Source organism: Streptococcus sp. 1559 (assembly GCF_013276735.1).
Lineage (GTDB): Bacteria > Bacillota > Bacilli > Lactobacillales > Streptococcaceae > Streptococcus > Streptococcus pseudopneumoniae.
Genome location: NZ_VMLO01000068.1, coordinates 1 through 48,928, shown reverse-complemented (window position 1 = coordinate 48,928; position 48,928 = coordinate 1). Strand labels below are relative to the sequence as shown.

Here is a 48,928-nt window from a genome sequence, read left to right as displayed (position 1 = left end):
ACGAAGTCAGTAACCATATATACGGCAAGGCGACGCTGACGTGGTTTGAAGAGATTTTCGAAGAGTAGCAAAATGGAAAAAGGAGTGAGTGAAGTACATCGCCTCCCCACTCCTTTTTCTGTTTTTAGGCTGTTTTTTCAACCTTCAAGATTTTTACATCATAGCTACCAACAGGCGTTTCAATGGTTGCTGTATCACCTGTTTTCTTGCCAATCAAGGCTTGTCCAATTGGGCTTTCATTTGAAACTTTACCTGCAAAGGCATCCGCACCCGCTGAACCTACGATAATATAAACTTCTTCTTCGTCCTCACCAATTTCTTGGATGGTGACTGTTTTACCAATCGCTACTTCGTCCTGGGCAACTGCGTCGCTATTGACGATTTCAGCATAGCGGATTTTTGTTTCTAAGCTAGAGATTTGTCCTTCGACAAAGGCTTGTTCATCCTTAGCTGCTTCGTACTCACTGTTTTCTGAAAGGTCACCGTATGAACGGGCAATCTTAATGCGTTCTACCACTTCTGGTCGACGAACCAATTTCAATTCTTCTAATTCTTTTTCAAGTTTTTCCTTTTCCTCAAGGGTCATAGGATATGTTTTTTCTGCCATTTTTCTCAACTTTCTTCTAATAATATTTTCTAAAGAAAATTATGTGAAGTATCACATAATTTTAGTTTGTTTGGTTTAATTTGCTGTTGACATGTTCAGCGACATTGCGATCGTGGTCTTCTTGATTATTAGCATAGTAGACCTTGCCTTCTGTGACATCTGCTACAAAGTAGAGGTTATCGCTCTTAGTTTGATTGATGCTTGACTCAATCGCATCCAGACTTGGACTATCGACTGGACCAGGCATGAGACCTACATTTTTATAAACATTATAAGGTGAATCAATGTTGGTATCAATCGCAACATCCTCAGCTAAGCTGATATTTTGCCCCAGTTTTCCTTGGGCATACAAGATTGCAATATTACTTTGAAGTGGCATATCACGATTCAAACGATTGTAGAATACACCTGCAATGAGCTTACGATCTTCTGTCTTGGCACCTTCTTTTTCGACCAAGGAAGCAATGGTCAACAACTCATTGACAGTCAAGTTTTTAGATTTGATAGTACTATAGTAAGGAGATAGGTTCTTATCCATAGCAGCTAACATCTCATCAATCAAGCTCTCAACAGTTGTGCTTTCCTTGATAGAATAAGTAGCTGGGAAAAGGTATCCTTCCAAACGATAACGCGCACCACTATCTTTTGCAGGCAAACTTTCCAATAAAGTAGGATATTTGGCTACTGCTTGACTGATAAACGTCTCATCTTGAACTTTTGCTAGGAAAGCATCCGCTGTCAAAGGCTCTTTGAAGTCACCTTGCAATTGACCTACCGCTTGAGCAATCTGATCCAAAGTATAACCTTCTGGAATTGTCAAAGTCGCAAGGACAGGTTCTTGTGGTTCATCTGTTCCACCTTTTTGCAACTCTTTGAGTAAGTCTTCTGTACTCATACTCTTTTGCAAATTGTAGTAACCTGCTTTCAAGTCGGTATAATTTTTATACTTGGCATAAAAGCTAAAAATCAGACCATGCTTTACCAAACCAGCTTTTTCAAGCGTCGTACCGATTTCTTGAACGTTTGAACCTTCTGGAATTCCAACCGTCACATATTGTTTCGATGAAGCATCCACAGGCTGTAAAGATGACTGAACATACTGGTAACCAAAGTAACCACCTGCTGAGAGCAAGGCAAGGAATACAAGGAATGAAATCACAAAGGCTTTCACATGTGACTTCTTCTCTTTCTTAGGCTTAACGGGTTTTGCTCCTTCTCTACGGCTACGACGTGGTGTATCGCTGATGATATCCACTGTTTCTGTAGCAGGCGTAGGTGTTTCTGGACCTGCTTGTTCTGCTTTTTTCTCTGCCGTCTTATAGGAAACAGCTACCCTTGTTGGGGTTTCATTGTATTCTCTTTCAAGTTTCTTAGGTCTAACAGGACCTGGTCCTGGTCTTGAACCACTTTCTTCCGCTGGAGAAGAAGGTACATCTTGACTTGGATGACTTGGATGACTTGGAACACCAGGAGTTTCTCTTTGAAGGTCATCTGCTGGAGAAGCTGGTACATCTTGACTTGGGTGAGTAGGCACGGTAGGAGCTTTTCTCATAATTTCCTCTACCGTTGACAAGGAATCAGCCATGAGTTCTTCAGCTGAAGGTTCATTTGCAGGAGTGCGAACTACTGCCTTATCTTCTTTCAGAACTTCATCATAGCCTTTTACTTTTTCTAAATCTCTCAGAATCTGCTCTTTAAAGCTTAATTTCTCTTCTTCTCTTGACTTTTCACTCAAAAGTTTTTCCTCCTTGTTGACAATCCATAATATTATATCTTAAAAGTCCAAGAAAAGCAACCTATGATACTTTTCCTAGCTTATTTTTTCGTTTCCCAAACCATATCATACCAGGTTTCCCCTGCAAAGGTTGACTGGGACAAGCCTTCATTGACAAATCCGTGCTTTTCATAGTAGGCGATGAGATAGTCATGACAGGTTAGGTTAATGCCATCTCTCTTATCTTCAAGAGCAACTTCTTTCAAGGCTATTAGTAATTTTTGTCCAAGTCCGAGGCCCTGTGCTTCTTTGGCAATAGAAAGACAGGTCACAGAGATATAACCACCAGGCTCATGACTATAGTCTTTTATTTCTTCTGTAAAGGACTGGTCTTGCAGATGGCGGTGTGGTCCAACTGGCCCTTCTATGTACCCCATGATTCTACCTACTTTTTCCGCAACCAGAAAAGAGGTCTGAATTTCTCGCAAATGCGATTCAAAAACAGATTGAGGAATAGCTTCTTCTACCGAGAAATTTTCTAGTTCAATCTCAACGATACGTTCTAAATCTTCTAATCTTGCTTGTCTGATCTTCATTGTACCTCCAGATAATAGGGATTAAACCAAATCATACTAAAACCCTGGCTAGTTTCATAAAGGGAAGTTTCTTCATCAATAAAACCGCTCATTTCAAAATAGGAAAGCAGCTCATCAGGACTCTTCAAACGAATCCCTTTGTAATCCAGCTCAACTGCCACCTCTTTCAAAGCCGCAAGAAGAAGTGTTCCCAATCCTTGTCTCTGATGGTCAGACTCAATGACTAAAGAATCTACTTTTAGACATTGCGGATTGTCTGACTGGGGACTTGATAGAATATAGCCTAAAAGTTGGTTTTCATCCCTAGCTAGAAGAAAGGTATCCGCACACTTACGGATACTTTCTTCTAAGATATGGGAAGGTTGCTGCTTTTCAGCCGGAAAAGACGAAGTTTGAAGTGCCTCTATCTCAGCCAAATCAGACTGACTTGCCTGAATGATCTTAATTGGAATTTCCATGAGAATAACCTATTGAACATTGCTTGTCAAGTTAGACAAGAGTCGTTCAAATGAATATTCATAGGTTTGGATATCTCCTGCTCCCATAAAGACATAGACAGCATTGTCATGGTCAAGGAGTGGTGAAACATTTTCAACAGTGATCACTTGGTGTTTCTTGTTGATTTTATTAGCTAGGTCTTCTACCTTGACATCTCCATGGTCTACCTCACGAGCTGACCCATAAATTTGCGCTAGGTAAACAGCATCTGCTTGGTTTAAAGCGTGGGCAAAGTCATCTAACAAGGCAATGGTTCTTGTAAAGGTATGCGGTTGGAAGACTGCTACAATTTCCTTGCTTGGGTATTTTTGACGAGCCGCATCCAAGGTCGCAATAATTTCTGTTGGATGGTGAGCAAAGTCATCGATAATCACTGTATCATTGACAATTTTCTCAGTGAAACGACGCTTAACACCAGCAAATGTTTTCAAGTGCTCACGCACCAAGTTCAAATCAAATCCTGCTGTGTAAAGAAGACCAATAACGGTTGTCGCATTCATGATATTGTGACGACCAAAGGTTGGGATGTGGAATTGCCCCAAGTCTTGTCCACGGAAATGAACGGTGAAGGTTGAACCAGTCGTAGAACGAAGAAGCTCACTAGCTACAAAGTCATTACCTTCTGCTTCAAAACCATAATAATAAATTGGTGCATCAGACGTAATTTTACGCAATTCTGCATCTTCACCATAGACAAAAAGACCCTTGGTAATTTGTTTAGCATAGTCGTTAAAAGCATTGAAAACATCCTCTAGACTTGTGAAATAGTCTGGATGGTCAAAGTCAATGTTGGTGATAATAGAGTATTCTGGGTGGTAAGGCATAAAGTGACGCTCATATTCGTCAGATTCAAAGACAAAATATTTGGCATTGGCCGAACCACGACCTGTCCCATCTCCAATCAAGAAGCTGGTGTCTGTGATGTGAGACAAGACGTGAGACAACATACCTGTCGTTGAAGTTTTTCCATGCGCTCCTGCTACTCCCATGCTAACAAAGTCACGCATAAAGCTACCTAGGAACTCATGGTAACGTTTGTAGCTGATACCATTTTGGTCTGCATAGGCAATTTCGACGTTGTTATCTGGACGAAAGGCATTTCCAGCGATAATTTCCATATCACCGTCTAGATTCTTTTCATCAAAAGGAAGAATAGTAATTCCTGCCTGCTCAAGACCACGTTGAGTAAAGTAGTACTTCTCAACATCTGATCCCTGTACCTTATGCCCCATTTGGTGCAACATCAAGGCCAAGGCACTCATCCCTGATCCCTTAATTCCGATAAAATGATATGTCTTTGGCATGTTTTCTCCCCTATTCTGTCATTCTGGTCAGATTCAACTCTTGGGCAACCCGACGTTCTTGTTCTGTTTGTTTACTTTTTTTATTGTAGATTTGGCTCTTCTTTAGAAAATCATAGTTGTTTTTCTTTGGAGCAGGTGCTGACACTTCTTCATTCTTGGTAGGGATAGAATGAACTTCTTCCGCCAAGATATAATGAGACTGGGTCAATTTTTGGCTATATTTGACAAATTCACCAGGATTTTCCTTTTGGAAAGGCGCTGTCGGTTGACTGCCCTGTCTAACAAGGCCTGATTTAGAATGACGTCTCGCACGGCTGAAATCCTGAGTTAGATAGTTAGCAGAGCGTTTCTTTTTCAAGTCTGCACGCGCTTCTTCACGCGCCACCTCCGCATAGCTCTTTCCTTCTTTTTTTACCCCTAAAGGAGCTTTTTTAGGTTTCTCGACTTGCTTTTCAATCGGTTTTACTGGCGCCTCTTCAGTAATAGGAGACCATTCTAAATAATTTTTATCTCGATACTCACCCTTGATATTACTGATCAGATCAGACTCATCGTACAAGTTCATGACTGGCATCTCAGTCAGCATGACCTCGTCATCTGACACCAATGGAAATCGTTCTTGTTTCATTTTCTATTTCCTTTCAACACTTCATTATAGCGTATTGTCTTGATTTTTCAAGTGCTGGCTTCAGAAATTCCCAAAATTTCTCTAATTTCTGCTAGGCTGAGACTGCCACGTGACTCTGTTCCATCCAATACTTGTGACACCAGATGTTTCTTTTGTTCTTGGAGTTCCTGAATTTTTTCTTCAATGGTTCCCCTGGTCACCAAGCGATAGACCTCAACCGTTTCTTCCTGACCCATCCGATGGGCACGGCCAATAGCTTGCGCTTCCACCGCAGGATTCCACCAAAGGTCAACCAAAATCACTGTATCAGCACCTGTCAGGTTCAGACCGACACCACCAGCCTTGAGGGAAATCAGAAAGGCATCTCTTTCCCCTTGGTTAAAGGCCTTGGTCATGTCTTGTCTTTCCTTGGCTGGAGTTGAACCTGTAATTTTAAAGGAAGTCATGCCCAAGTCTGGCAGTTCTTGTTCTATTTTCTCCAACATTCCCTTGAACTGAGAGAAAATCAAGACACGGTGTCCACCGTCTACCACCTGTACCAGCAGGTCTCGGAGACTATCCAGTTTGCCACTAGCTCCCTGATAATCCTCCATAAAGAGGGCAGGGGTGTCACAGATTTGGCGCAAGCGCATCAGACCAGACAAGATTTCCACACGACTTCGCTGAAATTCCTGATCTGATACTTGAGCCAATCTATCTCTCATCTGTTGCAACTGGGCTAGGTAGATAGCCTTTTGCTGGTCTTCCAGTTCATTCTTATAAACTACTTCTATTAAGTCTGGCAATTCGGTCAGAACTTCTTCTTTCTTGCGCCTCATCACGAAAGGCTTGATAAACTGAGCCACGCGTTCAGCTGGCAATTTCATAAATTCTTTCTTGCTTGGCAAAAGTCCTGGCATGACGATTTGGAAAATAGACCACAGCTCACCTAGATGGTTTTCAATCGGTGTCCCTGACAGAGCAAAAACTGACGGCACCACAAACTGTCTCAAGGTCTGGGCAATCTTGGTCTGGGCGTTCTTCATGACCTGAGCCTCATCTAAGAAAAGGAAGTCAAAGGCCATCCCCTGATAAAGCTCACTGTCCTGACGGAAGGTAGCATAGCTCGTCACATAGATTTGATGGCTTTCAGCAAGAATCTCCTCACGACTAGCTTTCAAACCATGAACAACAGCCACATCCAACTGTGGGGCAAATTTCTGAAACTCATCTGCCCAGTTGTAAATCAAACCTGACGGTGCTAAAATCAAGACTCGACTTTCTTTTGTCACTTGACTGGTCAAAAAAGCAATGGTCTGCAGGGTTTTACCAAGTCCCATATCGTCAGCCAAAATCCCACCAAAACCATAGTGATGGAGCATCTGTAGCCAGCTGATTCCCTTTTCCTGATAATCTCGTAAGTCAGCCTGAACCTGAGTTGCTTGTCTAGGGAAGTCCTCTGGATGCGTCAAATCGTGAGCCAGATTCTGGAATTCTTGTGAAAAAGAAACACGGTCACGTCCTTCAAAGAGATGAGCTAAACTATAAGCCAAGGATTTCCGAGCCTGCAAGGAGCCATCTTTTAATTCAAATTGCCCCAGCTCCTGTAGATTTTGACGAATTTTCTTGGTTTCTTCATCGAAAAAGTAGACTTTATTAGACGAATCAATATAAAAATCTCGATTATCAACCAAGGCCTGCATAGCTTGGTCAATTTCCTCTTGGGCTATATCTTGAAAATCAAATTGAATTTCCAAGAGACCTCCCTTGGAAGTAATCTGCACTTGAGGGCTTGCTAGACTATAAAACTCTTCTAACTTGTCTGATAAATCAACATTTCCAAGTTTTTCAAAGACTGGAATGATTTCATGGAAGAAATGATAGACAGACTCTGCTTTTAAGGCCTGACGCCAAGATTGAAAATCTGCTTCAAAGCCCGCAGCCAAACAGACTTGGAAAATTCTTTCTTCTAAGTCCGTGTCACTTGAAAATGGTAATTCTTCTAGCTCTTGTCGGCTAGATACCTGTCTATTTCCATAATCAAACTGAATTTCTAAACGAATCCGATTATCTTCTTCCCTGTCAAAGTAAAAAGAGGGCGCAAAAGTTTTGATTTGTAGACGTTCTGGAGCTGAAACGGTACCCATCTGGATAAAAAGAGTCAGACAGGAGGCCAATTTGTCTCGATCACTGCTATCAAATTGCAGGTATTTCTTTCCTTGTTGACCCACAGGTAACACTTTAATTTCCTTGAGAAGACGCATCTGCTGGTCTGTTAAAAAATAAACCTGACCTTTATGGAAAAGTACTGCTCCCTGATAAAAGACATTGACCCTAGGACTCTCACTGATTTCCATTTCAAAATAGTCCGAGTATTCTGTTACTGTAAAGGCAAATAGATTGGCATCAGCATGCATATCCTGAAAAAGCAGGGTTTGGTAGCTATCCACTTGATGGTCAAATTGAAAATGGGGCAAGGCCATCAGTAAATTCACACCCTGCTCAAAAAAGGTCAGAGGGAAAAAGAGGTGCCGACCTTGGTTTTGGAAAAAGAGGTCTGGAACCAGCCCTTCCTCCGTTAGTCCGTGCAAGAAAGTCAAAAGTTCTTGGCTGGCCTCATCAAAAGCTTCCCAAGAAAGAGACTCCTCATAAATCTTGCCAATCATATACGACTTTCTCTGCTCGACAATCCTTAAAAAAAGTGGAATATCCCGAATGACATAGTATTTTTGGCTATTGATTTGGCCGATTCTCAGAGTCCACAAGATATGATTGGTTCCTGCTTCCACCTGACCCACAGCTGATAACTCATAGGCGCATTCTGATTTTGGAGATAAAATTCGATCCAAAAACTTGCCACCCAAGGTCACCTTGGTTTCAACGGCCTCTTTTTCTTCATGACCTTCTTCCAGACTCCACAAGATTTCCTGACCACGCTCATCATTTTTCAGAAAATGCTCTAGCGCTGCCAAATGCACACAGTAGCCCCTCTTTTGAAAAAAATCACAGGCACAAAAAACCAAATCATCCTCTAAACTATAGCGCAGTTCTTCTTCTGCAACGCGAGCATAGAGCCGATTGTTCTTTTCCTTGATGATATCAACCTTACCAGTTTCATAAAGGGCAACACCTTCGATACGAACTTTCCCCGGAATCAATTTAGCCATATTTTCACCTTTACCTTATCTGTTTATTATACCATATTTTCGCCTATGAAAATAGCCTTCTAGGAAGACTTTTCTCCTAGAAGGCTGGATTTTTAACATTTGGCAAAAGTAGCCACAATCCGCTGACAGACTTCTTGCAACAGAGATTTGGGCATAGCTATATTGATGCGGGCATGGAGACTTCCTTCCTCTCCAAAATCCAAACCACGGTTGAGGATAACCTTGGCTTCATTTCTCAACAACTCTTGCAATGTTTCATCAGTCAGGTCATAGGCTGAAAAGTCAAGCCAAATCAAGTAGGTACCTTGCGGTTTCATGACCTTGATTTTAGTCTCTTTTCCAAATAGATCCACCACATAATTGATATGGTCTTCAAAGACTTGCTTAAGTTCCTCTAACCAATCTTTACCGTATCGATAGGCAGCTTCTGTCGCCAAATAGCCCAAGCCTGAAATTTCATGCTGATTATTAGCCAACTGGCGTTTCTGGTAAGCCACTCTCAACTTAGGATTTTCAATGACGGCATAGGAATTTTTTGTCCCAGCAATGTTAAAGGTTTTAGTGGCACTGCTCAAGACGATAGCAAAATTTTTGAAGGCAGGATTGATGGTATTGAAAGACTGGTGTTTGTGACCAAAGAGGGTCAAATCTTGGTGAATCTCATCTGAAACTAACAAAACACCGTGTTTTTGGCAGAGTTGGCCAATCTTCTCCAACACTTCTTTTTCCCAAACACGTCCACCAGGATTGTGAGGGTTGCAAAGAATATAGAGTTTAACCTCCTCTTCCACCAAATCCTTTTCAAGTTGGTCAAAGTCAATCTCAAACAGACCATCCTTTTCCACTAAGGAATTAGTAATCAATCTACGATTGTTCAACTTGACACTGCGAGCAAAGGGTGGGTAGACAGGCGTGTTAATTAAAACCGCCTCGCCTTCTTTTGTAAAGGTTTGAATAGCTGTTGAGATGGCTGGTACCACACCCTCGATAAAAACAAGAGCCTCTTTGTCAAAGTTGTAACCGTATTGTGTAGCTTCCCACTTTTGAACTTCCTTAATTAAGTCTTCACTGGCATAGGCATAACCATAAACCAGTTGGTCTGCGTAAGTTTGCACGGCTTGGCGGATTTCAGGCAAGACCACAAAGTCCATATCCGCTATCCAAGCTGGTAGAACTTCACTATCCGTTTCTGTTTCTTTCCATTTATAGGTATGGTGCCCTAAACGGTTGGGCAGGCTTGTAAAATCATATTTTCCCATCTTTGTCTTATCCTTCTAAAGCTTGGCGCAAATCTGCAATCAAATCTCTAGCATCCTCAATCCCAATTGACAAGCGCAAGAGGTCATCTGTCAAACCATAAGAATGGCGCACTTCTGCTGGAATATCAGCGTGAGTTTGCGTCGTTGGATAAGTAATGAGACTTTCTACCCCACCCAAACTTTCCGCAAACGAGAAGACCTTGAGACTGTTCAAAATATGAGGAATGCGCGTTTCATCGACTACTTTAAAGGAAATCATCCCCCCACGACCAGTATAGAGAACCTCCTTGACTGCTGGAGAATCCTTCAAAAAGGCAACCACTTCTTGGGCGTTAGCTGTTGAACGCTCCATACGAAGAGACAAGGTCTTGAGACCACGAAGCAACTGGTAGCTGTCAAATGGGGACAAGACTGCCCCTGTTGTATTGAGATTGTAAAAAAGCTTCTCGTATAGTTCTAAACTATTGGTCACAACCACTCCAGCTAAGACATCATTGTGGCCTGCTAGATACTTGGTTGCTGAATGGAGAACCATATCTGCTCCATCTTCAATCGGACGTTGGTAGATAGGGCTATAGAAGGTATTGTCCACCACCACTTTGGCACCCTTAGCATGAGCCAATTTTGCTAGTTTTTCGATATCAAATTCCAACATTAAGGGATTGGTTGGGGTTTCGATATAGAGAACATCCACATCCTTTTCTAACTCGGCAATCAACTCTTCTTCTGTATTGGCATAGGTAAAATGGAAACGACCTTCCTGCTCCACTTGGTTAAACCAGCGAAAAGAACCACCGTAAAGATCACGCACTGCCAAGACCTTACTTCCTACTGGAAAGACGCTAAAGGCCAGTACAATAGCTGACATCCCTGAGCTAGTCGCTAGGGCATAGTCTGCTGACTCAATAGCCGCCAAGACTTCCTCAGCCTTACTACGAGTTGGATTTTTAGTGCGCGTATAGTCAAACCCAGTAGATCGACCAAACTCTGGATGCTGATAGGTCGTTGAAAAATGGAGCGGTGTCACCAATGCACCTGTCGCTTCATCTGACTTAATGCCCGCCTGGGCCAAAATTGTGTTAATGTGTAATTCCTTGCTCATACAATACCTCCAAATCTATAGTAACTATTGTACCACTTATTTTCATCAACTCATTTTCTTCTTTTCAAGAGCTAGCTATAGTTTCAAACTATATAAAAAGGGAGTTTTTCCTGCTCCCTTTAATAGACTATAAAATGGTGAATCTCAAAAGACACCTTCACTCTATCATTTGCTCCTGCACAAAACGAGCATAACGCTCATGATTTTCCAGTAGTTCCTTATGAGTTCCTGAGCCAGTGATTTTCCCCTCCTCTAAGAAGAAAATACAATCCACATCTTTTACCGTTGACAAACGATGCGCTATAATCACAACTGTCTTCTCCTTTAGTACAGAATAGAGGCTACTGATAATCGCATACTCAGAATCCGCATCAAGATTAGCAGTGGCTTCATCAAATATAAGAATTTCAGCATCTTTTAAGTAGGCTCTAGCTATTTGAAGTCTTTGGCTTTGTCCCCCTGACAAGAGTCGTCCGCGTTCACCAACCTCAGTATCTAGTCCCTCTTTCATGGAGCGAATCTCATCACCTAGTGATACTAAGTCTAGCACTTTCATCAATTCATCATCAGTTACTAAGCGATTCAAACCGAGACAAAGATTGTCACGAATACTGCCAGATAAGACTGCATTATTTTGTGAAACCCAAGCGATTTTACTTCTCCATTCTTTTAAGTTAAAATCATATATACTTGATTGCTCCATTAGAATATCTCCTGAAAGCGGTTTATAAAACCGCTCTAACAAACGCACAATCGTTGATTTTCCTGATCCAGATGGTCCAACAAAAGCAATTTTTTGCCCCTTGAAAATGGAGAAAGTAATATCCTTTAAGACAGGTCGATTTTCATCATAACCAAAATAGACATGGTTAAAATTCAACCCTTGTCCTGATACCGATTTTCCTCCCTCAAATTTTTCTTTAGGAACTGCAAGCAAGTTCTCCAGTGCAACTGAAGATCCCTTACTCCTAGAATAAACAGTTACAAAATTAGCTATATTACTAATAGGATTAAGTAATTGAAAGAGGTAAATCAAAAACGAAACCAAGGTTCCCACAGATATATATCCTGCGCTGACCCGATAACCCCCATAGGTTAGCATCACAGCTATAGTCGCAAAGATAAATAAGAGAGCAAACGGGGTCTCAAAAGAAGTAATCCTATCTGATTTCAGTGAATTGTTTTGTACCCTTTCAATACAATTATCCAAAACATCCTGTACACTTTTCTCTGCTTGGTTAGTCTTAATTAATTCATGTTCTTGAATCTTTTCAGTCAATTGCCCTGTTAAAAATCCGATTTCCTCTTGTAAACGACGACTATACTTTTCACTGATATTGGAAAGGGGCAAGATAATAAACATCATACAAGGAAGAGTGATGAATAAAAGTAGAGAAAGATTCCAATCAAGACTAAATAAGACTATGATGGAACCAAGTACCATAACTAAACTCAAAATAATATTTGGGAAAGTCGTAATTAAAAACTCACGAATGACACTCGTGTCATTGACAATGGCAGAAGTCAACTCCCCACTTTGGCTCTTATCAAAGAAGGATTTCTCTGCATAAATCAACCCCTCTATCACTTTTTTCCTGATTTTTGCTATCTTTTTTTCACCCGATTGACTAAACAGATAGTAACCAATAGAAGAAAACAAGGCTTGACCAATAAAAATCAAAAACGATTGAAATACTTTGGAACCTATATTTTCAATAGAACTCCCATCTATTAAACCCTTTAAGATAAGGGGAAGCAACAAAGCAAGTAGACTAGACAGAACAAGTAAGAAACTCCCCATAATCACCTTAGTATCTACTCTTAATAATTTTAATTTCATAAATACTCCTTATAATATTTCAACGGATAAAGTCGGGAATAACTCAATTTGAGGATAAAATCTAATAAATCTTCCTATAACAAAACGCATAACATCTAGGATTTTATATACCTGATATTATGCGTTTTTAAGCACAAAGACTTCTTACACAAACTTATCTACAATTAGATTTTATTTGACATGTTTTGCCAATTCTTCTTGGGCTTTTTTATTGGATTCTTCTTTTTCTTTCAACCATTTTTCTCTGGCTTTTGCATATTCGTCTGTTGTGACAATCTTATCTTGTACTTTGAGGTATTTATATGATTCAACCCCTTTATTACCAGCCAATGAATAAGGTGCTGAGAAAGGAACTGTTTTTCTCAAGCTAGGCGTTCCACCTAATGAAACATTTGGAATCGCTAGAGAACTATCTATCAACCATGCTTGAATATCAGCATATTTCTCATAACGTTTGGCTGGGTCTTGCTCCTTATTAGCCTCTTCCAACATTTGAGTATAAGTGTCAAGTCCAACTGCCTTAGCCTTGTCGTTGGCTTCACCAGGCTCGAGTCCAAGATTTTGTAGAACCCCACCATTCTTGACACTAAAGATATCAAGATAGGTTGATGGATCTAAGTAGTCAGGACCCCAACCACCATTGTAAAGGTCATAATCTTTTTGAGCTGCTGTTTGAGCAAAGTAACTTGAGTTATGATAGTCCTCTGTTGATAACTGTTGGATATCAATAACGACGTTCTCCGTACCTAAAGCTGCTTCAATAGATTGCTTCATAGAGCTTACTTCTTGAATCCCCTTCTTAGAAGCTTGGTCAACTGTCGCATCCAAATGAATAGGGAATTGAACTCCCTTAGCTTCTAGCTCTTTCTTGGCCTCAGCAAATTTAGCCTTGGCTTTCTCAGGATTGTAATAAGGGTCTTGACCATCCGCAAAGTTGATACCTTGCCATTCCTTACCATAATTGACCATCTTAGAGGCTACTACTTCACCAAAGTCTTTTCCCTTGATACTTACAAAGGTTGGAGGAACAACCAAGTTACGCAAAATCTTAGTCGCTCCGTCTTCTCCCTGAGTTTGAGCCCCATAGGCTGTACGATCATAGGCAAAGTTAATAGCTTGACGGAAGTTTTTATTAAGAACTGCTTCCTGAGCTGATTTCTTTTCAATGTCGGTCGTCTTAGAAGTAAATTTATAAGCTTGTCTATCTAGGTTAAAATTCCAGTAATAAGACGTAGCAGTCTGCATACTGTAGATGATATCATCTTTGTATTTTTCTTTAATCCCTTCAAAACTTGAACTATTTGGATAGAGACGAGCGTAGCTATAGGCTCCGTCTGTAAAATTACGAACAAGAGCATCTTGGTCACTACCATCATAGTAGGTCAATTTAACATCATCTACAAAGACATTTTTAGCATCCCAGTAGTTAGGATTTTTCTTGTATTCGATGACAGATTTTGAAACAAAAGCTTTCATCAAGAAAGGTCCACTGTACAAAATATTAGCAGGGTCTACCTTGCCAAAATCATCCCCTTTTGATTTTAGGAAATCCGCATTGACTGGGAAAAGAATGGTTGATGTCGTTTTTGAGTTCCAGTAAGGTTCTGGTCGAGCCAAGGTGTATTGAACCGTTTGGTCATCAAGAGCCTTGACACCGACAGTTGAAAAGTCGCTTGTTTTACCAGTGATATAGTCATCCAAACCTGCAACAGAGTCCTGCACTAGATACAAGGCTTCTGATTTTTTATCAGCCGCATATTGCAAACCTGTCACAAAATCTTGGGCAGTTACAGGAGCATATTCTTCTCCCTCAGAAGTAAACCACTTGGCATCCTTACGAAGTTTGTAGGTATAGGTCAAACCGTCCTTAGAAACACTCCAATCCTCTGCCAAGGATGGCACATAGTTCCCATATTGGTCATTTTCCATGAGACCATCTACCAGGTTGGTCACAATATCATTTGTTGTTGCGCGGTTTTCTGCTAGATAGTTCAAACTAGATGGATCACTTGAATAAACATAGTTATAGGTTTTTGATCCTGTGCTAGAATTTCCACACGCGCTCAATAAAATTCCTGTACCCAGGACAAGACCTGCCAAGGTTAGATATTTGCTCTTAGACTTTTTCATTTCCAGAACCTCCTGATTTAAAGATTTGTTTTATTATACAACGTTTAGTTTGTTTAGTCAATGTTTTTGTCCAAAAAAATCGAAAAAGGCCTCATCTTCTACTCTTAAAAGATAATTTTAGCTGTTTTGACGCTAAAAAAAGGAATAAGTTTCAAGTTCTCCTAAAAGATTGTTCAACTTATTCCTTTTATTTATAAATGCTATCTTAAGAAAACTTAAATTTTGCTCGCAACTGGGCAGCTTTGGCCTGTCCAATAACCTTATCTAAGAGACGAGTATAGAGACTCATGAATCCGTAGAGTCCACCCCCCATGGCACCGACAAGAGCTACATAAAAGAAGCTCCACAAACGTCCACTTGGTTGGAAGAAAAATCCTAACAGCCACTGGATGGTTCCTATTAACAGAAACATGACTAGGGTCAGCAAACTGATTAAAATGGTTCGCTTCACAATCACCTTGCGCTTAACACCCGTTACTTTACAAATATCCCGATACATCAAGACGTTAGGAATGATAAGAGCGATGGTTGTTGAAATCAAGGGACCATAACTGTGGAAAAGGGCGATGGTAGGCAGTTGCAAGACCAGCTTGGCAATAGAACCATAGATAAAATAGAGAACGGCCTTGCGGTTGCGGAACATGGCTTGAAGCATGGGGGACAAGACCATGTACAAGCCTAAAATAATAGACTGCAAAACTGCAAAGACAAATAAGCCCATAGCCAAACTGTCTGGCTTGCCATAGAAGACTGTATAAAGAGGTTCTCCTACCATAACCACTCCAACCGTTGCTGGTAGCAAGAACATAAAGAGTAGGGTGAGACTGTCCTGAACGAGACGAGAAGCTGCCTTCAAGTCCCCCTTGACATAGTTTTCTGTCAAAAGCGGCAAGCCTACACTCCCAATCGAAACCCCAACAGAAATCAAAATCATCGTGATTTTATTAGGATTGGCTGAGAAATAAGAAAACATGATAACCAAGTCCTCATTGCTGTAGTTGGTAAACCAGCTCATACTATTGATAAAGGTCAGCTGGTCCAAAATCTGGAAGAGCTGGATGGCAGACCCTGTCAAGATAAAAGGAATGGCTTCCTTAATGGTATCGATCAAAAGATGCTTGCTGTTAATCTTATCCCCTGTTTCAAGGACTCTTTTGAGTAAGCCTTCTTGGGCAAGGAAATAAATCAAAACTGCAAAACTAGCTACCATGCCGACAAAGGCAGCAAAGGTGGATTGGGTAACCGCTACTAGGTAATCTCCTGAACCAAGTTTCATAATGATAAAGGTTGCTAGGAGCATCCAGATAACACGAATGACCTGCTCAGCAATTTGGCTCATGGCATAAGGTTTGAGATTATTCATCCCTTGGAAAAATCCTCGGATAACACTCATAGACGGGAAAATCAAGACTCCCCAAGCCAAGCTTTGCATGATTGGGATCAAGTCTTTGCCCACGCCAGACAAGTCTGCTAGCCAAGGAGCAAAGAGATACAAAACTAAAGCAAAAACGAGGCCAAGTCCTGTCATAAATCCTAAAAAGCTCCGAATCAGGGCAAAGCTATGCTCTTCTTCTCGCATGGTATTGTACTTGGCAACTTGCTTGGCCACCGCAACTGGAATCCCTGCTGTTGAAACCAGCAAGAACCAGGCATAGATATTGTAGCCCATGGTAAAGAGACCATTTGCCGTAGCTGCATAAGATCCCATCCAGATGTACCAAGGGATAATATAGATGGCCCCAAGCAGGCGACTGATAAAGTTACTAGCCGTTAGCCAAGCAGTCCCCCGTAACATCTGGGCCTGCTGGTGATTGTTTTCGTGCGACATAGATTCCTCATTCAATTTTGATAACTAGGAAACACTCCTTATCTTCCATTATAAACTTTTCCTTGTTACTTGTAAATTTGCGACTTTCGGTTTACAATAGAAAGTATGATAAAGATTGAAACCGTATTAGATATATTAAAGAAAGATGGTCTCTTCCGCGAGATTATCGACCAAGGACATTATCACTACAACTACAGCAAAGTTGTTTTTGATAGCATTAGTTACGACAGCCGAAAAGTAAAAGAAGACACTCTTTTTTTTGCAAAAGGTGCTGCCTTTAAAAAAGAATACCTTCTTTCTGCTATAACACAAGGCTTAGCTTGGTATGTAGCTGAAAAAGACTACGAAGTCGGTATCCCTGTCATCATTGTGAACGATATAAAGAAAGCCATGAGTTTGATTGCCATGGAGTTCTATGGTAATCCACAGGAAAAACTCAAACTCCTTGCCTTTACTGGTACTAAGGGTAAGACAACAGCAGCCTATTTCGCTTATAACATCTTATCTCAAGGGCATCGACCTGCTATGCTCTCGACTATGAATACAACTTTAGATGGCAAGACTTTCTTTAAGTCTGCATTGACAACTCCTGAGAGTATTGACCTCTTTGACATGATGAATCAAGCTGTGCAAAATGACCGTACCCACCTCATCATGGAAGTCTCCAGCCAAGCCTATCTGGTCAAACGTGTCTATGGTCTAACCTTTGATGTGGGAGTTTTCCTCAATATCAGCCCAGACCATATCGGCCCTATTGAACACCCTAGCTTTGAAGACTACTTCTACCACAAACGTCTCTTGATGGAAAATAGCCGAGCAGTCATCATTAATAGTGACATGGACCACTTTTCTGTCTTAAAAGAACAAGTGGCAGATCAAGACCATGATTTCTATGGTAGCCAATCAAATAATCAAATCGAGAATTCCAAAGCCTTTAGTTTTTCAGCTACAGGTAAACTCGCTGGAGATTATGATATCCAACTCATTGGCAACTTCAACCAAGAAAATGCCGTTGCTGCTGGACTTGCTTGCCTCCGTCTCGGAGCTAGTCTTGAGGACATCAAAAAAGGAATTGCTGCAACCCGCGTTCCTGGTCGTATGGAAGTCCTGACTCAGAAAAATGGAGCCAAGGTATTCATCGATTACGCCCACAATGGGGATAGTCTGAAAAAACTCATCAATGTGGTTGAAACTCATCAAACTGGAAAGATTGCTTTGGTTCTGGGTTCAACAGGAAACAAGGGAGAAAGTCGTCGTAAGAACTTTGGCCTCCTCCTCAATCAACATCCTGAGATTCAAGTCTTTTTGACTGCTGATGACCCCAACTATGAAGACCCAATGGCCATTGCAGATGAAATCAGTAGCTACATCAATCATCCTGTTGAAAAAATTGCGGATCGCCAAGAGGCCATCAAGGCAGCTATGGCTATCACAAATCACGAATTAGATGCTGTCATTATTGCTGGTAAGGGAGCTGATTGCTACCAAATCGTCCAAGGAAAGAAAGAAGCCTATCCAGGAGATGCAGCCGTAGCAGAAAATTATTTATAAGAATAGAAAAAATCAAGGGAAAATAAAACCCCTGATTTTTTACTATTATTTAGTAAAAACGTTTTTCAAACCTTCAACGGCACCTTCTACAGCACCTTTAGCGTCTTCTACAACGTCTTTTGCCTTAGCAACTGTTTTTTCAACAGCTCCTTCAAGTTCTGTCTTGCTGTCTCCAGTAACTTTACCAAAACCTTCTTTGACAACGCCTGTTGCTTGTTCCAATTTGTTTTCAAGTGACATATGATTGTCTCCTTTAGTTTTATTCCGATATGTGTTATCGGTTACATTAGTATAAACTTATCGATAGATAAAGTCAAACAATGTGCTCAGAAAAAGCAATCACACTAAATAGAAAGTTAATCTCTCCTTGTCAAAATCGACAGCCAACTCATACTTTCCATCTTCATTTTGGACTATATAACCTAGGACGACCAAACTATCCACAAAGATGTCTCGGCGTTTCTGCATCAGTTGATCTTTTTTGAGAAATTTTAGCAAAAAAGTTGTCATGTATTTGAGGGCATACTCAGGATTAACATCTCCTAAAATGTCATAGAGTTCCTGCTGTTTTTCTGTCAAAGGATACTGATGTTTGACCTTGTAGAAATAATTAGACAAGGTCATTTTTGATCTCGCAAAGTCCGTCTTTTCAACTAAAATAGCTGCATTGGTTTGATTGCGCAATTCCGTCTCAAAACTCTTCTGTAACAAGGCTTGATAGATCGGACTAGCTTCGCTGACAAAAATCTCTTGATCCAGTTCAAGACTATCGAGTGATTCAAGCATAGGAAGACTAAGGTAATAACGCTTATTTTCTCGTAGAATCAAACCTGCCTTTATATACTCTTCCATGAGTTTATCAACTGCATCATCTGGAAATTGAGCCTTAATTTCCCGTAGAATCACATCATCATGCTGGTCCAGATAGCGGATCAATTCTCTAAAAAATGGCTGTCTAGTCAAACGAGATGGATTAAAAATCTGAATCATGAAGATTCCTTTCTTTACATTGTAATAGAGGCGATGTTGCCAATTGACTGGGATTGGTCCCAGCTTGGTTCAGAGGCACAGGCAGACCTAGTTCTCTGTAATACTCTCTCCAAAAGTCACTAATCTCCTGCTCCCCATCCCCAAATTTCATGGGTATGGTTTCAAAAATCGGTAGGATTTCTGCCATGTACTGGGAACAGTAAAAACCTTCTCCATCTGGATAGAAAGAAGCATTGTAGGGAGCTCCAAGATGTTTACAAGCTCTTTCCTTCACCGAATGGATATCCATTTCTGGGTAAACATAGATGTCGTACAAATGATTGGGCTCAAAGAAGTCTGCTGGTTCTTGACAGACTACACCAAATTTTCCACTAGCATGGTAAATCATCCCATCCAAATAAATGGCAACATGGTTATAGTTGCCTGTGGAAGTCTGGATGGCCTGTCCCATATCTGAAAGATCCCTCACAAAAATTAAATCACCATTTTCTAACATGCTTCACTCCTAGAAAAAAAGGAGCTGAAACTCCTTTCGATATAAGGCAAACTATCCTTTCCGATTTTGAACTGACACTCAAAATCTTAAGCATTGAAGCTTTCAGTCAATTGAGGTACCACTTGTTTCTTACGTGAAACGGCACCAGCAAGGAAGGCGTGGTTGTCTGCAAGTTTAAAGTTGAAAGCTGCTTCAACCTTGCCCATATTAGCACCAAGTGCTAGGATTTCTGAGTTTGAGTTGACGATGTCTGTAATCATCAAGACAAAGTCAGAGTAGCCGTTTGCTGTGTTGGCAGCTTGCATTGCAGCTTCAATTTCTGCTTGGCGTTCCAATACTTCCGCGATGTCCACTGTGTTTACTTGGGCAACACGGACATTATTTCCATTGAGTTCAAAAGTCTTAGCATCGATGTCAATCAATTCGTCAGCAGATTTGCTAGCCAAGTTTGTACCAGCTTTCAGCATAGCCAAGCCATACTCTTCCAAGTTTACACCAGCCAATTCAGCCAATTCAGGAGCAATAATCTTATCTGTTGGATGTGTTGTTGGTGATTTCAAAAGAAGGGTATCTGAAATCAAACCTGAAAGCATCAAACCAGCAATCTCTTTAGGCACAGCTACACCATGTTCTTTGAACATACGATAAACGATTGAAGACGCTGAACCAACTGGCTCCAAACGCATGTAGAGTGGGCTTGCAGTTTCAAAGTTAGCCACACGGTGGTGGTCTACAACACCATAAACTTCTACTTCAGCGATATCTGATACAGATTGTTGGAATTCATTGTGGTCAGTCAAGATAACTTGCTCTGCTCCTTCTGCTTTGGCAGAAGTAATAACACGCGGTGCTTCTACACCAAAATAGTTCAAGACAAAGGCTGTTTCTTCATTTGGAGTTCCAAGAGCAACAGCTTCCGTATCCAAACCGTAAGCTTCTTTTGCAAGGTAGGCAAAGGCTACAGATGACCCGATGGCATCTGAGTCTGGATTTTGGTGACCAAATACTAGAATCTTAGACATGATAATACCTCATTTTGTTTATTCTCTTTATTGTAGCATTTTTTTCGCTTTTTGACAAAAGTAAGAGGAGTCAAAGGACTCCCCGCTACTCTTCAAAATAACTGAGTAAATTTCTATCTTGATTTTCAGATAAAAATCTTTCCTTCTGTGGTCGTTTCTTACGCTTGAGAAGGGCTTCTGCCGACATGGCTTCTTCCTTACTGGCAAAACCTTGAGCATAGATGAGTTTGACTGGCAAGCGTACTCGTGTGTATTTGGCTCCCTTCCCACTATTATGGACAGCGAGGCGTCTCTTCACATCAGTCGTATAGCCTGTATAGTAGGATCCGTCACGGCACTCCAGCACATACATATAAGCCTTATAATCCATAATAAATCTCTTCGAGTTCCGGCGTATAAGAGCCATCATCATTGTGAACAATGAGAGGTGGTAAGACCTTAAAGCCACTTGTTGAACCATCCTTGATAGCTTCAATCAAGAGCATATTGGCTTCCTTTTCCTTTTTTGGATAGACAAATTGCAGACGCTTAGGGGCTAGATTATGCCGTTGTAACGTATCCAAAATATCCAGAAGTCGATCAGGACGATGAACCATGGCCAAACGCCCATTAGATTTGAGAATACTCTGGGCACTACGACAGATTTCCTGCAAATTGGTCGTGATTTCATGTCGCGCCAAGAGATAATGTTCACTCTCGTTCAGGTTTGAATGAGGATCCACCTTGAAATAGGGCGGATTACACAAAATCATATCCACCTTACTTCCCTGGATATAAGCAGGCATATTTTTCAAATCATCACAGATGACCTCCATCTGCTCTTCCAAACCATTCAAACGGACAGAGCGTTCAGCCATATCCGCCAAACGCTCCTGAATCTCAACAGCCAAAATCTGTGCCTGAGTACGAGTGCTAGCAAATAGCCCCACCGCTCCATTCCCAGCGCAGAAATCCACTATCAAGCCCTTTTTAGGAAAACGTGGAAAACGTGACAAGAGAACACTATCCACCGAATAGCTAAAAACCTCTCTATTTTGAATGATTTTAATATCTGTTGAGAAGAGCTGGTTAATTCGCTCCCCTGATTTTAATAATTGTTCTTCTTCCATGGTTCTATTATAGCAGATTTATATTAACATTACAAAAAATATAAAATTCTAAACTACTTCTTCTTTTTTAAATAGTGCAAGGCTTCTCTAGTCCAAATTGGCATCATTCGTTTAAGAGGCGCAAAGCCGTAGTTAAAACGGTCGCTTGAAAAGCGTCTCCGTCTCGGAAACTGGTGCTTTTCTTCCTCCAAAGTGCGGATAGAAAGACTTGCTTTCCCTGTAAATTCATCTAAATCCACTACCTGAACTTGAACCTCTTCATCGACTTTCAAGGCTTCATGAATATTTTCAATAAAGCCTGTCCGAATCTCTGAAATGTGAATCAGCCCCGTATCACCTGTCTCTAGCTCAACAAAGGCACCGTAGGGCTGAATCCCTGTAATACGGCCCTTTAGCTTATCACCGATTTTCATCTTAGTCCTCGATTTCAATTGTTTCAATCACAACATCTTCAACTGGCTTGTCCATAGCCCCTGTTTCAACAGCAGCGATTGCATCCAAAACAGCGTAAGAAGCTTCATCAGCTAGCTGACCAAAAACAGTATGACGGCGGTCTAGGTGAGGAGTTCCTCCTTGGTTGGCATAGATTTCCGCAATCGGTTCTGGCCAACCACCACGAGCAATTTCTTTCTTAGAATAAGGTAGGTGTTGGTTTTGCACGATAAAGAACTGGCTGCCGTTAGTATTTGGACCAGCATTGGCCATAGAAAGGGCACCCCGGACATTGTAAAGTTCTTCTGAGAATTCATCCTCAAAAGATTCGCCGTAGATGGACTCGCCACCCATACCAGTTCCAGTTGGGTCTCCACCTTGAATCATAAAGTCCTTGATAATACGGTGGAAAATGACACCATCATAGTAACCATCTTTTGCAAGAGCTACAAAGTTAGCTACTGTTTTAGGAGCATGTTCAGGGAAAAGTTTAATACGCAAGTCTCCGTGATTGGTCTTAATAGTCGCGATAGGACCTTCTACTGTTTCAATGTCTACTTGTGGGAAATGCAATTCTTTTTCTACCATACCAAATCCTTCTAAGGCATCAAAAATGCCATCTTCTTCTAGTGCTTTTGTAATATAATCTGCTTTTTCTTTGATCTTATCATGAGAAATTCCCATTGCAACGCTGATTCCAGCATAATCAAAGAGTTCCAAGTCGTTGAGGCCATCTCCAAAAACCATGACGTTCTCTGGTTTCAAGCCAAGATGTTCCACAACCTTTTCCACCCCCGTCGCTTTGGAGCCTGAAATCGGCACAATATCAGACGAATGCTCATGCCAACGAACCATGCGAAGTTTGTCTGAGAGACTGTCAGGCAAGTGCAAGTCATCTCCTTTATCTTCAAAAGTCCACATCTGATAGATATTTTCTTTTTCATGGAAATCAGGATCTACATCTAAATCGGGATAAATTGGATTGATAGCTTCACTAATCATATCGGTACGAGTCGACAATTTGGCATCATGACTCCCAACCAAGCCATACTCTATTTCCTCTTGCTTAGCCCAAGAAATATACTCCTCAACATCTGACTTCTCAATCTGATGTTGATAAATAACCTGACCTTTTTTATCTTCGATATAAGCCCCATTTAAGGTCACAAAAAAGTCAGGATTCAGTTCACGAATCTCTGGTACAACACCAAAAATCCCCCGTCCAGAAGCAATACCTGTCAAGATTCCTTTCTCACGTAATTGCTTAAAAACAGTTGGGATTGAAGACGGAATAAAACCTGTCTTGGAATTTCGCAATGTATCATCAATATCAAAAAAGACAATCTTAATCTTTTTTGCCTTGTATCTTAATTTGGCATCCATCTCACTACCTCTTTCAATCTAACTCTTTCCATTATACCATAAAGTAGCTAAATCCCCTATTTTCAAAGAAATTCGCCATCTCTTATTCGAACTTCTTTGATAAGTACAGAACTAAATCATCATTATTTTGAATAGTAGCATTCATTTCCAAGGGTTGATTTCGATACCAGACACCTGTCCCATCTGGAATGTAGCCCCGTCTGATATACAATCTCTGGGCAGGTCCATAGCCTGAGTGCAAACCTACACCCAACGTCACTTTGTCTGAAAAAAACTTAACTCGATTTTCTGCCTCTTCTAGCAGTTGACTCCCAATCCCTTGATTTCGAAAAGGCTCAAACACATTAAAATCTGATAATTCTGGATAGACTTCTGCAAAAGGACCATGTTTAGCAGAGGGCAAAATGGTAACGTAGCCCGCTACAGCACCATCAATCTCTGCAACTAAGACTTCTCTCTCCCCACTTTCCTGTTCCAGAAAATATCTAGCCAAAATTTCCTCTCTACCAGGCCAACCTTGATTCATAAATCCATGAGATAAGGATTCAATATCAGACTTAATCATATTTCTAATCGTACAATTCATCTTTGACTTACCCACCTTTACTCTTTCTATTACTATTATAGCACGCCAAGGTCAGAAAAAAACTATCTCGTGAAAAAAGACCCGTCGGGGTCTTAATTCACTTTCTTGTTTTCAAGCTCATGAAAAAGAGGTCCACTGGACCTGAAAAAAAGACCCAACCGGGTCTTTTCTTTAATCTTCGTTTACGAAAGGCATCAAAGCCATTACGCGAGCGCGTTTGATAGCTGTTGTTACTTTACGTTGGTTTTTAGCTGAAGTTCCTGTTACACGACGAGGAAGGATTTTCCCACGTTCTGAAACGAAACGGCTAAGAAGCTCAGTATCTTTGTAATCAACATATTCAATTTTGTTTGCTGCGATGTAATCAACTTTTTTACGGCGTTTGAATCCGCCACGACGTTGTTGAGCCATGTTTTTTCTCCTTTATAATTTTAGTTGTCCATTAGAATGGTAAATCATCATCTGAAATATCCAATGGATTTGTTGCTCCAAATGGATTTTCATCACGTGAAAAGTCTGGCACTGAATTTGTAGGTGCTGAATAGTTTGCAGTTGGGGCAGAGTAAGCTCCACCTGTATGACCTTCACGCACACTACGGCTTTCCAACATTTGGAAATTCTCAGCCACGACTTCTGTCACGTAGACACGTTGTCCTTGCTGGTTATCGTAACTACGAGTCTGGATACGGCCTGTCACCCCGATAAGTGAGCCTTTTTTAGCCCAGTTAGCAAGGTTTTCAGCCTGTTGGCGCCACATAACGACATTGATAAAATCAGCCTCACGTTCGCCATTTTGACTCTTAAATGTACGGTTTACTGCAAGAGTAAAAGTCGCAACTGCTACATTTGATGGGGTATAACGCAACTCAGCGTCACGTGTCATACGCCCTACAAGTACAACATTGTTAATCATAGTTTACCTTCTTACGCGTCAGTTTTGACGATCATGTGACGAAGAATGTCAGCGTTGATTTTTGAAAGACGGTCAAACTCTTTAAGAGCTGCATCGTCGTTTGCTTCAACGTTAACGATGTGGTAAAGTCCTTCACGGAAATCTTTGATTTCGTATGCAAGACGACGTTTTTCCCAAGTTTTTGATTCAACAACAGTTGCACCGTTGTCAGTCAAAATAGAGTCAAAACGTGCTACCAAAGCGTTTTTAGCTTCTTCTTCAATGTTTGGACGAATGATATAAAGAATTTCGTATTTAGCCATTGATATGTTCCTCCTTTTGGTCTAATGACCCCAAGACTTTGCAAGGGGTAAGTGAGGTTCGCTCACAATAAACTATTATACTAGAAAAAAATTTTTTACGCAAGTAAAAACTCTGGAATTCGAAAAAACGCCACATGGGCGTTTTCCTGTTCTTATGGTTTAATACGGTGTAACATACGTGGGAATGGAATGGCTTCACGGATATGTTTTGTTCCTGCTGCGAAGGTTACCATACGCTCGATACCGATACCAAATCCACCGTGTGGAACTGTACCGTATTTACGAAGGTCAAGGTAGAATTCATACTCTGTACGGTCCATGCCAAGTTCATCCATCTTAGCGACAAGGGAATCATAGTCTTCCTCACGCATAGAACCACCGATGATTTCTCCGTAACCTTCTGGAGCAAGCAAGTCTGCACAAAGCACGCGCTCTGGATTTCCAGGAACTGGTTTCATATAGAAGGCCTTGATGGCTGCTGGGTAGTTCGTGACAAAAGTTGGCACACCAAAGTGGTTTGAAATCCAAGTTTCATGTGGTGAACCAAAGTCATCACCATGCTCAAGATGTTCGTAGTCAGCGTCTTCATCATTCTCATGTTCTTGCAAGAGGTCAATGGCTTGATCGTAAGTGATACGTTTGAATGGCTCTGCAATGTAGCGTTTCAAGAGCTCTGTATCACGTTCCAAGGTTTCCAAGGCTTGAGGCGCACGGTCAAGAACACCTTGTAGAAGAGCTTTCACATAAGCTTCTTGCAAGTCAAGCGACTCATCATGTGTCAAGTATGAGTACTCTGCATCCATCATCCAGAACTCGGTCAAGTGACGGCGCGTTTTTGATTTTTCAGCACGGAAAACTGGACCAAAGTCAAAGACACGACCAAGAGCCATAGCACCTGCTTCTAGGTAAAGCTGACCTGATTGGCTCAAGTAGGCTGGCGTCCCGAAGTAGTCCGTTTCAAAGAGTTCTGTTGAATCTTCTGCCGCATTTCCTGAAAGAATTGGGCTGTCAAATTTCATGAAACCGTTCTTGTCAAAGAACTCATAAGTTGCATGGATAATAGCGTTACGGATTTGCATCACGGCCACTTGCTTACGAGAACGGAGCCACAAGTGACGGTTGTCCATCAAAAAGTCTGTACCGTGTTCTTTTGGTGTGATTGGGTAGTCTTGAGATTCACCGATCACTTCGATGTCTGTGATGTCCAACTCATAGCCAAATTTAGAACGTTCGTCCTCTTTGACAATACCTGTCACATAAACAGACGTTTCTTGGCTCAAGCGTTTGATGACATCAAACTTCTCAAGTCCTACTTCTTCACCAAATTTTTCGACAAAGTTTGGTTTAAAAGCCACACCTTGGAAGAAGGCTGTTCCATCACGCAATTGCAAGAAGGCAATTTTCCCTTTTCCTGATTTGTTGGCAACCCAAGCGCCAATCGTCACTTCCTGACCAACATAGTCTTTTACATCAATAATCGTTACACGTTTTGTCATTATTTTTCCTTTTTCTTTTTTATTCTTTATGGCAAACCACTTCTATATTGTTCCCATCTGGGTCAATCACAAAAGCAGCGTAGTAAATCGGATGCTCACTGCGATAATCAGGAGCCCCATTGTCTCGCCCACCTGCCTCTAAACCAGCCTCATAACAAGCCTGAACTTCTTCCTTATTTTCTGCTAAAAAAGCAAAGTGAATAGGATCTTGTGTCCCCTGAGCCAGCCAAAAATCACCACCAGGATGAGGGCTGTTCGGGGCAAGAAAACTGATTAGAGAACTAGTCTTAAAAGCCAATTTATAGCCCAAAGGAGCGAGAAAACTCTTATAAAATCCTTCTGAAATTTGTAAATCCTTTACCTTAATCTCAAAATGATCAATCATTCTCACTACCCATAAATGCTTTCAAGCGTTTAACTGCTTCTTTAAGCGTGTCTAGGTCTGTCGCATAGCTGAGGCGGACATTTTCTGGTGCTCCGAATCCTGCTCCTGTTACCAAGGCCACTTCGGCTTCTTCTAGGATAGCGGTTGTAAAATCTGTCACATCTGTATAGCCTTTCATCTCCATAGCTTTTTTGACATTTGGGAAGAGATAGAAAGCTCCTTGCGGTTTGAGCACTTCAAATCCTGGCACCTCAGCAAGAAGGGGATAGATGGTATTGAGACGTTCCTCAAAAGCCTGACGCATGCTTTCTACAGTATCTTGCTCACCTGATAGAGCCTCAACTGCTGCATACTGGGCTACTGCTGACGGATTCGAAGTTGTTTGACCTGCAATCTTGGACATGGCAGCAATAATGTTTGCTTCTCCAACGGCATAGCCAATCCGCCAACCTGTCATGGCATAGATTTTAGACACACCATTGATGACCACTGTTTGCTTGCGAATTGCCTCAGATAGGCTAGAAATCGGTGTGAACTCATGACCATTATAGACCAAGCGCCCATAGATATCATCTGCTAGAATGAGAATATCCTTTTCTACAGCCCAGTTTCCGATTGCCAAGAGTTCCTCACGGGTGTAAATCATACCTGTCGGATTGGATGGCGAATTCAGCACCAAAACCTTGGTCTTGTCTGTGCGAGCTGCTTCTAACTGCTCTACGGTCACCTTAAAGTGATTATCTTCCTTAGCAGGAACAAAGACTGGCACACCTTCTGCCATCTTGACCTGGTCTCCATAGCTTACCCAGTAGGGGGTTGGGATGATAACTTCATCACCTGGATTGACCACAGCCATAAAGAAGGTATAGAGAGAATATTTGGCTCCAGCAGCGACTGTCACTTGATTTGGCGCTACAGAATAGCCGTAAAAGCGTTCAAAGTAAGTATTGACCGCTGCCTTGAGCTCTGGCAGGCCTGAGGTTACTGTATAAAAAGAAGCACGCCCATCTCGAATCGATGCAATGGCGGCATCTTGGATATTTTTTGGAGTAGTGAAATCTGGCTCACCCAAGGTTAGAGACAGGATATCTCTTCCCTCAGACTTGAGTGCTTTGGCACGAGCTCCAGCAGCCAAGGTCACACTTTCTTCCATTTCTAAAACACGGTTGGATAGTTTCATAGGCCCTCCTTATTGACCAATACTCCTGTTTCAAAATCTACTAGATAAAAATCAGAGCCTGACTTGACTTCCCAGATTGGTTTGTCTTGATAACGGCCAAAGGTAATCTTGTCAATCTCGCCAGCTCCTTTTTCCTTCGAAACAGCTTCTGCTTTTTCTTGTGAAACACCTTGATTTAGCTGATAAACGTAAATATTGTGGTCATCTTTTCCAATCAGGACAGCAAGTGCTTCTTGTTTTTTATTACGGCCAAGAACGCTATAATAGGATTCCAAGCCATTGTATAAGTCAACCTGATCAGCCTGCTCTAATCCTGCATACTGCTGAGCTAATTTTTCTCCTTCACTTTTAGCTGTTTGATAAGGTTTCATACTCAGAAACACTAGATACAGAAAGGAAGCACTGATAACCACAAACAAAATCGTCATCCCTAGACCATACTGCCACAGTAGATTATTTTTTGCTTTTTTTTGTCTTTTTTTCACTCGTCTATTTTACCATCTATTGGGCTTTATTACAAGTGAATGCAAGAACAATCGCACTTTATTTCTTCCTTCAAACAAAACCGATTTTGAAAGTGAAACAGTTCTTACTTTTTCAGTCACAAATGACTAGAGTTTCCGAAATTTTACAATTTTCAAATAAACTCTGAGCAAATTTCTTGCAAGTTGTTTTGCTTTGTTGTAATATATTTTATAACAACGAGAAAATTCTCGTAAATTTAAGAAAAAGGAGACACATCATGTCTAAAAAAGTATTATTTATCGTCGGATCACTACGCCAAGGTTCTTTCAACCACCAAATGGCGCTCGAAGCTGAGAAAGCACTTGCTGGTAAAGCGGAAGTTAGCTACCTTGATTATTCAGCCCTTCCTCTCTTCAGCCAAGATTTGGAAGTTCCAACTCATCCAGCTGTAGCTACTGCTCGTGAAGCGGTTCTCGCTGCGGATGCTATCTGGATCTTCTCTCCAGTCTACAACTTCTCTATCCCTGGAACAGTAAAAAACTTGCTTGACTGGCTATCTCGCGCCCTTGACTTGTCTGATACACGTGGCGCTTCTGCCCTTCAAGACAAGTTTGTCACCGTATCATCTGTAGCCAATGCCGGTCACGATCAACTTTTCGCTATTTACAAAGACCTCTTGCCATTTATCCGTACACAAATCGTTGGTGATTTCACTGCTGCACGTGTCAATGACTCTGCTTGGGCAGACGGAAAATTGGTTCTTGAAGAAACAGTCCTAAACTCACTTGAAAAACAAGCGGAAGACTTGGTCAATGCGATCAAGTAACTAACATAATAAAAGCGAACAAGACTACTTTTCTGACACTCAGAAGACTAGCTTGTTCGCTTTTTTTCTCATTTATAAACTAAAATAGCTGATGATACATATTGCCAAATACAAAATATCTGATTTCTATACTTCCTTAACAAAAACCAATTCCTGTGGCTGGGACAGATCTTCTCGGTAGGTAAATCCTGCAAAGCTTAAGCGACGAGCTTCCTCCACCGTCTGTACTTGATTTTCTATCAGGGCTGTCAGGAAGGCACCACGCGCTTTCTTGGAAATGGTTGAGTGAATTTTCAGCTGACCGCCTCTATCCTCCATAAATTTGAAGATCACCATTTTTTCTCTGATTTCCTTAGAAAATACCGTCTCAAACTCGGACGACAAGAGGGAGAAAATCACTTCTTCCTGCTTCACAGCTTCATCATAGGCTGCCTTCCAATGACTCTTTAAAGTCTTACCAGCGACTTTTAACTTCATCAAAAAGTCCAAACGGTGAGGGGCCATAGATGACAAGGCTGGAACGACACCGTACAAAGCCGAAGTAATAAAGACATGATTTTCAAGATAGGCTTGTTCCGCCTCGGTCAACTTATCTCGCTTGATATGGCGGTACATAAGCCCATCAAAAAGTTTAAGAGCTGGGTAGTGTTGAGCAGTTTGCCTTTTCAAAGCTTGGATATTTTGACATTCTTCCGCAGCCTTCTCGGCTGATACCTTATAAAAACTCTCCAATTGACTAGCAGAATAGAGGGCCAAGGCATCCAGCACGGCCTGACTTTCTGGTATTAAAGGTGTTACCTCGATACTCGGCAAGTCTGTGTTCATTTCTTTTGCTGTAGGGATTAAAATTTTCATATTGATAGTGTAGCATATTTTTTAGCCACAACCAAGAAATTCATCTGATACTCAATGAAAATCAAAGAGCAAACTAGGAAGCNNGATTTTCGAAGAGTATGAAAAACCTCGGTTTGACCGAGGCTTCTCTATTTATTTGGGCCATCCTAACCAGATAGCCACGAGAACAAGGGCTGCGCCAGCTAAACTTGTTAAGATAGATAAGAATTTATCTTTTTTCTCCTTGAACTGAGAAAAACCTATCTTCAAAGCGAGCAGTCCAAGTAGCATTGAAGCAAGCATCAAATAAAAACCCATTTCTTTGTCCTCCATTAGTCTTAATTNNTTTGAGGTTGCAGATAAAGTTGACGTGGTTTGAAGAGATTTTCGCAGAGTATTACTGTACTTTAAAGGTCTTGAGATAGCTGTCTTTTCCTACTTGACCTTCGAAGGTTCTACCATTTTCAAGGTAAGGAAGGTCATCTGATACTGAAGCCTTAACCTTGTAAATCTTGCCATCAACTTTAAAGAAGTAGACGGTGTCGCCCTTGATAACAGCTGATTTGAGGTCTGCTACTACTCCCTTGATGCTTTCTGTCGTTGCATTGTCAATTTCAAGGTCGTTTTTATTGGCATACTTGCTGAGCATCTCTTCCACTGTAGTAGCTACGATAACATTTTGGTACTCGACTGCGTCTACTAGAGCATACTCTTTGACCAAGCCAGCATTGTCCTTCAAACCCATGATGTAGAAAGGCTTGTCATTGAGGTTGATGAGGATTGGGAAGGTTGCTTTGTAGGATTTCTCCTGAACAGCACCTTCTGCTGATTCACGGGCTGATTCTTCTGTCGCAGAAGCCAAGCTATACTTAGTAATTTCTCCTGTTCGCATATTTTCAAGGATGAAACCAAGATTACTCTCATCCGCATTAGCCGACGTCACACCTGTGTAGAGATAGATGTCATTACCGATAGACAAGTAATTATAGCCATTGGTAGTCTGGGTCACATTTTTCTTGGAAATCATGGCATTCAAGAAACCGTCCTTGTACTTGCCGTTGTAGTTGATTTGCTCAATGGTTTCCTCTGCTGGATAGATCCTATCCACCCATTCTGGAACATCTGATAAGCTGTATTCCTTGGTTTCTCCATTTGTAGCATCCAAGATAATGACTGAAGCAGGACGAGGAACCGCAAGTCCAAATTGCTTTTGGTAAACCGTTGCTACATAGAAAGGATTGCCCTCATCGTCCACCTCAAAAGATGGAGTTTTAAAGATTTTGGTCGGGTACTTCAAGCGCAGGTGACGTTTGACATCACGGTTAAAATACTCCGAGTCTGAATACTTGATTGGTGTCTTCAAGTCCACCAAATCCGCATTTCCAGTTACCATGTCCACCTTGATATACTCACCGATTCCCTTAGCTTGATTGTTAAACCACTTGATAGGGTCTGCGTATTCTAGTGGCGTCACTCGATAAGGTTTCCCATCAATTGTCAATTGGGTATAGGTATCTGCCGCTACGTACTGCGACACCTTATCTGTTAGGGAACCCAAGTAGCGGTCACCAATTTTTTCAGCAGTACTTCTATCTAAGATAGGAACCTTACTGGTGTCACTCTTAGGAAATTCAGTAAAGTCTTTTTCCGTAACCGTGACTACATTGGCATAATTTTTAGCCTGAAACATGCTGGAAGTTACCAAGGAAACCAAAGCTGCCAAGAGAAGAATTCCTCCAATCGAAGCTAACAGAATTTTCCCTAACCGATTGATTTTGAAACCCTCAAGATTTAAGGCAGCTTCCGCCTTACCGTGGCGCACATGAACCGTTTTGACAAGGTTTATCCCCTTGCCAAAGCCAAATAAGATTGCCACAACTAACAAATGCCCACAGAGGAAGAAGAGAAATTCCCAGCTGGTCAGGTTAAGGGGCGGTAAAAAGATATACCAGGTCGTTGCGATAAAAATAAGTTCAAAGACTATTCGTTTCATTTGCTTTCCTCCTAAATGATTCGTCCTTCCAAGTGATCCAGCTCATGCTGGCAAATCTGAGCTGGGAAGCCTGTCAAGGTAATGGTCTGTTCCTGCCACTTGCTGTCACGATAGGCAAGCCTTATGGTTTCATAACGCTTAGTTGATCTCACACCTACCAAGGACAAACAGCCTTCTTCTGCCTCATAGGATCCTTCAAAGGACAGAAGCACTGGGTTAAACATGACCACGGGAACCAAGCCAAGATTAAAGATAATCACGCGCTTTTGCACCCCAATCATATTGGCAGCTAGACCAATGCAGGTCTCACGATTTGCTAAGAGTGTATCCTGCAAATCTCTGGCAAGATAAAGGTCTTCCTGACTTGCCGGCTGAGATACCTGAGATAAAAACAAAATATCTTTTACAATTTTCTTTTCCACTTCCTCACACTCCTCTTGTTTTTTACTATATTATAACAATTATAGCACAAAAGCCGATAACTGCAAGCCCTTTCCCTCAACTGTAGCAAAAAGCCATCCGAAGATGACTTTTTTGCTACTTATACTCAATGAAAATCAAAAAGCAAACTAGGAAGCTAGCACAGGTTGCTCAAAANNTACGGCAAGGCGACGCTGACGTGGTTTGAAGAGATTTTCAAAGAGTATTAATTTCTTTATAAATTACTTCCATCCCACGCTTAACAGCTGGACGATTGGCAATTTTTTCTGCCCATTTTACTAAATTCTGGTAACTTGAGGCATCCAAGAATTTTGCAGAACCTTGGTAAAGTTTTCCTTGAACTAACTGTCCATACCAAGACCAGATGGCAATATCTGCAATCGTATAGTCATTGCCTGCAATATAAGGTTTCTGAGTCAATTCCTTATCCAATAAATCCAACTGGCGTTTCACTTCCATCGTAAAACGGTTAATAGGATATTCCAATTTTTCAGGGGCATAATTAAAGAAATGTCCAAATCCCCCACCTAGAAAAGGTGCAGCCCCAGCTTGCCAGAATAGCCAATTCAAAACTTCTACCTTTTCCACAGGATTACTTGGTAGAAAGGCTCCAAATTTCTCAGCAAGATAAAGGAGAATATGAGCAGATTCAAAGACTCTTACTTCTTCAGTTCCTGACTGGTCCAACAAGGCTGGAATCTTGGAATTTGGATTGAGCTTTACGAAGTCTGAACCAAATTGATCCCCATCCATGATAGCAATCTTATACAAGTCGTAAGCCGTTTCCTTAAAACCAGCCTCTAGTAATTCTTCCAATAAGATAGTGACCTTCACACCATTTGGTGTTCCCAGTGAATAAAGCTGAAAAGCTTGTTCTCCTTTTGGCAAGTTTTGTTCGAAACGGGCACCTGCTGTTGGTTTATTTAAGCCCGTAAAGGCTCCTTGATTACTAGCTTCATCCTGCCATACGGTCGGTAATTGATATGCTGACATCCGAAACCTCCCTTAAATCGCATTCTTGTCAAAACCGAGTTTGCGTTGAATAAACTTAACGATTTCGACGATGATAATCATTGAGAAGCTTCCAGCCATAACAATTCCCCATTGTGACAAGTCTAGTTTGGTTACGTGGAAGATTCCTTCAAGCGGTTCTACAACGATTGTTGCCATGAGAAGGATAAAGGATACCAAGATGGACCAGTTAAAGGTCTTAGACTTGAATGGGCCAACTGTCAAGATGGATTGGTAGACAGACTTGACATTGTAGGCATGGAAGAGCTGAATCAAACCAAGGGTTGCAAAGGCCATCGTTAGGGCATCTGCATGAATAGCATGATTGTCACCCACATGAACTGGGTAAGCAATCGCAAGGCCATAAACACTCATAACAAGAGCTGCTTGGAGTACACCTTGATAAATGATAGAACTCAAAACACCACCTGAGAAGAAGCTTGCCTTGCGTCCACGTGGTTTATGATTCATGACACCAGGCTCCGCAGGTTCAACACCAAGAGCGATAGCTGGGAAGGTATCCGTTACCAAGTTGATCCACAAAAGATGAACCGGCTGTAAGACATCCCAACCAAACAAGGTTGATAGGAAGATGGTTAATACTTCAGCAGTATTGGCAGAAAGTAGGTACTGAATAGTCTTTTGAATGTTTGAGAAGACCTTACGTCCTTCTTCCACTGCGACGATAATAGTCGCAAAGTTATCATCTGCAAGAATCATATCAGAAGCCCCCTTAGAAACCTCTGTACCAGTGATTCCCATACCGATACCGATGTCTGCTGTTTTCAGAGCTGGGGCATCATTGACACCGTCACCTGTCATGGCAACGACCTTACCTTGTTTTTGCCAAGCCTTGACGATACGAACCTTGTGCTCTGGAGACACACGGGCATAAACAGAGTATTGACCAACAACTTTTTCAAAGTCTTCATCAGATAATTCGTTGAGCTCAGCACCAGTTAAAACGTGGTCTTCTGTATCGTTTGCATCAATGATTCCCAAACGTTTGGCAATAGCTTCTGCGGTGTCTTGGTGGTCACCTGTAATCATGATTGGACGAATTCCAGCTTCCTTAGCCACACGAACAGCCTCAGCGGCTTCAGGACGTTCAGGATCAATCATCCCAATCAAACCAGTGAAGATTAAATTATTTTCCAGCTCTTCAGAAGTGAGGTTTTCTGGAATGCTATCGATAATCTTATACGCACCTGCAAGGACACGCAAGGCTTGGTGGGCCATTTCAGAATTGTTTGTATGAATGAGGTTTGTGACCTTCTCATCAATCGGAGCAATATCCCCAGCCTTATCACGAAGAACACAACGTTTCAAGAGTTGGTCTGGCGCACCTTTAACAGCTACGAGGAAGCGTCCATCTGCAAGTGGATGAACTGTTGACATGAGCTTACGGTCAGAGTCAAATGGCAACTCCGCCATACGAGGATATTTGTCTAAAAATTCTTTGACATCGTAGCCCTTGTCCAAGGCATACTGGATAAAGGCTGTTTCGGTTGGATCACCAATCAGGTTGCCTTCCACATCGATTTTCGTATCATTGGCCAAGACAACTGAACGAAGGAGGGGCATTTCAAGACCCAGTTCAATGTCATCAGCTGAGTCATGTAGGACTGCATCGTAGAAGATTTTTTCAACTGTCATCTTGTTCATGGTCAGCGTACCAGTCTTATCAGAAGCGATGATTTCAGTTGAACCAAGTGTTTCAACTGCTGGCAACTTACGAACGATGGAATGTCGTTTGGCTAAAACTTGAGTACCAAGGGAAAGAACGATGGTCACGATAGCAGGAAGTCCTTCTGGAATGGCTGCAACGGCAAGGGCAACAGAAGTCAACAACTCACCAAGTGGATCCTTCCCTTGAATGAAGACACCCACTACAAAAGTAACAAGGGCAATGACCAAGATTGCATAGGTCAAGACCTTAGAAAGGTTGTTCAAGTTTTGTTTGAGGGGTGTATCCGTCTCATCAGCGTCTTGAAGCATGCCCGCGATATGACCAACTTCCGTGTACATACCTGTATTGACAACAACTCCCATCCCACGACCGTAGGTTACGTTTGAGTTTTGGAAGGCCATATTGACACGGTCACCAATACCAGCATCTGTCGCAAGCTCGACTGTCAAGTCTTTTTCAACCGGTACAGACTCACCTGTCAGAGCAGCCTCTTCGATCTTAAGAGAGTTGGCTTCTAGCAAACGTAGGTCTGCTGGTACTACGTCACCAGCTTCAAGGGCAACGATATCTCCAGGTACCAATTCTTTAGAGTCAATCTCAGTCATGTGCCCATCACGCAGAACGCGGGCAGCTGGACTAGACATGGATTTGAGGGCTTCGATAGCTTCTTCTGCTTTTCCTTCTTGGTAAACACCAAAGGCAGCGTTAATGATAACCACGGCTAAAATGATAATGGCATCTGCGATATCTTCCCCACCAGAAGTCACGACTGACAAGATTGCTGCTGCAACTAGGATGATAATCATCAAATCCTTAAATTGCTCGATGAATTTGACCAGGATTGATCGTTTCTCGCCTTCTTCGAGTTCATTGTGGCCAAATTCGGCAAGGCGCTTTTCCGCCTCACTTGATGACAAACCTTGCTCGGTCGCATCCACAGCCTTCAAGACCTCTTCAGGACTCTGAGTGTAAAACGCTTGGCGTTCTTGTTCTTTTGACATGTGTCTCCTCCTTGACATTGTGTGCAAAACAGACTCTCTTTTCCCTCATCGCATCTTTTCACGACAAACAAAAAGAGACCTGTTAATCATAACAAGTCTCGCTATTTAAGATAGGGCCGGAAAACATACTTTTCAGTATAAAATTCGGAATGACGACACTATCACAGGTTTCTGCCAGCTACTCCCTTGAGTAGTACTATTATACCAAATTTTGGGTAGTTTTAAAAGAGTAAAAACTACCTTATTTGAATTTTCCCTTGAAAACCAGTATAATGGTAGAATGCTATATGACTAGAAAGGAAGTTGAATGAAGCAATCTATCTCAAATCTCAAGTTAGCTGAACGTGGTGCCATTATCAGTATTTCAACCTACCTGCTCTTGTCTGCAGCGAAATTGGCTACTGGCCATCTTCTTCATTCATCCAGTTTGGTGGCCGATGGTTTCAACAACGTGTCGGACATCATTGGAAATGTGGCCCTCTTGATTGGAATCAGGATGGCACGCCAGCCTGCTGACCAAGACCACCGTTTTGGCCACTGGAAGATTGAGGATTTGGCTAGCTTAATCACTTCCATCATCATGTTCTATGTTGGCTTTGATGTTCTAAGGGATACCATTCAAAAGATTCTCAGTCGTGAAGAAACGGTCATTGATCCTCTGGGTGCAACTCTAGGAATTATGTCTGCAGCGATCATGTTTGTGGTCTATCTCTACAATACTCGCCTCAGTAAGAAATCCAACTCCAAGGCACTGAAGGCCGCAGCAAAGGACAATCTTTCTGATGCTGTCACCTCACTTGGAACCACCATTGCCATCCTAGCTAGTAGTTTCAATTATCCCATTGTGGATAAACTGGTTGCTATCATCATCACTTTCTTTATCTTAAAGACTGCCTATGATATCTTCATCGAGTCTTCCTTTAGCCTTTCGGATGGCTTTGACGACCGTCTGCTTGAGGATTATCAAAAGGCCATCATGGAAATTCCCAAAATCAGCAAGGTTAAGTCCCAAAGAGGTCGTACCTACGGTAGCAACATCTACCTGGATATTACGCTAGAGATGAACCCTGACCTGTCTGTTTTTGAGAGTCATGAAATCGCGGATCAGGTCGAGTCTATGCTGGAGGAACGTTTTGGGGTTTTTGATACCGATGTCCATATTGAGCCAGCGCCTATCCCTGAGGATGAAATTTTAGACAATGTCTATAAAAAATTGCTCATGCGTGAACAATTGATTGACCAAGGAAATCAACTGGAAGAACTCTTAGCTGACGATTTTGTCTATATTCGCCAAGACGGAAAGCAGATGGATAAAGAGGCCTATAAAGCAGAAAAAGACTTGAATTCAGCTATCAAGGACATCCAAATCACTTCCATCAGTCAAAAGACCAAACTCATCTGCTATGAATTAGATGGTATCGTCCATACCAGTATCTGGCGTCGCCACGAAACTTGGCAAAATGTCTTCCACCAGGAAACAAAAAAAGAATAGAGAAATCCTGTCATGAGACGGGCTTTTTCTATTCTTCTAACTATCAAAGTCACTGAGATACTCATAGCGTTCGTATTTTTCAAGGAGTGCTTCATTTTTCTCATCCAATTCTTTTTGGAGAGTAGCCAGCTTACCAAAGTCAGAGCCGTTAGCCTGCATTTCCTCTTCAATAGCAGCGATACGGTTTTCCAAGGCTTCAATATCGCCTTCAATGCTTGCCCACTCCTGCTTTTCTTGGTAGGTCATGCGTTTCTTGCCTTCACGAACCTTGACCACTTTCTCCTTTTCAGCCTTTTGCACTTGATTGGCCATCTCTGTTTCAAAGACTTTTTCATCAAGATAGTCGGTATAATGACCAAAGAAAGGACAAATCTTGCCATCCTCAAAAGCCAGAATCTTAGTCGCTGCCTTATCCAAGAAATAGCGGTCGTGACTAACTGTTAAGACTGGACCTGCAAAGCCTTGCAAGAAATTCTCCAAAACTGTCAAGGTTGCAATATCCAAATCATTGGTTGGCTCGTCCAAGAGAAGAACATTTGGTTTCTCCAAAAGCAATTTGAGGAGATAAAGACGCTTTTTCTCTCCCCCAGACAATTTCTCAATCAAGGTTCCATGCGTCGAACGTGGGAAAAGAAACTGCTCCAGCAGCTCTGCAATCGAAGTCGTAGAACCACCGCTGGTCTTGACCTCTTCTGCCACTTCCTGCAAGTAATTGATAACTCGCTTGCTTTCATCCAAGCCCTCAATTTGCTGAGAGAAATAGGCGATGCGAACAGTTTCCCCTATCACAACTTGACCTGCTGTCGGATCAAGACTTCCTGCAATCAAGTTGAGGAGGGTTGATTTTCCAACACCGTTATCCCCAACGATTCCAATACGGTCTTTGGCCTGCACCAAGAGATTAAAATCTTGCAAAATGGGTTTGTTTTCATAGGCAAAAGAAACATTCTGAAACTCGATGACCTTTTTCCCAATCCGACTGGTTTCAAAGTTCATGGTCAAGTCTGTCTCATCAGTATTGCCTGAAACTTCCTTTTTCAGGTCGTGGAAACGATTGATACGAGCCTGCTGCTTGGTCGCACGCGCCTGCGGTTGTCTACGCATCCAGGCCAATTCCTGCTTATAGAGTTGTTCTTTTTTGTGGAGAAGAGCTGCATCGCGCTCGTCCTGTTCCGCCTTAAGGCGAACATAGTCCTGATAATTCCCTTGATACTCGGTCAATCCAGCTCGATCCAACTCGAAAATCCGAGTTGACAAAGCATCCAAGAAATAACGATCGTGAGTGATAAAGAGAACTGTCTTCTTAGAATTTTTTAAAAAGAGGGTCAGCCACTCAATAGTCGCAATATCCAGATGGTTGGTTGGCTCATCCAGCAGCAAGAGGTCGTGATTACCAAGAAGAACTTGCGCCAACTGGACCCGTCTTCTTAGACCACCTGACAATTCCCCAACAGGAGTAGATAAGTCCTGAATCCCCAGCTTGCTGAGAACAGTCTTGACCTGACTCTCGATTTCCCAAGCTTGGAGAGAGTCCATTTCAGCCATGACCCGTTCCAAACGCGCCTGCTTGTCCTCACTGTAGTTGAGCATGATCAACTCATACTCACGAATGAGCTGGATTTCCTTGAGGTCGCTGGAAAGAACCGTATCCAAGACCGTCTTGCTATCATCAAAATCAGGATCTTGAGTCAAATAACCAATCTGGTAATCATTCTTAGCCGAAAAGGGACTAACATCCCCATCAAATCCAGAAACACCAGAAAGAACATCTAAAAGGGTGGTCTTACCAGTCCCATTGACACCGATTAAACCAATTCTATCCAAGTCATGGATGATAAAGGAAATATCCTTAAAAACGGTCTTATCACCGACGGATTTACTTAGTTTTTCAACGATAAAATCACTCATTTTTTCTCCCTTAGATAAGCATGGATGGCTTGACGGTCATTTTCCAATTCTCCATCGACAATAGCAAACTCAATCTCTGTTAAAATCTCTCCCAAGTCTGGTCCCGGCTGATAGCCATATTCCTTGATCAAAATACCACCATTAATCTGAATTTCTTTCTTGTCATGAATGGTCAGACTCTGGTAGGTTTCTGTGATGGCTTGTGGGTTGACTGGTTTTCCCTGAGCCTGACGAAGACTTTCAGCCTGTAAAAGCAAATCCAAGTCAAAGCGATAACAATCTCGCTTGCTCAATTCTCCCTTTTCACGCAATGCCAAAATAGTCAGCAAATCCTGAACTTGCTTGGCAAACTGGCGTGAGGTCTTCCAAGCCTTCAAAAATGGCTGCGCATTTTCAATCTCCAAAACCCACAGTAGAGCCGCCCAGGCTTGCTCTGAAGATTCAAAGGTGAAATCAGTCTCCAAATCAAACAGTCTATTGAGCTTGTCCTGGCTAGCTGCCATATCAGGGAGATAGTCATAAGCTTGACTCTCAATCATGGAAGCCAAGCCCCTTCTCCAAAATGGAGCCAGTAAGAGTTTATCAAACTCAACAAAGGTACGCTCTACAGAAATTTTCTCCAAAAGCGGCGTTAATGTCTTCATAGCTTTAAAGGTTTCTGACTCAAGTTCAAAGCCAAGACTGGCCTGAAAACGGAAACCACGCATAATCCGCAAAGCATCTTCGTTGAAACGCTCACTAGCCACACCAACCGCTCGCAAAACTTGATTTTCTAAATCTCCTAGCCCATGGAACAAGTCAATGATTTCTCCTGTCTCATCCAAAGCAAAGGCATTGACTGTAAAATCACGGCGCTTGAGGTCTTCTTCTAGCGAACGAACAAAGGAAACCGCACTGGGTCTGCGATAGTCCACATAGACATCTTCTGTCCGAAAGGTGGTTACCTCATACTCCTCATCCCCATCTAAGACCAAGACGGTTCCATGCTCGATTCCGATATCGGCTGTTCGCGGAAAAATCTGCTTGGTCTCTTCTGGATAAGAAGACGTCGCAATATCCACATCATGGATAGGGCGATTGAGAAGGGCATCTCGAACAGAACCTCCAACAAAATAGGCCTCAAAACCTGCTTCTTTAATTTTTTCTAATACTGGTAAAGCCTTCTGAAATTCAGAAGGCATTTGCGTTAATCTCATAATAAGTGTTCTAATCCATAGACAAGCTCATGACGCTTGACAACTTCTTTAATTCCCAAATTCACCCCTGTCATGAAGGAGCTGCGATCATAGGAGTCATGACGGAGCGTCAATCCTTCTCCCTGATTGCCAAAGATGACTTCCTGATGGGCTACCAAGCCTGGTAAACGAACTGAGTGAATCCGCATGCCATCAAAGTCAGCACCACGGGCACCTGCAATCAATTCTTCCTCATCAGGCGCACCTTGCTGAATAGACTCTCGAACTTCTGCCATTAACTCAGCCGTTTTAATAGCTGTTCCACTCGGAGCATCCTTTTTCTTGTCATGATGGAGCTCGATAATCTCCACATTGGGGAAATATTTAGCAGCCTGCCTTGCAAATTGCATAAGCAAGACAGCACCCAAGGCAAAATTTGGAGCGATCAAGCCACCCAAATCTTGGGCACGAGAAAATACTTTTAGCTCTGTAATTTCTTCACTCGTGAAACCAGTCGTTCCAACTACTGGAGCAAAGCCATTTTCAAGAGCAAAGCGTGTATTTTCATAGGCAACAGCTGGAGTTGTAAAATCTACCCAAACATCCGCTTCAAAGCCTGCTAAATCAGCCTTATCCTTGAAAACAGGAATTCCCTGCCATTCTGACTCAGACTCAAAAGGATCCAAAACTGCTACCAAGTCCAAGTCTGGATCAGCCAAGACCATCTGACAAGCAGCTTGACCCATCTTTCCCTTAAAACCAGCAATAATTACTCGAATACTCATCTCTACTCCTGTCTAAGATACAAGGCCTGTAAGAACACAAAGTGAAAATAGGAATTCTGATCAAGAAGTGTCTACTCCTTGGAAGAACTATCTTTTTCACACAGGGTCCCAGGCGTGTTCAATTATCAAGATACAAAGGACCTTAGCTGCCCATGAAAAATAGGGAATGACGCTGACTTGCCACGAAAGGCAAGACAGGCATCTTTTTTCAAGAGGCAGGTAGTCCGTGTTCAATTGCTAAGATACAAGGCATCTTAACTAAGCTAAAAGTCCCAACTAAATCACTGGAATATAACCCAGAGCAATACTTCCTGCGCCTAGGTGTGTTCCAATGACACTACCAAATGTAGCAAGTGAAATATCCGTACCCACTTCAGAATCTAGTAAGTGCTGACGTAATTCCTCAGCCTTTTCAGGAGCATTCCCGTGAATGACAATGACCCGATATTGGCCTGAAGCCGTTGTTTCCTTGATGATTTCAATCAAGCGCTTGGTTGCTTTCTTTTCCGTACGAACTTTTTCGTAAACTTCAATCACACCTTGATCGTTAAAATAAAGGATTGGCTTAATGCTAAGCAAATTGCCCAAAATGGCAGCCCCATTTGAAAGGCGCCCACCTTTTACCAAATGATCCAGGTCATCTACCATGATAAAAGCTGACGTACGGCTGATTTGAATAGCTAGCTTATCCTGAATGATAGCAAAATCATCGCCCTGATCTCGCCAGTTAAAGACGCTTTCAACCATGATGCCTAGGGGAGCGCTTGTAATCAAAGTGTCTGGGAAAGCACTGGTTAAACCTTCATAGTCATCCACCATATACTGAATATTTTGGTAAAAACCTGAAATTCCAGAAGATAGGAACAGTCCCAAGGCATGTGTATAACCTTGTTCTTTGAGCGAAGTTAAGATCTCATCTAACTTGGCAATACTTGGTTGACTGGTCTTAGGCAATTCAGAAGCCTGAGCCATTTTTGGGTAAAATTCCTCAGCAGTCAGATTGATGCCTTCGACATACTCCTCACCATCAATATTGACAGGAATATCCAAGACATACAAATCTTCTCTTTGCAAGGTCTCTGCACTGAGATAGGCAGAAGAATCTGTGATAACAGCTAGTTTCATAATTAGAACTCCAAATTGATTCCTGGTAAGTCTAATGCAATTTCAGTTACTTCGTAAGTCAAACGGTTGAGCATATTCAAACATGGACGAGCCAAAGTTTCCACTTCTTCTTGGCTCAATTCACTTGGTTCATTGACAATACGGCCATCGATATGATTTACCTGTGAAATGGTTCCACTGATGACAAACTTATCAAATACAATCATAAATGTCAAGATGACAATCAAGGAAGTCACTTGATTTTCTTGATTATGTTGGAGCAATTGGAAGTTCACATCCACCTTAGTTTCAGGAGCTCCATTTTCATTTTCCCATTCAAAATTACGCGCATCAAAATGATACTGACTAACAAATTCTTGTTCACGTTTAAGATTCATATCTTTCTCCCTCGGCTACAATATTATAGGCTATTGTACCATAATTTTTTATTTTCATCTAGTTTTCTAAGTTTTAGTCCATCCCAATTTCAGCTCGAACTACGTCTGCGATGGTATCAACATAGTAGTCAACTTCTTCTGTGGTAGGCGCTTCTGCCATAACACGCAAGAGGGGCTCTGTTCCACTTGGGCGTACTAAGATACGACCATTCCCTGCCATTTCTTCTTCCATCTTCTCGATGATAGCCTTGATAGCTGGCACTTCCATAGCCTTTTCCTTCACGGCATTTTCCACTCGGATATTGACTAATTTTTGTGGATAGATGGTTACTTCTGCTGCCAACTCTGACAAGCTCTTACCAGTTTCCTTCATGATTTTTGTCAATTGGACAGCGGATAATTGACCATCACCTGTTGTATTGTAGTCCATCAAGATAACGTGCCCAGATTGTTCACCACCGAGGTTGTAGCCTGATTTTCGCATTTCTTCAACAACGTAGCGGTCGCCAACTGCAGTGACTACCTTGTTAATACCTTCGCGATCCAAGGCCTTGTGGAAACCAAGGTTAGACATAACAGTTGTCACAATTGTATTTTGAGCCAATTGTCCTTTTTCAGAAAGGTATTTCCCAATGATGTACATAATCTTGTCACCATCGACGATGTCGCCATTTTCATCAACAGCAATCAAACGGTCACTGTCTCCATCAAAGGCCAAACCAATAGCTGAGCCGCTTTCTTTGACCACTTCTTGAAGGGTTTCTGGGTGGGTTGAACCAACATTAAGGTTGATGTTAAGACCATCTGGTGTTCCCCCTATAACAGTCAACTGAGCACCAAGGTCTGCAAAGATTTGACGGGCACTTGTAGAAGCTGCACCATGAGCTGTATCCAAGGCAACCTTCATTCCTTCAAGAGGAGTTCCAGTTGAAACAAGGTAGCCTTCATACTTACGCAAGCCTTCTGGATAATCTACCAAGGTTCCCAAGCCTTCTGCACTTGGACGAGGAAGAGTGTCTTCCGCAGCATCTAGCAAGGCTTCAATTTCTGCTTCTTTTTCGTCATCTAGTTTGAAGCCATCACCGCCAAAGAACTTGATTCCATTATCAAGGGCTGGGTTGTGGCTAGCAGAAATCATGACACCGGCGCTTGCTCCCTCAGTTTTTACCAAGTAAGCTACTGCTGGTGTCGCCAGAACACCTAGTTTGTATACGTGAATTCCTACAGATAGAAGACCAGCTACCAAGGCAGATTCTAGCATTTCCCCTGAAATACGTGTGTCACGTCCTATAAAGACTTTCGGTGCTTCCGTTTCATGTTGACTAAGAACATAGCCTCCAAAACGTCCTAGCTTAAAAGCTAATTCTGGAGTAAGTTCTACATTAGCTTCTCCACGGACTCCATCAGTCCCAAAATATTTACCCATTTTTATAAAATCCTTTTTTCTATTTTTAATTCGTTTTTGAACTAGTTGCTTTCGTTGACGAAGATGTCTCCGATGAACTGCTTGTAGTTGAATTTGATGTGCTTGAACTTGGTGCTGCTGGTTTTGTAGTTACCTTCATTGTTGTATCAAAGGGAGTGATAACTGTCGGTAAGACAACACCATTGCGGTCGATTGCCTGCAAAGGTACTGAACCACTGTAATTACCTGTTATGTGTTCGCTAGTTGGCAAGACAGCGATAATCTTATCAATTCTATCCAATGTCTCTTGATCACTCGTAATCGACACTTCTTCATCTGACACCGTGACATTTTCAATCTGTACCCGACTATCAATTTGACTAGGGTCAATCTCTGGTACAACCTTTACCTTATCCTTCTGAGCCTTCTTCCCAATCTTGACTGTAATTTTTTGCGGAGTCGCCACAGCGGTCAGCCCATTGGGTAAATCTTCAATGCTCAAAGGAACTTCAATCGTTCCAACACTGGCATCTGTTAGGTCAGCAGTAACCTTGAATTTACGTGTGCTTTCTTGCATTTCACTAGCTAGCGATAGGCGATTTGCACCAGTCAAGACCACTGAGACTTCTGAAGCAAAACCGCTAATAAAATACTCATCACTATTATAGCGTATGTCAATAGGAACATTTGTTACTGTATTCGTATAGGTTTCCGTTTTTACCTGCCTAGCACTGGTACTGTTTTGAAAATTCGTCGCCGTAGCATAGACAAATAAGACACAAGCAAAAAAGAGTGAGGATATGATATATAAACTATTTTTTTTCATGTTTCCATCCTCCTAGCAATCGTTCTTTAAAACTAAGACCCGCTTCCTCTTTTGGAAGTAAGATTTCACGTAATTCTGTTTCAAATTCATCAAGTGTTAGGTTGTGCTTAAAGCTTCCATTATAGGTTATCGAAATTCCTCCCGTTTCCTCTGATACGACAAAAGTCAAGGCATCTGAGACTTCTGATAAACCGATAGCCGCCCGGTGTCTGGTCCCAAATTCCTTGGAAATCCCTGTGTTTTTTGTCAAGGGCAGATAGGCAGACGTCACAGCAATACGTTCTTCTTTGATAATCACCGCACCATCATGTAGGGGAGTGTTGGGAATAAAAATGTTAATGAGAAGTTCTGCAGAAATCTTAGCATCCAAGGGAATTCCTGTCGAAATATACTCCTGCAAGGTACGTACACGCTGAATAGCAACCAAGGCCCCGATTTTACGAGGACTCATGTATTCAACAGACTTAACAAAGGCACGAATCATCTGTTCCTCAGCACTAATAGGGGCATTGGAAAAGAAATCTGTCGCTCTTCCCAAACGTTCCAAACCAGTCCGAATCTCTGGAGAGAAGATAACAACCGCCGCAATAACCCCATAAGTAATAATTTGATTGATTAACCAAGAAATCGTAGTCAAACCAATCATATTTGCAAGGATTTGAGCTAAAATAAACACCAAAACTCCACGTACCAAAATCATAATCTTGGTTCCTGCAATAGCTTTTGTAAAATGGTATAAAATATAAGCAACAATCAAAATATCAATCAGATTGATAGCTATCGTCCATGGACTTGCAAACAAACTGGTCCAATATTGCAGATTGGATAATTGTTGAAAATTCATCCCTGATATCCTCCCTATCAAAACACTTTCATCCTATTATACCATTTTCTGGCATTTTTTTCCCTATCCTAGTCCATTTTACATTGAACAAAAATATGATAAAATAAACTGACTAGAAAAAACAAAGGAGAAACTATGTCTCAACTCTATGATATTACCATTGTGGGTGGTGGTCCTGTCGGGCTTTTTGCAGCCTTTTATGCCCACCTACGCCAAGCCAAGGTTCAAATCATCGACTCTCTTCCCCAGCTAGGTGGACAACCTGCTATTCTCTACCCTGAAAAGGAAATCCTAGACGTACCAGGCTTCCCAAACCTGACTGGAGAAGAGTTGACTAACCGCTTGATTGAACAGCTAAACAGCTTTGATACCCCTATTCATCTCAATGAAACGGTTCTTGAGATTGACAAACAAGAAGAAGAATTTGCCATCACAACTTCTAAAGGAAGTCACCTGACTAAAACAGTTATCATCGCTATGGGTGGCGGTGCCTTCAAACCACGTCCGCTGGAACTTGAAGGGGTTGAGAGCTATGAAAATATCCACTACCACGTTTCTAACATTCAGCAATACGCTGGTAAGAAAGTGACCATTCTTGGTGGGGGAGATTCGGCTGTGGATTGGACTTTGGCTTTTGAAAAAATCGCACCAACTACCCTTGTTCACCGCAGAGATAATTTCCGTGCCTTGGAACACAGCGTTCAAGCCTTGCAAGAATCATCTGTGACCATCAAGACACCATTCGTCCCTAGCCAACTCCTTGGAGATGGAAACACGATTGATAAACTTGAAATCACAAAAGTCAAATCTGATGAAACCGAAACGATTGACTTAGATCACCTCTTTGTCAACTATGGTTTCAAATCTTCTGTCGGTAATCTTAAAAACTGGGGGTTGGAACTCAACCGACACAAGATTATCGTCAACAGCAAACAGGAATCCAGCCAAGCAGGTATCTATGCTATTGGTGACTGCTGCTACTATGACGGAAAAATTGACTTGATTGCGACAGGTCTCGGAGAAGCTCCAACTGCTGTCAATAATGCTATCAACTACATAGACCCTGAACAAAAAGTACAACCAAAACACTCTACTAGTTTATAAAAAAGAACCACGAGTCACATAGGATGCGTGGTTTTATAATTCATCGGCTTTTACAAATACCTTTACATCGTTTTACTATATCTTACAATACCTTTTAAAATAGCTATATTTTGAGCTTTTAAATAAATGTTTTTACATCATTTTACAGAGATTTACGACACTTTTGCCCCTTTTTTGCCCCCTGTTTTTTTAAAAAACTTCATCAAAACTCTTGACTTTCTCGGTATGCCGTGATATAATATAATCAAGATAAGGAAAGGGGGTGATGAAATTGAACAAAGAAGATTGGCTTAGGTTACTTGAAAAGGCAATAGACAATATTCCTGAAACGGTAACTGCTATCGCAAGTCTAGTGACCGCAATAACGGTCGCAAGGCAAAACAAAAAGCGTAAACCGAAATCCCGTCAAAGAAAAAGGTAAACGCTAAGAGGTTGGGGCGAAAGCCCCTCACACCTCTATTTTATCAAATGAAAAGAGGAAATGCAATGGTCAGCGCAATAGCTATTTTTATAATTGCAATCAATGTATATATTTATCTAAAAAACAAAAAGGACAAATAAGATGAGAAAAGTTATTCAAGAATTGCTAGACAGTTCGATGTCTACATCTACTATTTCGCAAGGTGCTGGAGTTCCATGGACTACTGTTTCTGATCTCAGAAAAGGAAAAACAAGCATGGACAAAATGGCACTTCTCACAGCGGAAAAACTTTATGAATTTGCTACAACTGATAAGCAGTGATTTCGGTCACTGTTTTTTATTTTTAACAAAACACCGTTTTTGACAATGATACACCACGATTTCCTCTCCATATTCTTCACGTAAACGCTTTTTTGAACAATAGGATTGTGATTTTGCTTTCTAATCGTTCAAAATGCCTGTTTTTGCAAAATAGAAATATAAACTCTAATTTTGTTAACATCAACAAAATTGGCAACCAAGCGCTTTATAAAGCTATTTGTTGATGTCAACAAGTCAATTTTTTTCAGACAAACCATTTATTTTGCTACCGACATTAATGTCGGTTGGTTAGATGTTTTCTTGATTCAGACAAACAAAAAACCGCAAGCCTGAGCCTGCGGTTGGTGTAATCTATTTTGAAGCCTTTCTATTTAGTCGTAATCAAGC

Annotated in this window: 48 protein-coding genes and 1 pseudogene; 6 read left to right on the top strand and 43 right to left on the bottom strand. The window is 41.6% G+C overall.

Going from position 1 to position 48,928, the window contains the following annotated elements; genetic code table 11:
* Nucleotides 1–124: 124 nt before the first annotated feature.
* The 13 genes and pseudogenes from greA to HT688_RS08510 form a co-directional block, all read right to left on the bottom strand.
* Nucleotides 125–607, bottom strand: coding sequence for a transcription elongation factor GreA (gene greA, locus HT688_RS08565; protein ID WP_000818760.1), 483 nt, complete (start codon nucleotides 605–607; stop codon nucleotides 125–127).
* 61 nt (nucleotides 608–668) lie between these two features.
* The gene (mltG, locus tag HT688_RS08560) at nucleotides 669–2,342 is read right to left on the bottom strand and encodes an endolytic transglycosylase MltG (protein ID WP_050975877.1); all 1,674 of its coding nucleotides are present in this window, start codon (nucleotides 2,340–2,342) and stop codon (nucleotides 669–671) included.
* An 80-nt stretch (nucleotides 2,343–2,422) separates the two neighbouring features.
* Nucleotides 2,423–2,917 carry a GNAT family N-acetyltransferase gene (locus HT688_RS08555; protein ID WP_172923699.1) on the bottom strand — a complete coding sequence of 165 codons (495 nt, stop codon included), beginning with the start codon at nucleotides 2,915–2,917 and terminating at the stop codon, nucleotides 2,423–2,425.
* On the bottom strand, nucleotides 2,914–3,375 hold the full coding sequence (locus HT688_RS08550) for a GNAT family N-acetyltransferase (RefSeq protein WP_000405299.1): 462 nt from the start codon (nucleotides 3,373–3,375) through the stop codon (nucleotides 2,914–2,916). The genes HT688_RS08555 and HT688_RS08550 overlap by 4 nt, the downstream gene beginning before the upstream one ends.
* A 9-nt stretch (nucleotides 3,376–3,384) precedes the next feature.
* Entirely contained in the window at nucleotides 3,385–4,719 is a 1,335-nt protein-coding gene (gene murC / locus HT688_RS08545; RefSeq protein WP_001127123.1) for a UDP-N-acetylmuramate--L-alanine ligase, read from the bottom strand.
* A 10-nt stretch (nucleotides 4,720–4,729) separates the two neighbouring features.
* Nucleotides 4,730–5,347 (bottom strand): divisome accessory protein ZapJ, encoded by a 618-nt coding sequence (zapJ, locus tag HT688_RS08540; protein WP_000808233.1) that lies wholly within the window; start codon nucleotides 5,345–5,347, stop codon nucleotides 4,730–4,732.
* A 47-nt stretch (nucleotides 5,348–5,394) separates the two neighbouring features.
* Nucleotides 5,395–8,493, bottom strand: a complete 3,099-nt coding sequence (locus HT688_RS08535) for a pilus expression-regulating Snf2 family helicase (protein WP_001096284.1) — start codon at nucleotides 8,491–8,493, stop codon at nucleotides 5,395–5,397.
* Between the two features lie 92 nt (nucleotides 8,494–8,585).
* Nucleotides 8,586–9,752 carry a MalY/PatB family protein gene (locus HT688_RS08530; RefSeq protein ID WP_172922207.1) on the bottom strand — a complete coding sequence of 389 codons (1,167 nt, stop codon included), beginning with the start codon at nucleotides 9,750–9,752 and terminating at the stop codon, nucleotides 8,586–8,588.
* Between the two features lie 7 nt (nucleotides 9,753–9,759).
* Nucleotides 9,760–10,854, bottom strand: coding sequence for a cystathionine gamma-synthase (locus HT688_RS08525; RefSeq protein WP_023933152.1), 1,095 nt, complete (start codon nucleotides 10,852–10,854; stop codon nucleotides 9,760–9,762).
* A 157-nt stretch (nucleotides 10,855–11,011) separates the two neighbouring features.
* Nucleotides 11,012–11,734: an ABC transporter ATP-binding protein gene (locus HT688_RS11870; RefSeq protein ID WP_025170631.1), complete on the bottom strand. Its 723-nt coding sequence runs from the start codon at nucleotides 11,732–11,734 to the stop codon at nucleotides 11,012–11,014.
* A gap of 186 nt (nucleotides 11,735–11,920) precedes the next feature.
* Nucleotides 11,921–12,655, bottom strand: a pseudogene (locus tag HT688_RS11865) (ABC transporter ATP-binding protein); the annotation flags it as partial.
* Nucleotides 12,656–12,865: 210 nt separating this feature from the next.
* Nucleotides 12,866–14,824, bottom strand: a complete 1,959-nt coding sequence (locus tag HT688_RS08515; RefSeq protein WP_000748867.1) for a peptide ABC transporter substrate-binding protein — start codon at nucleotides 14,822–14,824, stop codon at nucleotides 12,866–12,868.
* 205 nt (nucleotides 14,825–15,029) lie between these two features.
* A complete protein-coding gene (locus HT688_RS08510; RefSeq protein ID WP_050138142.1) occupies nucleotides 15,030–16,652 on the bottom strand; it encodes a putative polysaccharide biosynthesis protein in 1,623 nt (540 codons plus the stop codon).
* Nucleotides 16,653–16,757: 105 nt separating this feature from the next.
* Here HT688_RS08510 and HT688_RS08505 point away from each other — a divergent pair, with 105 nt between their 5' ends.
* Entirely contained in the window at nucleotides 16,758–18,203 is a 1,446-nt protein-coding gene (locus tag HT688_RS08505; protein WP_101514584.1) for a UDP-N-acetylmuramoyl-L-alanyl-D-glutamate--L-lysine ligase, read from the top strand.
* 45 nt (nucleotides 18,204–18,248) lie between these two features.
* Here HT688_RS08505 and HT688_RS08500 read toward each other — a convergent pair whose 3' ends face one another.
* The 16 genes from HT688_RS08500 to HT688_RS08425 form a co-directional block, all read right to left on the bottom strand.
* Complete coding sequence (locus HT688_RS08500) at nucleotides 18,249–18,443, bottom strand: CsbD family protein (protein WP_000051203.1); 195 nt, start codon at nucleotides 18,441–18,443, stop codon at nucleotides 18,249–18,251.
* A gap of 99 nt (nucleotides 18,444–18,542) precedes the next feature.
* Nucleotides 18,543–19,193, bottom strand: coding sequence for a DUF1803 domain-containing protein (locus tag HT688_RS08495; protein ID WP_079247576.1), 651 nt, complete (start codon nucleotides 19,191–19,193; stop codon nucleotides 18,543–18,545).
* A complete protein-coding gene (locus tag HT688_RS08490) occupies nucleotides 19,177–19,689 on the bottom strand; it encodes a YiiX/YebB-like N1pC/P60 family cysteine hydrolase (RefSeq protein WP_023940246.1) in 513 nt (170 codons plus the stop codon). Before HT688_RS08490 ends, HT688_RS08495 begins: the two co-directional genes overlap by 17 nt.
* 86 nt (nucleotides 19,690–19,775) lie before the next feature.
* Complete coding sequence (locus HT688_RS08485; RefSeq protein WP_023940247.1) at nucleotides 19,776–20,711, bottom strand: manganese-dependent inorganic pyrophosphatase; 936 nt, start codon at nucleotides 20,709–20,711, stop codon at nucleotides 19,776–19,778.
* Between the two features lie 85 nt (nucleotides 20,712–20,796).
* A complete protein-coding gene (locus tag HT688_RS08480; protein WP_023940249.1) occupies nucleotides 20,797–21,081 on the bottom strand; it encodes a GIY-YIG nuclease family protein in 285 nt (94 codons plus the stop codon).
* Nucleotides 21,071–21,820 carry a tRNA1(Val) (adenine(37)-N6)-methyltransferase gene (locus tag HT688_RS08475; protein ID WP_000390770.1) on the bottom strand — a complete coding sequence of 250 codons (750 nt, stop codon included), beginning with the start codon at nucleotides 21,818–21,820 and terminating at the stop codon, nucleotides 21,071–21,073. Before HT688_RS08475 ends, HT688_RS08480 begins: the two co-directional genes overlap by 11 nt.
* Before the next feature lie 53 nt (nucleotides 21,821–21,873).
* Nucleotides 21,874–22,233 carry a S1 RNA-binding domain-containing protein gene (locus tag HT688_RS08470; RefSeq protein ID WP_000689593.1) on the bottom strand — a complete coding sequence of 120 codons (360 nt, stop codon included), beginning with the start codon at nucleotides 22,231–22,233 and terminating at the stop codon, nucleotides 21,874–21,876.
* A gap of 1 nt (nucleotide 22,234) precedes the next feature.
* On the bottom strand, nucleotides 22,235–23,635 hold the full coding sequence (locus HT688_RS08465; RefSeq protein ID WP_023940251.1) for a bifunctional Cof-type HAD-IIB family hydrolase/peptidylprolyl isomerase: 1,401 nt from the start codon (nucleotides 23,633–23,635) through the stop codon (nucleotides 22,235–22,237).
* Nucleotides 23,636–23,717: 82 nt separating this feature from the next.
* Nucleotides 23,718–24,221: a GNAT family N-acetyltransferase gene (locus HT688_RS08460; protein WP_031222773.1), complete on the bottom strand. Its 504-nt coding sequence runs from the start codon at nucleotides 24,219–24,221 to the stop codon at nucleotides 23,718–23,720.
* Nucleotides 24,222–24,392: 171 nt separating this feature from the next.
* A complete protein-coding gene (gene rpsR, locus HT688_RS08455) occupies nucleotides 24,393–24,632 on the bottom strand; it encodes a 30S ribosomal protein S18 (RefSeq protein ID WP_000068664.1) in 240 nt (79 codons plus the stop codon).
* 31 nt (nucleotides 24,633–24,663) lie between these two features.
* Nucleotides 24,664–25,134 carry a single-stranded DNA-binding protein SsbA gene (ssbA, locus tag HT688_RS08450; RefSeq protein ID WP_000609606.1) on the bottom strand — a complete coding sequence of 157 codons (471 nt, stop codon included), beginning with the start codon at nucleotides 25,132–25,134 and terminating at the stop codon, nucleotides 24,664–24,666.
* Nucleotides 25,135–25,145: 11 nt separating this feature from the next.
* Complete coding sequence (gene rpsF, locus HT688_RS08445; protein WP_001151784.1) at nucleotides 25,146–25,436, bottom strand: 30S ribosomal protein S6; 291 nt, start codon at nucleotides 25,434–25,436, stop codon at nucleotides 25,146–25,148.
* A gap of 152 nt (nucleotides 25,437–25,588) precedes the next feature.
* Nucleotides 25,589–26,932: an asparagine--tRNA ligase gene (gene asnS / locus HT688_RS08440; protein ID WP_000167155.1), complete on the bottom strand. Its 1,344-nt coding sequence runs from the start codon at nucleotides 26,930–26,932 to the stop codon at nucleotides 25,589–25,591.
* Nucleotides 26,933–26,951: 19 nt separating this feature from the next.
* The gene (locus tag HT688_RS08435) at nucleotides 26,952–27,317 is read right to left on the bottom strand and encodes a VOC family protein (RefSeq protein WP_000565214.1); all 366 of its coding nucleotides are present in this window, start codon (nucleotides 27,315–27,317) and stop codon (nucleotides 26,952–26,954) included.
* Nucleotides 27,310–28,497, bottom strand: coding sequence for a pyridoxal phosphate-dependent aminotransferase (locus tag HT688_RS08430; protein ID WP_000777796.1), 1,188 nt, complete (start codon nucleotides 28,495–28,497; stop codon nucleotides 27,310–27,312). Before HT688_RS08430 ends, HT688_RS08435 begins: the two co-directional genes overlap by 8 nt.
* A complete protein-coding gene (locus HT688_RS08425; protein ID WP_000747177.1) occupies nucleotides 28,494–28,982 on the bottom strand; it encodes a cell wall elongation regulator TseB-like domain-containing protein in 489 nt (162 codons plus the stop codon). Before HT688_RS08425 ends, HT688_RS08430 begins: the two co-directional genes overlap by 4 nt.
* A 257-nt stretch (nucleotides 28,983–29,239) precedes the next feature.
* Between HT688_RS08425 and HT688_RS08420 the strand changes: the two genes are divergently transcribed.
* A complete protein-coding gene (locus HT688_RS08420; protein WP_000039623.1) occupies nucleotides 29,240–29,788 on the top strand; it encodes an NADPH-dependent FMN reductase in 549 nt (182 codons plus the stop codon).
* Nucleotides 29,789–29,914: 126 nt separating this feature from the next.
* Here HT688_RS08420 and yaaA read toward each other — a convergent pair whose 3' ends face one another.
* The 6 genes from yaaA to HT688_RS08390 all read right to left on the bottom strand — a co-directional run bounded on the left by yaaA (nucleotide 29,915) and on the right by HT688_RS08390 (nucleotide 36,758).
* A complete protein-coding gene (gene yaaA, locus HT688_RS08415; RefSeq protein WP_166736074.1) occupies nucleotides 29,915–30,643 on the bottom strand; it encodes a peroxide stress protein YaaA in 729 nt (242 codons plus the stop codon).
* A 132-nt stretch (nucleotides 30,644–30,775) separates the two neighbouring features.
* Nucleotides 30,776–30,940: a YczI family protein gene (locus tag HT688_RS08410; protein ID WP_000508264.1), complete on the bottom strand. Its 165-nt coding sequence runs from the start codon at nucleotides 30,938–30,940 to the stop codon at nucleotides 30,776–30,778.
* 79 nt (nucleotides 30,941–31,019) lie between these two features.
* On the bottom strand, nucleotides 31,020–32,615 hold the full coding sequence (locus HT688_RS08405; protein ID WP_000822860.1) for a hypothetical protein: 1,596 nt from the start codon (nucleotides 32,613–32,615) through the stop codon (nucleotides 31,020–31,022).
* A gap of 11 nt (nucleotides 32,616–32,626) precedes the next feature.
* Nucleotides 32,627–33,037 carry a peptide deformylase gene (locus tag HT688_RS08400; protein WP_000412227.1) on the bottom strand — a complete coding sequence of 137 codons (411 nt, stop codon included), beginning with the start codon at nucleotides 33,035–33,037 and terminating at the stop codon, nucleotides 32,627–32,629.
* A 214-nt stretch (nucleotides 33,038–33,251) separates the two neighbouring features.
* A complete protein-coding gene (yghU, locus tag HT688_RS08395) occupies nucleotides 33,252–34,049 on the bottom strand; it encodes a glutathione-dependent disulfide-bond oxidoreductase (protein ID WP_001277397.1) in 798 nt (265 codons plus the stop codon).
* Nucleotides 34,050–34,061: 12 nt separating this feature from the next.
* Complete coding sequence (locus HT688_RS08390; RefSeq protein ID WP_023933182.1) at nucleotides 34,062–36,758, bottom strand: cation-translocating P-type ATPase; 2,697 nt, start codon at nucleotides 36,756–36,758, stop codon at nucleotides 34,062–34,064.
* A 307-nt stretch (nucleotides 36,759–37,065) separates the two neighbouring features.
* Between HT688_RS08390 and mntE the strand changes: the two genes are divergently transcribed.
* Nucleotides 37,066–38,250 carry a CDF family manganese efflux transporter MntE gene (mntE, locus tag HT688_RS08385; RefSeq protein ID WP_023933184.1) on the top strand — a complete coding sequence of 395 codons (1,185 nt, stop codon included), beginning with the start codon at nucleotides 37,066–37,068 and terminating at the stop codon, nucleotides 38,248–38,250.
* Between the two features lie 36 nt (nucleotides 38,251–38,286).
* Here the strand turns inward: mntE and HT688_RS08380 are convergent, their stop codons facing one another.
* From HT688_RS08380 to cdaA, 8 genes are all read right to left on the bottom strand, one after another.
* Complete coding sequence (locus HT688_RS08380) at nucleotides 38,287–40,158, bottom strand: ABC-F family ATP-binding cassette domain-containing protein (protein ID WP_023940261.1); 1,872 nt, start codon at nucleotides 40,156–40,158, stop codon at nucleotides 38,287–38,289.
* Complete coding sequence (locus HT688_RS08375) at nucleotides 40,155–41,354, bottom strand: CCA tRNA nucleotidyltransferase (RefSeq protein ID WP_078929830.1); 1,200 nt, start codon at nucleotides 41,352–41,354, stop codon at nucleotides 40,155–40,157. The genes HT688_RS08380 and HT688_RS08375 overlap by 4 nt, the downstream gene beginning before the upstream one ends.
* Nucleotides 41,351–42,118 carry a 4-hydroxy-tetrahydrodipicolinate reductase gene (gene dapB / locus HT688_RS08370; RefSeq protein ID WP_000027869.1) on the bottom strand — a complete coding sequence of 256 codons (768 nt, stop codon included), beginning with the start codon at nucleotides 42,116–42,118 and terminating at the stop codon, nucleotides 41,351–41,353. Before dapB ends, HT688_RS08375 begins: the two co-directional genes overlap by 4 nt.
* Before the next feature lie 276 nt (nucleotides 42,119–42,394).
* Nucleotides 42,395–43,243 (bottom strand): DegV family protein, encoded by an 849-nt coding sequence (locus HT688_RS08365; protein WP_000762178.1) that lies wholly within the window; start codon nucleotides 43,241–43,243, stop codon nucleotides 42,395–42,397.
* A 2-nt stretch (nucleotides 43,244–43,245) separates the two neighbouring features.
* On the bottom strand, nucleotides 43,246–43,620 hold the full coding sequence (locus HT688_RS08360) for a DUF1149 family protein (protein WP_001050094.1): 375 nt from the start codon (nucleotides 43,618–43,620) through the stop codon (nucleotides 43,246–43,248).
* Between the two features lie 73 nt (nucleotides 43,621–43,693).
* Nucleotides 43,694–45,046, bottom strand: a complete 1,353-nt coding sequence (gene glmM / locus HT688_RS08355; protein WP_050223019.1) for a phosphoglucosamine mutase — start codon at nucleotides 45,044–45,046, stop codon at nucleotides 43,694–43,696.
* 25 nt (nucleotides 45,047–45,071) lie between these two features.
* Nucleotides 45,072–45,851: a CdaR family protein gene (locus HT688_RS08350; protein ID WP_000742288.1), complete on the bottom strand. Its 780-nt coding sequence runs from the start codon at nucleotides 45,849–45,851 to the stop codon at nucleotides 45,072–45,074.
* Nucleotides 45,838–46,695 (bottom strand): diadenylate cyclase CdaA, encoded by an 858-nt coding sequence (gene cdaA / locus HT688_RS08345; protein WP_001011065.1) that lies wholly within the window; start codon nucleotides 46,693–46,695, stop codon nucleotides 45,838–45,840. Before cdaA ends, HT688_RS08350 begins: the two co-directional genes overlap by 14 nt.
* A gap of 135 nt (nucleotides 46,696–46,830) precedes the next feature.
* Between cdaA and HT688_RS08340 the strand changes: the two genes are divergently transcribed.
* The 3 genes from HT688_RS08340 to HT688_RS08330 all read left to right on the top strand — a co-directional run bounded on the left by HT688_RS08340 (nucleotide 46,831) and on the right by HT688_RS08330 (nucleotide 48,541).
* Entirely contained in the window at nucleotides 46,831–47,799 is a 969-nt protein-coding gene (locus HT688_RS08340) for an NAD(P)/FAD-dependent oxidoreductase (protein WP_000081020.1), read from the top strand.
* 271 nt (nucleotides 47,800–48,070) lie between these two features.
* A complete protein-coding gene (locus HT688_RS08335; RefSeq protein ID WP_001030863.1) occupies nucleotides 48,071–48,220 on the top strand; it encodes a hypothetical protein in 150 nt (49 codons plus the stop codon).
* Between the two features lie 141 nt (nucleotides 48,221–48,361).
* Nucleotides 48,362–48,541, top strand: a complete 180-nt coding sequence (locus HT688_RS08330; protein WP_001233346.1) for a hypothetical protein — start codon at nucleotides 48,362–48,364, stop codon at nucleotides 48,539–48,541.
* The last annotated feature ends 387 nt before the right edge of the window (nucleotides 48,542–48,928 follow it).

Coding starts and splice junctions, on each gene's coding strand:
- murC (WP_001127123.1), bottom strand. CDS start 4,719: ATGCCAAAGACATATCATTTTATCGGAATTAAGGGATCAGGGATGAGT.
- HT688_RS08550 (WP_000405299.1), bottom strand. CDS start 3,375: ATGGAAATTCCAATTAAGATCATTCAGGCAAGTCAGTCTGATTTGGCT.
- HT688_RS08485 (WP_023940247.1), bottom strand. CDS start 20,711: ATGTCTAAGATTCTAGTATTTGGTCACCAAAATCCAGACTCAGATGCC.
- HT688_RS08330 (WP_001233346.1), top strand. CDS start 48,362: ATGAGAAAAGTTATTCAAGAATTGCTAGACAGTTCGATGTCTACATCT.
- HT688_RS08465 (WP_023940251.1), bottom strand. CDS start 23,635: ATGGATGCCAAATTAAGATACAAGGCAAAAAAGATTAAGATTGTCTTT.
- mntE (WP_023933184.1), top strand. CDS start 37,066: ATGAAGCAATCTATCTCAAATCTCAAGTTAGCTGAACGTGGTGCCATT.
- HT688_RS08380 (WP_023940261.1), bottom strand. CDS start 40,158: ATGAGTGATTTTATCGTTGAAAAACTAAGTAAATCCGTCGGTGATAAG.
- zapJ (WP_000808233.1), bottom strand. CDS start 5,347: ATGAAACAAGAACGATTTCCATTGGTGTCAGATGACGAGGTCATGCTG.
- HT688_RS08350 (WP_000742288.1), bottom strand. CDS start 45,851: ATGAAAAAAAATAGTTTATATATCATATCCTCACTCTTTTTTGCTTGT.
- HT688_RS08390 (WP_023933182.1), bottom strand. CDS start 36,758: ATGTCAAAAGAACAAGAACGCCAAGCGTTTTACACTCAGAGTCCTGAA.
- HT688_RS08515 (WP_000748867.1), bottom strand. CDS start 14,824: ATGAAAAAGTCTAAGAGCAAATATCTAACCTTGGCAGGTCTTGTCCTG.
- yghU (WP_001277397.1), bottom strand. CDS start 34,049: ATGTCAGCATATCAATTACCGACCGTATGGCAGGATGAAGCTAGTAAT.
- greA (WP_000818760.1), bottom strand. CDS start 607: ATGGCAGAAAAAACATATCCTATGACCCTTGAGGAAAAGGAAAAACTT.
- HT688_RS08405 (WP_000822860.1), bottom strand. CDS start 32,615: ATGAAACGAATAGTCTTTGAACTTATTTTTATCGCAACGACCTGGTAT.
- asnS (WP_000167155.1), bottom strand. CDS start 26,932: ATGACAAAACGTGTAACGATTATTGATGTAAAAGACTATGTTGGTCAG.
- HT688_RS08555 (WP_172923699.1), bottom strand. CDS start 2,917: ATGAAGATCAGACAAGCAAGATTAGAAGATTTAGAACGTATCGTTGAG.
- ssbA (WP_000609606.1), bottom strand. CDS start 25,134: ATGATTAACAATGTTGTACTTGTAGGGCGTATGACACGTGACGCTGAG.
- dapB (WP_000027869.1), bottom strand. CDS start 42,118: ATGAGTATTCGAGTAATTATTGCTGGTTTTAAGGGAAAGATGGGTCAA.
- glmM (WP_050223019.1), bottom strand. CDS start 45,046: ATGGGTAAATATTTTGGGACTGATGGAGTCCGTGGAGAAGCTAATGTA.
- HT688_RS08470 (WP_000689593.1), bottom strand. CDS start 22,233: ATGAAAATCGGTGATAAGCTAAAGGGCCGTATTACAGGGATTCAGCCC.
- HT688_RS08525 (WP_023933152.1), bottom strand. CDS start 10,854: ATGAGCAAGGAATTACACATTAACACAATTTTGGCCCAGGCGGGCATT.
- HT688_RS08475 (WP_000390770.1), bottom strand. CDS start 21,820: ATGGAAGAAGAACAATTATTAAAATCAGGGGAGCGAATTAACCAGCTC.
- HT688_RS08530 (WP_172922207.1), bottom strand. CDS start 9,752: ATGGGAAAATATGATTTTACAAGCCTGCCCAACCGTTTAGGGCACCAT.
- HT688_RS08435 (WP_000565214.1), bottom strand. CDS start 27,317: ATGATTGATCATTTTGAGATTAAGGTAAAGGATTTACAAATTTCAGAA.
- HT688_RS08460 (WP_031222773.1), bottom strand. CDS start 24,221: ATGAATTGTACGATTAGAAATATGATTAAGTCTGATATTGAATCCTTA.
- rpsR (WP_000068664.1), bottom strand. CDS start 24,632: ATGGCTCAACAACGTCGTGGCGGATTCAAACGCCGTAAAAAAGTTGAT.
- HT688_RS08360 (WP_001050094.1), bottom strand. CDS start 43,620: ATGAATCTTAAACGTGAACAAGAATTTGTTAGTCAGTATCATTTTGAT.
- HT688_RS08410 (WP_000508264.1), bottom strand. CDS start 30,940: ATGGGTTTTTATTTGATGCTTGCTTCAATGCTACTTGGACTGCTCGCT.
- HT688_RS08495 (WP_079247576.1), bottom strand. CDS start 19,193: ATGATTCAGATTTTTAATCCATCTCGTTTGACTAGACAGCCATTTTTT.
- HT688_RS08505 (WP_101514584.1), top strand. CDS start 16,758: ATGATAAAGATTGAAACCGTATTAGATATATTAAAGAAAGATGGTCTC.
- HT688_RS08510 (WP_050138142.1), bottom strand. CDS start 16,652: ATGTCGCACGAAAACAATCACCAGCAGGCCCAGATGTTACGGGGGACT.
- HT688_RS08365 (WP_000762178.1), bottom strand. CDS start 43,243: ATGAAACTAGCTGTTATCACAGATTCTTCTGCCTATCTCAGTGCAGAG.
- HT688_RS08535 (WP_001096284.1), bottom strand. CDS start 8,493: ATGGCTAAATTGATTCCGGGGAAAGTTCGTATCGAAGGTGTTGCCCTT.
- HT688_RS08340 (WP_000081020.1), top strand. CDS start 46,831: ATGTCTCAACTCTATGATATTACCATTGTGGGTGGTGGTCCTGTCGGG.
- HT688_RS08375 (WP_078929830.1), bottom strand. CDS start 41,354: ATGAGATTAACGCAAATGCCTTCTGAATTTCAGAAGGCTTTACCAGTA.
- rpsF (WP_001151784.1), bottom strand. CDS start 25,436: ATGGCTAAATACGAAATTCTTTATATCATTCGTCCAAACATTGAAGAA.
- yaaA (WP_166736074.1), bottom strand. CDS start 30,643: ATGAAAATTTTAATCCCTACAGCAAAAGAAATGAACACAGACTTGCCG.
- HT688_RS08490 (WP_023940246.1), bottom strand. CDS start 19,689: ATGTTAGAAAATGGTGATTTAATTTTTGTGAGGGATCTTTCAGATATG.
- HT688_RS08500 (WP_000051203.1), bottom strand. CDS start 18,443: ATGTCACTTGAAAACAAATTGGAACAAGCAACAGGCGTTGTCAAAGAA.
- HT688_RS08480 (WP_023940249.1), bottom strand. CDS start 21,081: ATGGATTATAAGGCTTATATGTATGTGCTGGAGTGCCGTGACGGATCC.
- HT688_RS08420 (WP_000039623.1), top strand. CDS start 29,240: ATGTCTAAAAAAGTATTATTTATCGTCGGATCACTACGCCAAGGTTCT.
- cdaA (WP_001011065.1), bottom strand. CDS start 46,695: ATGAATTTTCAACAATTATCCAATCTGCAATATTGGACCAGTTTGTTT.
- HT688_RS08430 (WP_000777796.1), bottom strand. CDS start 28,497: ATGAAACTATCCAACCGTGTTTTAGAAATGGAAGAAAGTGTGACCTTG.